The following is a 57,671-nucleotide window of genomic DNA, read 5'->3' on the forward strand; positions in this document are numbered from 1 at the left end:
GGCCACGGCGACGACGGCCGACGCCTGCTCGTCGCCGCGGCGACCCTCCTGTGGGGGCTGCGGCTGGCCGCCCACATCGCCCACCGCTCCCGCGGCCACGGCGAGGACCCCCGCTACACCGCCCTCCTCGACAAGGCGCCCGGAAACCGGACCCTGTACGCGCTGCGCACCGTCTACCTCGGCCAGGCGGCCCTTGTCTGGCTGATCTCCCTCCCCGTCCAGGCCGCCTCCTACAGCTCCGCGCCCCTGGGCGCCCTGGCGTACTGCGGGCTCGCGCTGTGGGCGACCGGGCTCGTCTTCGAGGCCGTCGGCGACCGCCAGCTGGCCCGCTTCAAGGCGAACCCGGCCAACCGGGGACGGATCATGGACGAGGGCCTGTGGGCCTGGACCCGGCACCCCAACTACTTCGGCGACAGCCTCGTCTGGTGGGGCCTGTACCTCCTCGCCTGCACCGCCTGGCAGCCGGCCCTCGCCGTCCTCGTCTCCCCGGTCCTGATGACCCTGCTCCTCACCATCGGCAGCGGCAAGCGCCTCCTGGAGAAGCACATGGCCCACCGCCCCGGCTACGCCGCGTACACCGCGCGCACCAGCGGCTTCCTCCCCCTGCCACCCCGCAAAGCCGTTCCCGGAAAGCCGGAGCGTATGACATGAGCGGATCCGATCGGAGCAGCGCCTTCCCGGCTCTCCACCTGCCCGAGCCCAGGTTTCTGCCTGCGGCCGGCGCGGTACTGCTGCTGCACGGCGGACGTGCCGACTCCCTCGCACCCCCGTCTGCCCTCAACCTGCCCGACCTGCGGATGAAGGCTTTCGCCCGGGTACTCGGCCAGGACCCCCGCCACGCCGACGTCCTCATCGGTTACGTCCACTACCGGATGCGCGGCTGGAACGGCGAGCGCGCCGACCCCGTCCACGACACGCGCCGGGCCCTGGCCGAACTCGCCGACCTGGTCGGCCCTCTGCCCGTGGTGCTGCTCGGGCACTCCATGGGCGCCCGGGCCGCGCTGCGCGCCGCCGACGATCCGCACGTCCGTGGCGTCGTGGCACTCGCTCCCTGGTGCCCTCCCGGTGAGCCGGCCACCCACCTGGCGCACCGCACCGTGATCGCCCTCCATGATCCGGCCGACCGGATCACCTCGGCCACCGACACGTGGGCCTACCTCCATCGCGCCGAAGTGGCCGGGGCCCGCGTCCGAGGCATCCGCATGCCCGCCGGCCGCCACGCCATGATCAGCCGCTCGGGTCTCTGGCACAGTCTTGCCGCCCGCAGCACAGCCGAAACCCTCGGTCTGGATTCCCCGCCCTGTACCTCCACCCCGGAGACAATGTGGGGGGGCAGGACCGCTGGACGCCGCCATGTTCATCCCGTCCGCCGGTGAACGTCACCCGATCCGCCTGCGCCGCAGCCACTGAACGCTTCCCGGACGCCTGCCCCGGCGCCCTTTTGACCGAAGGAACCCCATGTCCCCTGCTCGTTCCGCGCTTCTGCTCGCCGGTCTGATGGCCTCGGCGGGCCTCGCTCACTTTGCCGCGCCCCGGCAGTTCGACGCCATCGTGCCGGGCTCTCTGCCGGGTGGCCCCCGGGCCTGGACCACGGCCAGCGGCGTGGTCGAGCTGGCTCTGGCAGCCGGTCTCGCGCTGCCGGCGACCCGAAGGGCGAGCGCCCACGCGACCGCCCTCTTCTTCGCCGGAGTGTTCCCGGCGAACGTCAAGATGGCCTACGACTGGCGCCACCGCTCGACGACCGCAAGAGCCGTCGCCTACGCGCGGCTTCCCCTCCAGGTTCCGCTGATTCTCTGGGCCCGCCACGCCGGTCTGCAGGACGTCAAGCGTGGCCTCGTCGGCGACGACGGGTGAGAAGGAGCAATGAGGTGGCGAGAAGTGCGAGCACTTGGGCGATGACGACGAGATTCTTCTCGGTGAACCAGGCCGGCTCGTACATGTTGGGCAGGGGGCCGAGTTCGCCGACGTCGACGTAGCGGCAAAGCAGGAGAGCAGCGAGTCCGCCGGCGGCGACGGTCCAGGCGAAGGCGTCGGCCAGAGGGCGGCGCCGGACGAGGAGCAGCAGCGCCGCGAGTGCGGCGATGGCTGCCTCGATTCTGAAGAGGGTGCCCTGGCTGAGGGTGGCGCTGACGGCGTCGTAGCGTTCGGCGAGACGCGCGTGAAGGTAGGCGTCGGCTGCGAGACCGGCCGCCGCCAGGAGACGGGCGGCGGCGTGCAGCCTCCGGTGGCCGCTGTCCGGCCGCGTCGGATCGTGATGCATGGGATCGCTCCATGGTGAGACGCCGCGCGGGTCAGCGGACGGTGAGGGCGCCGCTCATGGACGGATGGATGCCGCAGAGGTAGCGATACGTGCCGGCAGCGGACGGCGCGGTGAACGTGGCTGTCTCGCCGCCTTCGATGGTGCCGGTATCGAAGGCATCGGCGGCCTTGGCCGTCACGGTGTGGGGAGCGGAGTCCTCGTTCACCACGGAAACCCTGGCTCCTGGTGCGACAGTGAGGTCGGCCGGCTCGAAGCGGAAGTCCTTGATGACGATGCGCTCTTCGCTGACCGACGTGGAGGACGGCGCCGAGGGCAACGTTGAGGTGGGCGCGGGCCCTCCGGAGGAGGAACAGCCGGCGAGGGCGATGAGCAGGCACAGCACCGCGATCGCCACGACCATGTGCGGTGTGCGGGAGCGGGGACGGACAAGCATGGGATCCTCCTGGGTGCGCTGAGCGGGAGGCCCTACGGCCACAGAGGCTGGATGATGCGAGCGGGGCTCCCTGAAACCGCGGCGGCGCGCGAACCAGGTGCGGTCGAGGTCTTCAGCAAGGGGCGGTGACGGCCCCGGCGGCGAGTGGTCACCGAGGCCGTCATACGGGCGGAACGGCTACGGCCCGTATAGCTGTGGCTGTGGGCGTCAACCCCTTCGCTGAGGGCTAGTAGTTCTTGCCCATGGAGGCTCCGGCGTGGCCTTCGATGGTGCCGCAGCTGGCGGGGGCGGTGGCTTCCTGGGGCAGCTTGGGGTCGAGCTCACTCTTGCCCTTGCCGAAGTCGTACACCCCGTTGCCATTGGGGTCGATGCCGTGCTGAACGACGTGCAGGCGGGTGATGTTGTCGGCGACGGCCTGGGAGACGGCGATCGTCCGCGAGTAGGACAGGTTGCCGTTCTTGTCCGCGACCGGCATCCGGTCGACAGCCAGACCGCTGGCCTTCGTGGTGTCGCCCTTGGTGGTCAGGGAGATGTTGATGTCGCCGTAGGCGGGCAGCCCCTCGGCGGTGGTGACGATGCCGTCGCCGTTCTTGTCGGCGCTGGCGTCGGGGCAGGTGAAGTCGTGCCCGGTGGTGGAGCCGTGGATGTGCTGGGCGTGGGGCTGGCCGGGGACGAGTCCCTGGGCGTTGATCTTCACCGTGAGCTGGCGGCCCTGCAGGGTGAGCTGCGCGGTGCCGCGGGCGCCCGAGTCGTTCAGCTGCCGCAGGTCGACCTTGTAGCTCCGGCCGTGCTGCGTCTGCTGACCTGCGTGGTTGGTGTCATGGGCCAGGGCCGGGGCCGCCACGGCGAGCGTGAGGGCCGCGGGCAGGGCCATGAGGGCGGTCAGACGGGTGGAGCGCTTGATTGTCATCGCGATGCATCCCCTTCCGGGGAGGTTTCACCGGCACGAGGCCGGATCGCGTCCGGACGTTCAGTCCCTTTCACCCATCATTCGGTGCGCCCCCGAAGGAGGATTGGGTACTGGTCGCACCACTCTTCACGCGTGAGCGCATCGCAGAGGCTGAACTCACACCCTTCGCCTGATACAGCCGCACACGTCCAGACGATCAGTGCTGGCCTCGGGGGTCAGGGATGAACGCGCCGACTGTCGTTTCCACGGGCACGGCAGTCAGCACTTCGAGGCCCGGACGGAGCAGAGGGCGGCCAGCTACTCGGCAGCGCGGCTGTGTGATGCGCGCGGCTCCCATCAGAGCAGGTGGCACCCCCGGCCCCCACGAACCCTGAGGTCAAACCAGCCATCTCCCGTTTGTATGCATAGCGAACAAACCGTCAGGACAAGAGGTCTGCGGGGCATGTACGACGTAGCATGAGAGGGCGAGGTCTCGCCGCATCCCCCGTCGGCGAGACCTCGCCCTCGGACTCGGCCAAGCAGCCGGGCAACTCGCCCCCGACCTCGCCCGCCGCCTGCCGACCCCATAATCACGACTGCAGGAAGCCACCAGGTCACCACATGTCTCCGGGCTGATTGGACGATACGGGCTCCAGTGCTCCTCGTTAGCTGTTCCTGGCCCGGGCCCGGTCGACCTGGCGCAACAGCAGGTCGGCGAACTGGATGATCTGGGCCGCCTCGATCGGGTCGGCGAAGTCGACGGTGCGGTGGCTGGAGGGGTTCTTGTAGCGGCCCATGGCGCCGGCGAACAGCGCGGACTCGGCCTCCTGCTCGCCGCCCTCTGCGCCGGCGTCGGCCAGCGGGCCGCCGGGCTTGCCGTTCTGGTGCGGTTGGAACGCCTTGCGCATCAGCGCCACGCCGACGAGGGAGTTGTCGAGCCCGGAGGCGTCGCGGACGGCGACTTCGACGGCCTTCATGGGTGACCCCGCCGCCGTGCCGCCGGGAAAGGAGGGCGACCGACTGATCGCGGCCGCCGTCGCCCAGGGCGCCTTCTTTCCGGTCAAGACGGCTCTGATCGAAGCGGCCTACGACGAGCCCGAGATGGTCGACGTCGTGTACTGCGGCGAGCAGGCCGTTCATGTGCACTACGCGATGGACACCGAGAACTTCCAGCTGGAACGGGTGGCCCGAGCGGCTCACCGCCGCATCCAGAAGCTCGCCGGCGGGCGCTGTGCCTGCGGTGCGGCGCTCCAGATCGGCACGGGCCCAAAGGTGCCACCGCAGGACGGCAGTAACCACGCGTCGGCCCTGTTATCTGCGACAAGGCAAGAACGGTGCCCACACTCGTCACACGAGGTGGCCGTGGGTTCGGACGGGCACGTCCAGCCGGTCGCCGACCTCGGCGAGGACGTCGGGGCAGAAGTAGTACCAGCGCAGGCGCGTGATCCCGCCGTCGACGATCTCGGCGCGCAGGACGTCCTCTACCGCCTCGGGGTCGCTGCCGTCGGCCGGGGTGGCCCACATCAGGAGCAGCGGTTCGCCGTCGAGCTCCCGGACTTCGGCGCGCCACCGGACGGAGGACTCCAGGACCAGGGTGTGGTGCAGCGATCCGGCGGCGATCTGGGTCCGTCCGACTTCGTGGGCGACGCCGATGACGTCGCTGACCGCGTCCTGGACGAAGAGCTCGGTCAGTCCGTCCAGGTCGTACGCGGTGAATGCCGCGGCGAGGGCGTCGAGGGTCTCGCGGTCGGGAGCCGTACGGCGGGCGAGCGCAGCTTCCCGCTTCGGATCGGCCAGGCGCCCGCGGCCACGGTGCAGTGCGGCCTTGATCGCCCCCTCGGTGGTGCTCAGCATGGCGGCGATCTCCTTCAGCGGCAGGTCGAACACGTCCTTGAGGACGACGGCGGCACGCTCCTGCGGCGCCAGCAGGGTGGTCATCTCCGCGAGCGCGTCGCGGACCTCGGCGGGATCGGCGCCGGCAGGGGCAGCCCGCTCTGCCGGCTCCACGAGGAGCGGGGCCGGGCGGCGCACCTGGTCGAGGTAGGCGTTGGTCGCGATCCGCACCAGCCACGCCATCGGCCGCTCGACCGGCTGGTGGGTCTGTGCCGCCCGTGTGAATGCCCGGGCGAGTGCCTCCTGGGCCAGGTCCTCGGCGTCCCACACGCTGCCGGTCAGCCGCCGGCAGTAGCGGAACAACTCGCCACGCAGTGGCTCCAGCGCCACGAGGAACTCGCGGCGTGCGGCCTGCGCCGCCGTCAGCAGGGGCTGCGGCAGTCGGCCGGTGGCTGGGGTCAGAGGGGGTTGAGGCATCGCTTCACGGCTCCTTGCGGGGTGAATGGCTGTACACACCGGTACGACGGGACAGCCTTCACGCCGGATACGTAGCCGAAGCGGTGACTTGGCTCACGCCCTCAGCCCCGTGGCGGCACCGGTCACGAGGACGCGTGGCGAGCGCGGCCGGACGCTCCCTCTCGTCCGCGTCGTCGTTGCGGCACCGTCCGCACACCAGCCGTCGCTTCTTGGGCTGCTGGGGAAGCCGTACCTCGTGGGGCAGCGGGGACTCCGTCGGTGAACTTGCGAGGTCGTAGTTGTACTCCGCACGGACCAGCCGCGCGACACGGACCCTTCTCTGAGCACGGGGCGACCGTCCCGTATACCCAGCAGCCTCCGCACTCGCGTCCTCCGCAGTGACCAACCACATGACCACCATCACTGCCGTCACCCTCACCGGAAGCGTCAGCAACGAAGAGCCTCAACGCTTCAGCTGCACCCGAGTAACCCGATACAGGACGAAAAGGGAGCCCCGCCGCCAAACCGGCGAGGCCCCTCCGGGTTCATGCTCACGAACTTACGATGCATGTTCGGACGACAACCGCGGACGAGGCTGCCCGGGAGGGCAAGGGCACGAACTGCTGGATACTCGCCGAAGGCTTTCTCCGGGACGGACCATCCAGAGCACGCAGCGCACGATCACGCTCGTCGGCCGAGAGACGGGTCAGCAGGGCCACGAGCCTGCCCAGCTCCTCCTCGCCCGACGTCACCGGTCACCCGCCAGGTCGAGATCCCGCTCGGACGCCTCGGCAGGAATCTGCGCCGGCTTCGGCCGGCGCCACGGACGGGCGATCGGCTGAGACACCCCGCGCCACCAGGTATCCGCGGGCAGCTTGCCCGCCGGCTCGAACGGCTCACCGGGACGGGGGAACGCCACCGCCTGCCCCGCCTCCTCCGCCGCGTCCTTCGTCCACTCCCCCGGCTCCGCCCACGGGTGCGGAGCCAGGTTGAAGGTGGCCCAGTGGATTGGCAGCATCACACCGGACGGAGCACCTCCCTGCAGGTCAAGATGGGCCTGGACCCCCTGCGCAGGCGTCATGTGAATGTCTGGCCACGCCCCAGACATCGGCGTATAGTCCGTGTGGTTCTTGGGCGATATGACGCTCTATCAGGCTCCAGAACTTCATCCTCGCCGCTCGGCGGGATGGCATCAACAGTCGCGGCTCGGAGCGGTACGCGCTGATTCGGCGGGCGGTGACGGCCGCTGGACGCTCCTACGTGTCGCTCGCTCGGTCTACTCCGGGGGTGTCACGGTGACTTCGTAGGGGACCTCTGCCGGTACGGCTGCTGCTCGCCGTTCGGCTCAGGCGACGCGACAACTTTCACCGAGTGCCGGTCCGCAGGGCCGCTTCATCCGCCCAGGGCGGGTTCGCGCCGGCGACGGAGCACGTCAGGGCGGCGACATGGGCGGCGAAGGAGCAGGCGTCGGTGACGTCGTCGAGGGTCAGCGCATCAAGCCGGCCGCCGAGGTGTCCGAGGGCGGCGAGGCGGTGGAGGAGGCCCGCGGTGAAGGAGTCCCCGGCTCCGACGGTGTCGACCACGGTGACAGGAGGGGCCGTGACGGTGACGCGCGTGCCGTCGAGTGACGCGAGGGCACCGTTGCCGCCGAGGGTGATGACGACGAGGCGGACGCCGGCTGCGTGCCAGGTGTCGCACGCCTTGTCCAGCCCGGTCTCAGGGACGAGGACGGCGCAGTCGTCCTCGCTGAGGCGGAGGATGTCGCCGAGGGCGCACCAGTGGGGCAGCCGTTCGCGATAGGCGGAGGGCGGTACGAGCAGGGGGCGGACGTTGGGGTCGATGGACACGGTTGCGTGTTCGCGGACCTGAGCGAGGTGTTCCTCGATGCGGTTGCCGGCGGGTCGGCGGATCAGCGCGAGGGAGCCGGTGTGCAGGCAGGCCGCGTCGCCGTTCCGCCTCGTGGCGAGTTCGCTGCTGGTCCACTGCCAGTCGGCGGCGCCCTCGGCGTAGAAGGTGTACGCGGCCTGGCCGGTCGCGTCGAGGTCGGCGACGGCGAGTGTGCTGGGCTCGGAGGCGGTCACGCTGTCGGTTAGGTCGACGCCGGCGGCGCTGAGGCGGGCGCGGAAGAGGGTGCCGAAGGCGTCATGGGAGAAGCGTCCGAGGAATCGGGTGGGGGTGCCGAGCCGGGCGAGGGCGACAGCGGTGTTGGCCGGGCCTCCTCCGGCCAGCGCCCGCAGGGCCAGTCCGCCGGAATCGGACCGGTCGTGGTCCTCGAAGATGTCGGCGACGCACTCGCCGAGGACGTCGACGCTGCCGGGGGACCCGGGTCGGGCCATGGTGACTTTCTGCCTTTCAGGTAGGGCGCGGGGCTGTCACCCCGCGCCGCGGAACGCAGCCGAGAGCGCCGTAGGGGCGTGGCGGCTGCGGTGGACATGTCTGCCGCGCACGGTGCGGAACGTGCGCGGCCTTTCCGTGTGACGGGCCGGCCTTCAGGGCTCGTGCGGCCCGGGAATCAAGCGTCCTGCGTTCCCCGGCCCGCCAGTTGGGCTTCTCGGGGAAGGTTTCCTGCGGCCAGGTTCCAGGCCGCGACGGCGAACTCGCCGCGACCGGCCCCTGTCGTGCGGGCCTGCAGCCGCCACGGCCCGTCGGTGGACGGGTAGAACCGCAGGGTGAGGACCTGTTCGTCGGCCAGGTAGACCTCGGCTATCGAGCGGTCCACGATCACGCGGAGTTCGACGGGGGTGTTGGGGTGCGCCGCGGTCGGACAGGGCGCGGTGTACACGCCTCCTCGTGCGCGCGCGTCCGTCGAGGCGTGGGTGCGGTCGACGACAAGGCGGCCTGCCGTGGGGTCGAGGATAATGTCGAGGTACTCGGAGCCGTCGGCGGAGGTGATCAGGCGCAGCCCGCTGGTACCGGTGGTGTCCGGTGTCAGGGCGGCCGTGAGGTCGAAGGTGTGGCCGATCCTGCCGAGTTCGGCCGACTCGGTCCGTGTGACGTGGCCGGTTCCGTGCAGGACGCGCGGGCCGCGCAGGGCCAGCAGCTCACGGGCGGGACGCTGGGCGACCGTGCCGTCGGCGGTGAGGCTGACCTCTCGGGGGAGCGTGAGGACGCCTGCCCAGCCGGATTCGTGTGCCCAGGCGTCGTCCCGGGCCTCCCAGGCCCAGCCCCACATCAGCCAGCGGTCTTCTCCAGGTGCCTTCAGCAGGGCGGGGGCGTAGAAGTCGGGACCGTGGTCCAGCGGCACGGGGACCGAGGCCGCTTCGAAGCGGCCGTCCTTCTCCCGGCCGGTGACGACGGTGGTGTGGCTGGGGCCGCCCTGGGGGGTCCAGTCACTGAGGATCAGGGCGCTTCGGTCGCCGAAGGTGGCGTACTGGGGGCACTCCCAGCCGATCGGGCCCGCATCAGCGGCGGTGTCGCTGGTGTGGAAGGGTCCGCGGTACGCCCAGTGCTCCAGGTCGTCGGACTCGTACAGCAGCGCCGCGGCGCGGCCGTCGTCGAGGGCGGAGCCGACCAGCATGCGCCAGCGGTCGTCCTGGGACCAGACATAGGGGTCGCGGTACATGGTGGTGCCGGCGGGCGGTTCGGGGATGAGCAGGTCGGGGCGCTTGGTCCAGGTGTGGCCGTTGTCGTGCGACTCGGCGGTGGTGACCGGCTGCCACCAGCGGTCGTCGCGGTGGGCGGAGTAGAAGGCCACCATGCGGTCGCCGGTGGAGACGGCGTTGCCGGAGTAGCAGCCATCGGCGTCGTATCCGCCGGGGGTGGGGGCGAGGGCGACGGGGAGGGGTTCCCAGGTGAGCAGGTCGGGGCTGCGGTAGTGGCCCCAGTGCATGTTCGCGTGCTGGGGGCCGTGCGGGTTGTACTGGAAGAAGACGTGGTAGTGGCCGTCGTGAAAGACCAGGCCGTTGGGGTCGTTGATCCAGTTGCGGGGCGGCCGCAGGTGGACGGCGGGCAGGTGGGGGTCGGTAGGCGACGTGGACACACGGGGCCTTTCTCGGGGCGTGCGAGGCGCACGGAAGTCGTGAGGGCGTGGCGGAGCCGTCGGTGCGGGGCGGAGGGTCAGCCCTTGACGCCGGTGGAGGCGATGCTGTTGACGAAGGACCGCTGGAACGCCACGAACAGGGCGAGGATCGGCACGGTGATCATGGAGGAGTAGGCCATGATCTGGCCCCAGCCCACGTTGAGCTGGAAGAAGTAGGAGATGCCGACCATCACCGGGCGCAGTTCCTCGCTCTGGACGACCATCAGCGGCCACAGGTAGGAGTTCCAGGCAGGCAGGAAGGTGAGGATGGCGACGGTGGCGACGGCGGGGCCGGACAGGGGCATCACGATGCGGCGGTAGATGGTGAACCAGCCGGCGCCGTCCATGATCGCCGCTTCGTCGAGTTCCTTGGGGATGCTCTGGAAGAACTGGTGGAAGAAGAAGATCGAGAAGGCGTTGGCGACGAACGGCAGGATCTGCACCTGGTAGGTGTCCATCCAGCCGGTGGTCCACTCCAGGTGGAAGCCGTTGACGCGCAGCAGCGGCAGCTGGTTGACCCACCACACCAGCGGCAGGGCGAAGGTCTCGAACGGCACGATGAGGGTGGCGATGACCGTGGTCAGGACGGCCTTGCGGCCGGACCACCGCATCCGGGCGAGCGCGAAGGCGGCCAGGCTGTTGACGATGATGCCGAGGACCACGGTGATCGACGAGATCAGTACCGAGTTCAGCAGGAAGCGCGCCGCGGGGACCCGGTCGAACATGGCGGTGTAGTTGTCCAGCGACAGGGCGCCGACCGGGAGGAAGGCGCTCACCGAGCCCAGGTCGCCGAAGATCTGGTCGTCGGTCTTGAACGACGAGACCAGCATGAAGACGAGCGGGAGTGCGAAGACCAGGGCCAGGACGACGCGGCCGGCGTGACCGCCGAGTCGCTTGAGGAGGGAGGTCATGTCAGTCCTTCTCCCGGGTCAGGAACCGCTGGACGAGCGACACGGTCAGGACGAGTACGAAGAAGATCAGCGAGATGGCCGCCGCGTACGCGGTCTGCTGCTGGTCGTAGCCGGTGCGCACCGCCTGGAAGACGACGGTGGTGGTGGAGTCGAGGGGGCCGCCCTGTGTCATCACCCTGATCTGGGTGAAGAGGCTGAACGCGGCGATCGTGATGGTGACGAGCACGAAGGTGCGGGTGGAGCGCAGTCCGGGCCAGGTGACGTGGCGGAAACGCTGCCAGGTGCTGGTTCCGTCGAGTTCGGCGGCCTCGTACAGTTCGGCGGGGATGGTCTGCAGACCGGCCAGCCAGATGATCATGTGGAAGCCGACGCCCTGCCACACCGACATCAGGATGATGGCGGGCATCGCGGTGGCCGGGTCGCCCAGCCAGTCCGGGCCCTGGAAGTGGCCGAGGGTGAGGGTCGAGATGACGTTGTTGACCAGGCCGTCCTTCCGGTAGAGGAAGGTCCACAGGAGGGACACCACGACCATCGAGGTGACGACGGGCAGGAAGTAGACGGTGCGGAAGAAGTTGATGCCCCGTACCTTGGCGTTGACCAGCAGTGCCAGGACGAGGGCGAGGCCGGCCTGGAGCGGGACGACGACGACGGCGAAGTAGATCGTGTTGCGCAGGGACTTGTAGAAGACCGGGTCTGTGAAGAGCTGGGTGAAGTTCCTCAGGCCCACGAAGCGGGCCGGGGTGGGCGAGATGAGTCTCGCGTCGGTGAAGGCCAGGGCGAAGGCGAGGGCGACCGGTACGACGAGGAAGACGATCAGCAGCACGACGGCCGGGGTGGCCATGCCGAGGGCGGTGAGGCTCTCTCGGCGACGGGCGTTGTTCGTGCGGGTTCGCCGGACCGGGCGCAGCCGCTGGGGGGCTGCGGTCTTGGTGGTCACGGTATCTCCAGGGAGCCGGTCCGGTTCGGGCTGGGTGGTCGGGGGCCCGAACCGGACCGGGGCGGGTCAGCCTGCGTAGTTGTTGTTCGTCTTCAGGTTGTTGTCGATGTTCTTCGCGGCCTGGCCGAGGGCGTTCTTGGGATCGGCGCCGGCCAGGATGTCCTGCGCCGCCTTCTGGAACTCGGTGGAGATGTAGGGGTAGGCCGGGGTGACCGGACGGACCATCGCGTACTTCTGCGCGAACTGGACCAGGACGGCGAACTTCCCTCCCGGCTGGTAGTCCTCGATCTGCGTCGCGGCCTCGTTGGTGGCGGGGATGGTGCTGGTCGCCTTGGCGTAATCGACGAAGTACTTGGTCTGGCGGGAGAACTTCAGCCACTCCTGTGCGCCCTCCTTGTTGGAGCAGGTGGAGCTCATGGCCCACTGCCAGGAGGCGCCGCCGATCTTCGGGCCCTTGCCGAAGTCGACCGGCGGGATGATCGCCAGGTCGTCACCGAGCTTCTCGGCGTTCTTGGTGGCGTTCCAGCTGCCGTCCCACTGGAGGGCGCTCTTGCCGGCGAGGAAATCCTTGTTGGGGTCGGCGCCGGACTTCTTCGCCATGTACCCCTTGGTCACCAGCGACTGGAACCAGTCGCCCCACTCCACGGACTCCTTGCCGTCGAGGGTGCCGACGGCGGTCTTGTAGCCGTTGCGGTCGATCAGGTCGCCGCCGAAGCTCTGCAGCTGCGGGGAGTAGGCATAGGGCCACCACTCGCCGCTGCCGCCGGTGCCCATCTCCAGCGGGTAGGTGAACTTGCCGCTCTTCTTCAGCTTGGCCAGGGCGGCGTCGAACTCGTCCTTGGTCCAGGGCTTGTCCATGGTGGGGATACGGATGCCGTGCTCGTTGAGGACGGACTTGCGGGCGAAGAAGGCCAGGGAGACGTCGTAGTGCCCGAAGGAGTACAGCTTGTCGTTGTAGGTTCCGACGGTGCTGTCGAGCTGGTCCTCGACCGGCACCTGGCTGCCGGTGACGTCGATGGGGGCCAGGTAGCCGCCCCAGGCCCAGTTCGCCACGTTGGGGCCGTCGACGTCGAGCAGGCAGGGCAGCTTGCGGGCCGAGGCCGCGGCGACGACGGAGTTGTTGTAGTCGGTCTGCGGGAAGGACTGCAGCTCGACCTTGTACTTGCCCTGGGAGCCGTTGAAGTCCTTGATGATCTTCTTGACGACGTCGAGCTCGGCCGAGTTGCCGGCGTTGTGCGTCCACAGGGTCAGCGTGTCGCCGCTGGCCCCCGACGAGCTCCCGCCGCTGCCGGACGCGCATCCGGCGACGAGTGCGGTAGCCGCCGCGGCGGCTACACTCGCAGCAGCGAGGCGCCTTGTTCTGAACACCACGAGGTTCCTCCATCTCACGGAGGCGGGTCTTGCAGGACCCGCCCTGGGCGACCGGTTGCGTCGGTCGCTGTTCTTGGTGGCCGTCCCGCCACCGGCTCCGTATTCTCGGAGCGGGTGGCGGGACGGCTGTCTTGGGTCGCCGGCCTAGTTCCCGGCTGGGGTGCCGAGGGAGGAACGCTCCCGCAGCGGCATGGGGACCCGATGGACGACCGGGTCGAGGGGCCCTCCGCGCAGGATGAGCTCCACAGCCAAGCGTCCGAGCTGGTAGTGCGGTAGCTTCAGCGTGGTGAGCGCGGGCCGCAGCACCGAGGCGATGTCCTGGTCGTCGAACGAGATCACCGACACGTCGCCCGGCACCGACAGCCCCGCCTCAGCGAGCGCCTGGTAGGCGCCGAAGGACACCCTGTCGGCCAGGCACACGAGGGCTCGCGGGTGCATCCCGCCCGCCAGCAGGGCGGACACCTCCCGGTAGCCGTCCAGCGTGTCCCAGTCGCACTCGACGACCCCGTCCAGGCGGGCGCCTCCCTCGCGCAGGACCTCCTCCAGACCGCGCATGCGTTCGTTGCCGGCGATGATCCCCTCGGGCGTGGCGGGGACGGCCTGGTGGCCGCCGATCGCCCAGATGCCCTCGGTGTGGCCGGCCGCGAGCAGGGCGCGGGCCGCGTCCCGGCCGGCCTCCAGCTCGTCGGGGACCACGGAGGGCGCGTCGAAGCCGGGAGCCAGGCAGTTCAGCAGTACCACGCGGCGACCGAACAGCTCCTTGGGAGGAGTGACGTACCGGGTGAACATCGACGCGTAGATCACCGCGTCGACCTGGCGGTCCAGCAGCGCGTGGACCAGTGAGGACTCCGCGGCGCGGTCGCCGCCCGCCTCGGTGATGAACAGCAGGTTGTCCTGCTCGCGGGCGGCCTCCATGGCTCCGCGGATGACGTCGCCGGCGAACGGGGTGGTGGTGATCCGGTCCGAGACGAAGCCGATGGTCTGCGTGGACTTCGTCCGCAGGCTGCGCGCGGTGACGTTCGGCCGGTAGCCCAGTCGATTGGCTGCTTCCAGGACTCGTTCCCGGGAGGCGTCGGAGATGCGCATGTCGGTGCGGCCGGACAGGGCGAACGACGCGGTCGTCGGCGACACGCCCGCTTCGCGGGCGACGTCGGCCATGGTCACGCGGCGTTCGGACATCGGTGGATCAGCTCCGCTCGGCTAAATCGGATTAGCAAGATGCGATGAGATTGCTTCACTCGTCATGCGCTGTCAACACCCCGGACATCTCGCCTGCGTAACGGTGACTTTCTGTACCGATTTGCACCCCTATAGGTAGCGCGAAGTCGAAATTCGTATGCGTTAGCTCTTGCTTTAGCGGCGACGGCGCCCGAACCATGCCGACCCATCACCTAAATCGAATTGGCAGGCCGTCAGGTCGCCGTCTGTCACGCAGCCCAGGAGGCAGCATGAGGAGAAGAACCGCCCTCAGGGTCGTATCCGCCGCCGTCGGCGGCGCCGTCGTGCCGCTTTCGTTCGCCCCCGCTTTCGCCGCCACCGGAGGCCGGACCGGCGGCCCCCAAAAGCCCACCGCTCGCTGGGACTTCGACGAGCGGTCCGGCGCGGTCGCCCGCGAGGCGGTCTCCGGCTCGGCCACGCCGGTGGAGTACGTCTTCAACGACGCCCGGTACAAGCCCGACAGCGACCCCGTACGCCGCCGTGGCGTGCGCGGCCGGGCCCTGTACTTCGACGGCTACTCCACCTGCGTGACCGCCGAAGGGCCCGGCAAGCTCGACCTCGCCGGCGGCATGACCATCGACGTATGGATCGCCCCCTACGCCTACGAGCACGGCATCGACGGCAAGCCCCAGGCCCTGGTCAACCAGCATGACCCGGGTGCCAGGACGGGCTTCTTGCTCGGACTGCGCCGCTTCGGGCAGATCGTCTTCCAGCTGGGCTTCGGCACCGATCTGATCGAGGTCAAGGGAGGCGCGGGCCGGCCGGCTGCCAAGGGCAGGTGGAACCACGTCACGGCCACCTACGACCCCGCCGCCCACCAGCTGCGCCTGTACCTCGACGGCCGTCTCATAGGTACCGCCGCCGCCCCGGAAAAGGCCCCCGAGCCCGCGCCGGGCGAACCCCTGCTCATCGGGAAGCACAACCGTCCGACCCTGCTCAACGGCGAGTTCCACGCCAACATGTACATGGGCCTGATGGACAGCCTCGTGATCCGCCCGGGCGCCGTGGACGACGCGACGGCGCAGCGTGAGCACGCCGAGAAGGTCGCCGCGCTTCCCGGTCACCGCGTGCCGCGCCCGGACCTGGCTCCCCACCGGTCCCGTTTCGACGGTGACCGGCACCGCCCCCAGTTCCACATGCTGCCGCCCTGGCACTGGATGAACGAGCCGCACGCCCCGGTGTACTTCAAGGGCAAGTACCACATCTTCTACCAGCACGACCCGCTCGGACCGTTCTGGGGCCAGATCCACTGGGGCCACGCCGTCAGCACCGACATGGTGCACTGGCGCGATCTGCCCATCGCCCTGGCCCCGGCCGCGGACTCGGCCGGCCCGGACGGCATCTGGTCGGGATCCGCCTGCGTCGACGGCGACCGCGGACCGGTCCTCTTCTTCACCGGCGGCGACGACCGGCTGCCCTACCGCCAGCGCACCGGCATCGCCGTGTCCACCTACCAGGCGGACGGCGACACCGACCTGCTCACCTGGACGATGCGCCCCGAGCCGGTCACCGAAGCCCCGGCGCAGCTGCCGGCCGGTCCGGGAACCGCGTGGGCGGAGAACTTCCGCGACCCGTTCGTCTGGGAGGAGGACGGCGTCTGGTACCAGCTCGTCGGCAGCGGCATCGTCGACTACGACGGCGCGCAGGTCACCCGCAAGCACGGCGGAACCGCTCTCCTCTACACGGCCCGCCGTCCCGAGGGCCCGTGGACCTACCAGGGTCCGCTGTACTGGAACGACCTCGCGAAGGTGCCCGAGCCCGGTGAGGTGTGGGAGCTTCCGGTGCTCCTTCCGCTCCCCGGACCCGGCGGCCGGCGGACCGGTAAGCACATCCTGCTGCTCTGTCCGTGGTGGGAGGGGTTCAACCCGAACGCCGTCAAGCACACGTACTACTGGATCGGCACCTTCGACAAGCGCGAGCACCGCTTCGTGCCCGACCACGAAAAGCCGCGCGAGTTCGACTTCGGCGAGCACTTCACCGGCCCGTCCGGCTTCATCACCCCCGACGGCCGGTCCGTGGTCTTCAGCATCACCCAGGACCGCCGCACCGAGCAGCAGCACGCCCAGTCCGGCTGGGCGCACAACGCCGGCATGCCCGTGTCCGTCTCCCTGCGCCAGGACGGCACCCTCGGCGTCGAGCCGATCGCTGAGGCTGCTGGTCTGCGGGGGCCGCGACTGGCCCGCATTCGGCAGGCGTCGGTGGCGGAGGCGAACCGGCGGCTCGCCGGGGTCTCCGGCGACCTGCTGGACATCCACGCCGTCATTGAGCCGCGCGGTGCGCGGACCATCACCCTGGGGGTCCGGGCCTGCGCCGACGGCACCGAGGAGACCCTGCTGACCTATGACACGGCCGAGCGGCGCTTCCTGATCGACCGCGGACGCTCCAGCCTCGACCCGGACGTCCGCAAGGGCGTCCACGGCGGCAGCGTGGACCTCGACGGCGGGCGTCTGACGCTCAGGGTCCTGCTCGACCGCTCGATGCTGGAGGCGTACGTCAACGGCACACACAGCATCACCAGCCGTGTCTATCCCACCCGCGAGGACGCCACCGGTCTGCGCCTGACCGCCGAGGGCGGGTCGGCCCGCGTCGTCTCCCTGGACGTCTGGCGCATGAACGGCGCCTACGACACGCCGGCCGCACCGGCCGTCTACGACCCGCCGCGGCCAGCGGATGTCGACGCGCTGCCCAACCACGACTTCGCCACTGGCGACCTCACCGGGTGGACCGTCGTCTCCGGCACGACTTTCAGCGATGCCAACGTCACCACCCGCACCGACTGGGGCTGGGGCGGGCCCTTCTACCAGGCCGAGACCGAGAACGACCCGGCCGGCCATCACCTGTGGGGCTTCAACCCCTCCGGAGGCGGCGACGGCGCCATCGGCGTCCTGCGCTCCGCCACCGTCGTCCTCGGCGGCGACGGCGTGGTCGACCTGCTCGTGTCCGGCGGCGACGATCCCGACCGGCTCTACGCGGCCGTCGTCCGCGCCGACGACGGCAAGGTGCTGGCCAAGGCCACGGGCCGCAGCACCGAGCAGTACCGCCGCGTCGTCTTCGACCTCTCCGCCCACATCGGCGACCGCGTCTACATCGAGGTCGTCGACCAGGCCGACGGCGGCTGGGGCCACATCAACGTCGCCGACGTCAACGTCCCCGTCCGGCTCCCCTGACCCCCACCCCCTACACGCGCTGGCCCTGAGCTGTGCCGCGCCCAGGGCCGGCGTCCTGCTCCACCCGATCAACCCATCCCCACACCGACGGAGGTTCGTATGCGAACCCGTGCACCAGCACATTCACCGAGCGTGACCAGAAGCAGTCTGACGCGGCTGCTGCTCGCGCTCGCGATATGTCTCGGCCTGACGTCGCCCCTGATGACGCAGACGGCCAGCGCGACCGAAACCAGCCTGTCGAATCCCGGCTTCGAGTCAGGAAATCTCAGCGGCTGGACCACCACCGGAACCGCCTTCACCGGGGCCGTCACCGACGACCCGGGCTGGGGCTGGGGCTGCTGCTTCAACCAGCAGGGCTCCTACCACCTGTGGGGATTCGCCGGGGGCGGTGACGCCGCCACCGGGACGGTGACGTCGGAGCCGTTCACCCTGACCGGCTCCGGCATGGTCAGCGTCCTGGTCTCCGGCGGCCGTAACGAGGCCGACCTCTACGCCGCCCTGACCACCTCGGACGGAACGGTCCTGCACAAGGCCACCGGCACCGACGACGAGGCGTACCGCCGCGTCACCTGGGACGCCCGCGAACACCTCGGCAAGCAGCTCCGCATCACCGTCGTCGACAAGGCCACCGGCGGCTGGGGCCACATCAACCTCGACGACGTCCGCGTCGGCACCGACCCCGCACCCGCCGTGACCACCCTGTCGAACCCCGGCTTCGAGACCGGCGACCTCAAGGGCTGGACCACCACCGGAACCGCCTTCACCGGGGCCGTCACGGACAAGACCGGCTGGGGCTGGGGCTGCTGCTTCAACCAGGCGGGCACCCGCCACCTGTGGGGATTCGCCGCCGGCAGCGACGCCCTCACCGGAACGGTGACGTCCGAGCCGTTCACCCTGACCGGCTCCGGCATGGTCAGCGTCCTGGTCTCCGGCGGACGCAACGAGGCCGACCTCTACGCCGCCCTGACCACCCTTGACGGGACCGTCCTGCACAAGGCCACCGGCACCGACGACGAGGCGTACCGCCGCGTCACCTGGGACGCCCGCGAACACCTCGGCAAGCAGCTCCGCATCACCCTCGTGGACAAGGCGACCGGCGGCTGGGGCCACATCAACCTCGACGATGTCCGCGTCGGCACCGACCCCGCACCCGACCCCTCACAGAGGGGACTGGCCGCCCACTGGGACTTCACCGAAGGCAAGGGCACCACGACCCGGGAGAAGGTCAGCCAGGCCGCCGACCCCATCAGCTACGTCTTCACCAACGCGCAGTACAAGCCGAACAGCGACCCGCTCTGGCGCCCGAAGAACGAGGCCGACGGCGTGCTCTCCGGCGCCCTGCTGTTCGACGGCTACTCCACCTGGGTCACCCGCGCTGCGTCACAGTCACAGCTGTCCACGGACGGCCTGAGCGTCGAGGCATGGGTCGCGCCGCGTGCGTTCGAGTGGGGAGACGACGGCAAGCCGTCCGTCGTCGTCAATCAGCAGGACAAGGCCGCCAAGCGGGGCTTCTCCCTCGGCGTCGGCCGACACGGCAGGTGGCAGTTCGGCATCGGAACCGGCGACGCCTGGTACGAGGTGACGGTCCCGAAGCCGGCGGCCCTGGCCGCGGGCAAGTGGGCACACCTGTCCGCCGTATTCGCCCCTGGCGAGGGAGCGATCAGGCTCTTCCTCAACGGTGAGCAGGTCGCCCAGACCACCATCCCCACGAGCGCACGGCTGGCCAAGGCCGACGTCCCACTGATCATCGGCCGCCACAACCAGCCCGCCATCATCAACGGCACCTTCGCCGTCAACATGTTCAACGGCCTCATCGACGAGGTGAAGATCCACAACAGCGCCCTCACCCCGGCATCGGTCACGGCCGGCCACCAGAAGGACGTGCAGACCTTCGCGGGCGGCACCACCCCCAAGGCGCAGATGGAGATGGACCGCTCCCGCTACGACGGTGACCGCTACCGCCCCGGCTACCACTTCACCGCCCCGAACCACTGGATGAACGAGCCTCACGCGCCCATCCAGTACAAGGGCAAGTACCACCTCTTCTACCAGTTCAACTCGCACGGCCCCTACTGGCACAACATCGCCTGGGGACACACCGTGAGTACGGACCTGGTCCACTGGCGCGACCTGCCCGTCGCCCTCGCACCCACCGAAGACAGCGTGGCGCCCGACGGGGTCTGGTCCGGCGACGCCGCCTACGACAAGGACGGCGTGCCCGTCCTGCTGTTCACCGCCGGAAACGACGCCCAGCGCCCCAACCAGGCCACCGGCCTCGCCCGCCCCGTCGATCCCGCCGACACCGACCTGGTCGAGTGGAAGATGCACCCCACCCTCGTCACCAGCCAGACCGCCGACCTGAACGTCGGCGCCGGGCGCAAGGTCCGCTTCGGCGACTTCCGTGACCCCTTCGTCTGGCAGGAGGGAGACACCTGGTTCCAGCTGATGGGATCCGGCGTCCAGAGCACCGACGGCAGGGACATCGGCGGCACCGCGCTCCTCTACACCTCCAAGAACCTCACCGACTGGACCTACTCCGGCCCCCTCATGGTCGGTGACGTGGCGGCCCACCCCAAGACGGGACAGGTCTGGGAGCTGCCCACCTTCCTGCCCATCGGAAAGGACTCCCAGGGACGCGAACGCCGGGCCCTGCTCATCAACCCCGCCTTCCCCGCCGGCCCCGGCGAGTACAGCAGCAAGTACGTCTACTACTGGGTCGGCACCTGGGACGCCGCGAACCGCCGCTGGACCCCCGACACCACCGAGCCCAAGCTCATGGACTACGGCGACCACTTCACCGGCCCCAGCGGAACGGTGGACGACAAGGGACGCTCCCTCGTCTTCAGCATCGCCCAGGACCGGCGCACCGAACGCGCCCACTACGACGCCGGCTGGGCCCACAACGCCGGCCTGCCCATCGAGCTGTCCATGCGCCCCGACGGCGACCTCGGCTTCCGCCCCGTGGAGGAGGTCTCCCGCCTCCACACCGGAGCACCGCTCCTGGACATCACCACCCCCACCTCCCTTGCCGACGCCAACAACCGCCTGGCCGGCATCAAGGGCGACATGCTCCACATCAAGCTGACCATGGAACGCGGCAGCGCCGGCACCTTCGGCCTCGACGTACTCCGCAGCCCCGGCGACGAGGAACGGACCCGCCTGTTCTACGACGCTCCCGCGGGACAGCTGGGCGTTGACCGGTCACGGTCGGGGAACAACTCCAGCGCCGAGCCCGGCTTCGGCATTCACAAGGGCCCGCTGACCCTCACCGACAACACCCTGACCCTCGACGTCTTCCTTGACCGCTCGATGATCGAGGCGTACGCGAACGACCACAAGTCCATCACCACCCGCGCCTACCCCTTCCGCCAGGACTCCCTCGGCCTGCGTCTGTTCGGCGACGGCAGCACCGTCAAGTCCATGACCGTCTGGAAGATGGGCAACATGACCGACTGACCCGGAAGCCCAGCCGCACCGTCTCCTCGGCACGTCCTGCTCGGCCCGCAGCCTCAATGCTGCGGGCCGAGCAGCCGCATATGCGGGTAGGTCACCGCGCCTCACAACCATCCACACGCAGCAGGCCCCCAGGACCGGCCGGCCTCAGAGAGAATCCGAGAAAATGAAGCCCGCCCGGAAAGCGCCTGAAAGGAATCGAACGTGTAGAACGGCATCGTCACGAAGACACCGAAAAGGGCAAGACGCAGCTCATTACCTCGGTGTGAATCTGGCATCCACAATGCGTGTTCGGACGACAACCGAGGACGAACTATCTTGGGTCGGCAGAGGCACGAACCGTGGGGTACTCGCCGAAGGCTCCCGCCGGGACGGGCCATCCAGAGCGCGCACCACACGATCACGCTCCTCGCCCGAGAGACGAGCCAGCAGGGCCACGACCCTGCCCAGCCCGTCCTCACCACCCGACGTCACCGATCACCCGCCAGGTCGAGATCACGCTCGGACGCCTCGGCAGGAGTCGGCGCCTGCTTCGGTCGGCGCCACGGATGAGCGATCGGCTGAGACACCCCACGCCACCAAGCATCCGCAGGCAGCTTCCCCACCTGCTCGAACGGCTCACCGGGACGCGGAAACGCCACCGCCTGGCCGACCTCCTCCGCCTCGTACTTCGTCCACTCCCCCGGCTCCGCCCACGCATGCGGAGCCAGGTTGAAGGTCGCCCAGTGGATCGGCAGCATCACCCCACCCGGACCACCTCCCTGCAGGTCAAGATGGGCCTGCACCCCCTGCGCGGGCGACATGTGAATGTCCGGCCACGCGCCGGGAAGGGGCGTATAGTCCGTGTGGTTCTTGGGCCAAAAGCCGTTCTTGATTCTTGGAGTCAGCAGGGGCCCAACGCCCCGTCGGCGCGTACCGGTTCACCGTTCTTCCTCGTTCTCGAGTGCGCTCCCGTGAATGCCGGTCCGACCCGTTGCGAGGCGGGCGACCTCATCTTCTGGTACACCGACCCCAACGACGGCATCCGCTACGGCGGCGACCTCGACCACACCGGCATCTACATCGGAGGCGGCCAGGCCATCGACGCCAACGCCTGCTACAGACGCGTCAAGTACGACACCGTCACCCTCGGCGGCACCGAACGCGACCCCATCTACGTCGATGTCCTCACCCCCAACGGCTACTGACAGAGCCTCCCGCTGGTGGCGACCCCGCAGGCGAGGGCGGGGCCGCCACTATGCGCCAGTGCACCAGCTCGTCGCCGGCCTGCCGGAACCGCCCCGCTCGTCGTCCTCAACGAACCAACCAGGCTTCGCGTTCGTCGTGGGCGAATCGGTCGAAGGAGACCGGTTCGCGTCCGAGGACGTCTTGGACGTCACGGGTGATGCCTGCGGCCAGGTCGAAGCGGCAGGCGCTGTAGAGCGCGAGCATGACGGCCGTCTCGGCTCGCGGAGTCCCCAAGGCACGACGATGGCGCCAGAACGCGACCGGTCCGGGTGAGGTGTAGTCGATCGTCCTGCCTAGTTCCGCGCCGAGCAGGTCGGCCGCTTCGGCGTAGGTGAGGGCTTGGGCGCCCGTAGGGGTCACGGCTCTACGTACCAGCGTGTCGCCGGTCAGGGCGCGAACGGCGACGGCGGCGACGTCCCTGGCGTCGACGAAGGACGTACGGCCGCTTCCCGCCGGGACGATGATCTGGCCGCGGTCGCGGATTTCCGCTGCATGGGTCGTGGAGAGGTTCTGCATGAAGAAGCCTGCACGTACGAACGTCCATTCGAGTCCAGAATCGCGCAACCACCTCTCCAACGCGTGATGGGGCACCGCGGGGTTCCGGTCGGCGCCCTGCAGGGAGAGCAGCACCATGCGCTTGATTCCGTACTCGCGGGCCGCGGACAGTGCCGGCAGCATGTCCTTCTTCACGTCGGAGATCTGTGGTGGCCGCATCACGAACATGGAGGTCGCGCCCCGCATCGCCTCCCGCCACGTCTGGGGGTCGGTGAAGGAGAACGTGACGCGGGGCGCGGTGCCGGAAGGTCGACTGACCTGCCGATGGGCTGCACGGACCGGGAGCCCCTGCTCCACCAGCTCGCCCACCACGTGGCGGCCGACCCTGCCGGTGGCGCCCGTGACCAGTACGGTCATGCCTCCCCCTCCGATACGCGAACATGACGGCCCTGGTGACCACGCCCGACTGCGGAGCAGCCACACTCAGAACGGACATAATGACAGAAAAGGCGCCTTCGGGTTCGGCGAAGGCGCTGGGGCGAGTCGGTCCCGATATGGGTCCGTCGAACGCGTCAGACGGACGCGCGTGCCACGAATTCCGCTTTGACCCGCACCGTCTTGTGGACCTCACGGCCGTCCAGCCGCTCGGTGAGCAGGCGGGCGGCTGCCCGTGCGACCTCGGCGGCCGGATAGCGGATGGTGGTGAGCCGGGGGCGCACCAAGGAGGCGAAGGACGCGTCGTCGTGGCCGATGAGGGCGACGTCCCGCGGGATGTCGAAGCCCAGCTCGTGCGCCTTCTCCATGGCCCCCACAGCGATGACGTCGTTGCCGCAGAAGACCGCGTCGGGACGGTGGCGGCGGCTCATGAGCTCGGCGAACCCGGCCGCTCCGGCTTCTCGCGTGTGTTCGCCCCTGACGACCAGTTCATGGGGCAGCGCCATGCCGAGTTGGAGCGCCAGTGCCCTGAGCTGTTCCAGGCGGGGGTCGCCGCCCGTGGCGTCCCGGGGCCCCGCGATCATGGCTATGCGCCGTCGTTGTGCCGCCGCGACCTGTTCCAGCGCCGAGCGGGTGGCCGCCCGGGCGTCGGGTGTCACGAGGTCGATCGGGCCGAAGGCGACATCGGCGCTGATCACGACGGGCATGCCCGCGTCGGTGAGGGGCTCGAAGTCGCGCGGCTTGAGCCGGAAGGGGGTGATGATGACGCCGGCGAACCGCTGTTGCACGGCCTCCGCCAGGAGCGCCTGCTCCTCGTCACGGCGCGCGCCCGTGTTGCAGACGACGACGTGCAGTCCGCGCTCTCGAAGTTCCTCCTGCAACGTGGCCGCGAGCTGCGCGTAGAAGGGATTGGCGATGTCGGGAACGATCAGTGCCACCAGGCTGGACCGTCCCGTGCGCAGGCTGCGTGCCGTGGTGTTCACTGTGAAGGACAGCTCGGCTATGGCAGCCTCGACGGCAGCCCTGGTTTCGGGGGCCACGTGCCGTTTTCCGGAGAGCACGTAGGAGACCGTGGCGGACGACACTCCGGCCCTACGGGCGACATCTGCCATGGTGACCCGCTCACGCACAGCCCACGCTCCCTTCCAAGGCCACCCTATGCCACGTCCGATGTCGCGAGTGAGGCGCTGTGCGTCCGAAAGCTGCCGCGGCCCACGCGGCACCGTCGCTTCACCTTCCTGGTGGCCGCTACGTATTTCGTCCCCGCCCGTCAACCCGGCGCAGGCGCACCAGAGCGCTGGCACAGTCACCCCGGGGAAGTTCCGGAAGAGGCATGCCGAATCCGGTCAGGGTCGCGCCGGACCATTCCCGCCCGGTCGCCTCATCGCGATACCGGGCTTCCGGCGCGAGTCCTCGCAGCCGCAGCGGAGGGCACGAGGTCCCGAAGGCCGGGGAGGTCCGCCAGATCAGCACGACCGTACGTTCGCCGGAGGCATCGAGGTACTGCACGGATGTCAGCGGTTCCTCGCCCGGGTCCAGGAGCCGGAACTGGATCCCTTGCTGCACGACGGGGCGGATGTCCTTGTAGAGCCGGACGAGCCGGCCGGCCTCGGCGAGTTCGGTCTCGGTCCAGCGGGTGAGGTCACCTCCGATGCCGAGCACGCCCGCCATGGCGCTGTGGAACCGGAACGGGATGGGGACGGCGCGGCCCGTCAACGGGTTGGGGCTGTCGGTGACCCATGCGGACATGACGCCGGCCGGGTACAGCTGGCTGAAGCCGTGCTGGATGGCGAGGCGGTCCACCGCGTCGGTGTTGTCCGAGGTCCACACCTGGTCGGTGCGGGCCAGGACGGCCGGGTCGACGCGCCCTCCGCCGCCCGCGCAGGCTTCGATGCGCAGGTGTGGGAACTGCGCGCGCAGGCGGTCGAGCACCTGGTGGACGCCGCGGGCGTGGTCCACGTGGACACGCCTGGCGTCGGGGGCGGGGCCCGGCACGCCGGCTTCGCTGAAGGACCGGTTGAAGTCCCACTTGAGGAAGTCGACCGCGTTGTCGGCGACGACCTGGCGCAGCCACGCGAGAGCCCAGTCGGTGACCTCGGGGCGGGAGAAGTCCAGGACCAGTTGGTTGCGCAGTTCGGTCGCGGTGCGATCGGGCAGGTGCAGGACCCAGTCGGGATGCCGGCGGTAGAGGTCGCTGTCGGCGTTGACCATCTCGGGTTCCACCCACAGGCCGAAGGCCATGCCGAGACGGTGGACCTCGTCCGCGAGCGGGCGCAGTCCCCGGGGGAAGCGTCGGGGGTGGGGCGCCCAGTCCCCGAGGCCGGCCCGGTCGTCGTCACGGCCCCGGAACCATCCGTCGTCGAGGACGAACAGTTCGACGCCGAGGGCCGAGGCGCGTTTCGCGAGGGCGATCTGGTTCTCCTCGGTCACGGCGAACGACGTCGCTTCCCAGGAGTTGTAGAGAACCGGCCGTAGTTCGTCGGGATGGGGCAGGACGTGGGTGCGCAGGTGGTGGTGGAAGGCGCGGGACGCGCCGCCGAAGCCGCGGTCGGTGTACAGCGCTAGGCTGACCGCGGTGCGGTGCGTGCCGCCGGGTGCGAGGCGCAGTTCGATGCCCTCATGGCCTTCGCCGGCCATGACACCGGTGCGGCCGGCCGCGGTGCGCTGGGCGGTGAGCCGCCAGCTGCCGCTCGCGGCGAGCGCGACGGTCCACACCTCGCCGTGTTCCTCGCCGGCGTCCCCGGTGTCGAGGGTCGCCCACGGGTTGGCGTGATGGCCCGTGTGGCCGCGCCGACTGCCCAGGATGGTCTCGCCCACGGGCAGGCCGGACCTGTCGAGGCGGCCTTCGCGGGACCAGCCTCCGTGGACGGAGCCGATCCGCCAGGACGAGCGCTGTGGAAGCGGCCAGTGCGCCGCCGCGTAGCGCAGCAGCAGGATGTCGCCGTCGTCGGCGGTACCGGTGTGGTGGAACTCCGTCCAGCGTTCCAGTACGTCCCCGCCTGCGGCAACGCGGTAGTGCAGGTCCCAGGCCAGTGGCCGGGTGCGGTCCTGGACCGTGGGTTCGAGCGGGCTGGAGCCGTCGGCGAAGCGGACTTCGAGTGCGGGAACACCGAATCGGGCTCCCCCGTCGACCGGGTACTCCTCCACCCCGTCCCGGCGCCCGGCGAAGCTGTCGTCGTGCTCGGCCCACACCGGCAGCGCGACCGCGTCGGCCCACGGCAGGACGGCACCCCAGTGGACGTGCAGCACAGCCCCGGCGGCGCTGTCCGCGCGCAGCACGTAAGCGCTGCGGGTGGTGCGCAGCAGGATCGTGCCGCTCGCCCCGTCGATCCGCACCGGTGGAACCGCCGAAGCGGGCCCCGCCTTCACGGGGTGCTCCCGGCGGAGATGCCCGCGGGGCGGGACGGCCGGGCCGGAGCGGCCCTGCGGCCCTCACGGACGGCGACGACGCCGCCGGGCGGTACGGCCGCCCGGCCGTCGGTGATCACGGCTCCGGCGAGCCCCGTCCCGCCGACGGCGACCTCCACCGTGTCCCGCGTGTGGTTGATCAGGAAGAGGTAGGTGTGGTCGCGTCCATGACGGCGCACCGCCTCCAGCCCGGGCGGGGCCTCGGCCACGGGGACGACTCCGGCTCCGGCGCACAAGGAACGGACCAGTTCGCCCAGGGCCGAGGCCGGCAGGCGGCAGGCCGTGTACCAGGCGGTGCCCCGGCCGAAGGCGTGCCGGGTGACGGCGGGGCCGCCGCGGGCCGGACCGCCGTCGTCGATGTCGGCGAAGCGTGTGACGGTCGCGCAGCCTCGGGGTTCGACGCGCTCCGCCCAGTGCCGGACGCGGGAGCCGTCGTCGAGAAGGGCGTGGTCCTGAGCACGCAGGGGCAGGTACTCGTCCACGACGAGGCCGAGGAGTTCGCGCAGCGCCCCGGGGTGGCCGCCGAGGCGGACCCGGTCGTACACGTCGACGACACCGCTGAAGCAGCCGACGGCGAGGTGACCGCCCTGGTCGACGTAGCGGGTGAGGTTCGCGGCATCGGCGTCGGCGAGCAGGTACAGGTTGGGGGCGACGACGGCGCGGTAGCCGGTGAGGTCGGCGCCGGGCGGGACGAGGTCACAGGTGATGTTCAGCCTCCACAGCGCTTCGTACCAGTCCCGGACCACGTCCAGATACCGCAGGTGCTCCGAGGGGCGGGCCTGGAGTTCCAGCGCCCACCAGGTGTGCCAGTCGAACAACAGCGCCACGTCACTGCGGACACGACTGCCGGTCACCTCGCCGAGGGCGGCGAGTTCGGCGCCGAGGGCCTTGACCTCGTTCCAGACGCGGCTCTCGGTGCCCGCGTGGGGAAGCATCGCTGAGTGCCACTTCTCCGCTCCGGCGCGGGACTGGCGCCACTGGAAGAACATCACGCCGTCCGCGCCGCGGGCGAGGTGGGTCAGGCTGTTACGGCGCATTTCGCCGGGCTGCTTGGCGACGTTGACCGGCTGCCAGTTGACGGCGGAGGTCGAGTGCTCCATGAGCATCCAGGGGTGTCCGCCTGCCATGCCACGGGCGAGATCGGCGTTGAGGGCGAGATCGATGTGGCCGTCCGGGTCGGCGGCCGGGAGGTAGTGGTCGACGGAGACCAGGTCGCACGCGGCGGCGAAGGCGTGGCCGTCGACCTTCTTCTCCAGTGTGCCCATCACGTTGGTGGTGACCGGCAGGTGCGGGGCGATCCTGCGCAGGATGTCGGTCTCGGCGTGGTGGCGGGCGAGCAGCGCGTCGGACGAGAAGCGGTGGTAGTCGAGTTCCAGCCCGGGGTTGCGGAACGCGGTGGTGTCCCGCGGCGGGTCGATCTCGGCCCAGTCGCCGTAGCGCTGGCTCCAGAAGTCGGTGCCCCACAGGTCGTTCAGCGCGTCAAGAGTCTTGTACCGCTCCTGGAGCCAGACGCGGAACACCTCCGCGCTGGTCTCGCAGTAGCACAGCGCGTTGTGGTTGCCCCACTCGTTGTGGACGTGCCACATGACGACGGCGGGGTGGCCTGCGTAGCGGGTCGCCAGGGCCGTGACGAGGGCGTCGGCGGCGTCGGCGTAGGCGGGGCTGCTGGGGCAGAAGACCTGCCGGCTGCCGTGGGCGAGGCGCGTGCCGGAGGCGGTGACCGGGCGGGCCTCGGGGTGCTGTCGGGTGAACCACGGGGGCGGGGCGGCGGTGGCGGTGGCGAGGTCGACGGCGATGCCGTGCTCGTACAGCAGGTCGAGGACCTCGTCCAGAAGGCTCCAGTCATAGGTGCCGGGGCACGGCTGGATACGGGACCAGGAGAAGACGCCGACGGTGACGAGATTGACCCCCGCCTCGCGCATGAGGCGTACGTCCTCCCGCCAGACCTCTCTGGGCCACTGTTCCGGGTTGTAGTCGCCGCCATAGGCGATCCCGCCCAGTGCGCGGGTCACGCCGGTGAGAGGGTGGGCGGGGTGGTTCACGATTTCACAGCTCCGGCGGCGAGGCCCGCGCGCCAGTGGCGCTGCAGGAGAAGGAAGGTCAGCACGATGGGTACGACGGAGACCAGGGCGCCCACGATGGTCAGGGTCTGCAGCTCGGGCAGGCGGCTCGTCTGCGTCTGCCAGGTGAACAGCCCGAGGGTGACGGGGTAGAGGCGCTCGTCCTGGAGCATGATCAGAGGCAGCAGGAAGTTGTTCCAGATGACGACGAACTGGAACAGGAAGACGGTCACCAGGGCGGGCGCCATAAGACGCAGCGCGATGGTCCGGAAGATGCGGAACTCGCCCGCACCGTCCATGCGAGCGGCCTCCATCACCTCGTCAGGGACGGATGCGGCGGCGAAGATGCGGGAGAGGTACACGCCGAACGGGCTGACGACGCTGGGCAGGAACACCGCCCAGAACGTGTTCGTGGCGTCGAACTCGGCGAACATCAGGAACAGCGGCAGGGCCAGCGCGGTGGCCGGCACGAGGACACCGCCCAGGACAATCGAGAAGACGGCCTCGCGTCCGCGGAAGGCGTACTTGGCGAGCGCGTAGCCGGCGGCGGCGGCCAGCAGCGTGGCGACGGCGGCGCCCGCGCCCGCGTAGAGCAGGCTGTTGAGGAGCCAGCGCAGGTAGATCCCGTCCTGCTGGGCGAAGAGCGAGGAGAGGTTGTCGCCCAGGTGCCATTCGGCGGTGAGGAATCCGGGGGTGGTGACCAGGTCGCCCTGACTCTTGGTCGACGAGACGAACAGCCAGTAGACCGGCAGCAGCATGTAGCAGGCGACCGCGGCCATGAACGTGACGGCGAGGGCCGGACCGAAGCCGACGCTCCGTCGGCGGCGGGCCGCGGCGGTGGGGTGGTGGGCCCCCTCGGTGAGGGTGAGCAGGCTCATCCCTGCCTCCTGGTGGTGAAGCGCAGGAACGCGAACGACAGGACGAACGTGACGACCGCGAGGACGACGGACAGGGCGGCGGCCTCGCTGTAACTGTCGCCGGCGGCCAGCGAGTAGGCCGCGATGTTCGGGGTGTAGGTACTGGTCACGCTGGTCGAGATGGTTCGGAAGACCTGTGGTTCCGTGAAGAGCTGGAAGCTTCCGATGAGGGAGAACACCCCGGTCAGGACGAGGGCCGGACGGATGATGGGGATCTTGATACGCAGGGCGATGGTCCATCCGCTCGCCCCGTCCATACGGGCGGCCTCCGCTATGTCGGCCGGCACGGCCTGGAGGGCGGCGTAGATGATGAGCATGTTGTAGCCGGTGTACGTCCAGGTGACGACGTTGGCGATGGACCAGAGGATCGCGTCCGGGCCGAGCAGGTCGGCCTGGACGCCGGCCGACCGCAGGAGGTCGACCACGGGCGACAGCCGCGGGTCGTACAGGAAGGCCCACATCAGGGCGGCGACGACGCCGGGGATGCCGTACGGGACGAAGTACACGAGCCGGAAGAACCTCTTCGCCCGCGCGACCGCCGAGTCGAGGAGCAGGGCAAGGGCCAGGGCGAGCAGCAGCATCACGGGGATCTGCACCAGGGCGAAGCCGAGGACGCGCAGCAGGCTCTCGCTGAAGTAGTCCTCTCCCAGCACCCGCCCGTACTGCTCGAGGCCGGCGAAGACCGTTCGGGTCTTGCCGAAGGTACCGCCGGTCCGAGCGGTCTTGTGCAGGCTCTGCCAGAAGGCGTAAGCGACCGGGACGAGGGTGAACAGGACGAACGGTATGAGGAAGGGTGCGAGGAGGGCATAGGGGGCGAGGGGCCGGCGCGGACGGTCGGGCGCCGATGCGGTGGTGGGTTTCACGGAGAACCTTCGTGGTGCTGTCCCCTGCCGCCTGGAGGCGGCAGGGAGGGCAAGAGGGGGCCGGTCACTGCGTGACGTCGAGCGACTGCTTGCGCAGGGACTCTGCACTCTGTGCGCCGGTGTCCTTCAGTACGTCACCGAGGGTGCTCTTGCCGGCGATCGTGTTCGCCGTGCCGTCGCTGAGGAAGCGGTAGGTGTCCGTCATCGTCGGCCCCCAGGTGAAGCCGGTGTCGACCTGGGAGGATGCCTGGGCGAAGACGTCGAAGAACTTCTGCTTGCCGTAGAAGTCCACGGGCTGCTGGAGTGCGGGCAGCTCCAGTCCGGCCTTGGCCGCTGGGTAGAGGCCACCCTCGCGGTTGAGTATCTCCAGCGCCTCGGGGTCGGTGTTCAGCCACAGGGCGAACTTCGCGGCCTCGGCGGGGTGCTCGGATCCGGCCATGACCGTCGTGGTGGAACCGCCCCAGTTGCCCGCCTGACGGTCACCGTTCTTCCACTGAGGCATCGGGGCCACCGCCCAGGCACCGGCGGTGGACTTCGCGTTGTCGCGGATCGTGCTGTAACCCCAGGCGGCACTCACCCAGGTGACGACCTCGCCGTCGTTCCACGCCTTGTAGAGCGCCGGGGAGAAGCCCTGGAGATCGGTGGCGACGAGCTTGTCGTCGATCATCTTCTGCCAGTAGTCCGCGACCTGCCGACTCTCCGGCCGGTCGACGGTGACCTTCCACGCGTCGCCCGCACGCTCGAACATGGTGGCCTTGTTCTGCCACAACAGGCCGGTGAACCAGTTCGGGTCGGTCTGGGAGAAGTGGGTGATGAACTTGCCCTCCTTCTTGAGCCTGCGGGCCTGCTCCGCGTACTCGTCCCAGGTGGCGGGCGCCTTCATACCCAGCTTGTCGTAGATGTCCTTCCGGTAGAACAGCGCCATGGGGCCCGTGTCCTGGGGCACCGCCCAGACTCCGTCCTTGCCGTCGGCGCCGAACTCCACCTGCGACCAGGTCCAGTCGACGAACGCGGCACCCGCATCCTTGACGCCGGGGCAGGAGGAGATGTCCGTCAGGCCCTCCTTGAGGCGGAAGCTCGCCAGGGAGTCGTATTCGACCTGGCCGAGGTCGGGGGCCTTGCCCGCCTTCAGGGCGTTGGACAGGTTCTGGTACGTGCCGGCGTTGCCCGAGGGGACGGTCTTCAGCTTCACCTGGATGTCCGGGTTCTCGCGGTTCCAGACGTCGACGGCCTTCTGCATGCCGGGGACCCAGGACCAGTAGTCCAGCGTGACCTTGCCCCCGGCGGGTTCGCACGTCGCTCCCGCCGCGTCGTCGCCGCCTCCCTCGCCTCCGCAAGCGGTCACGAAGGTGAGGGCCAGGGCCACTCCGCCGAGCATGCAGCGTCTGACCAGAGAAGTGCGGTCACGCATCGTCATGAGGTCGCTCCTTGCGCCGAGTTCCGCTCCGACCGAGCGGTCGCCACACACCACAGCACGTCTCAATGAAAGTCAATACGTAGGGAAAAGAAATACGGCATCGCATCCCCGCGCCCCACCGCCGAGTCGACTCGCCATGACTGACCTCAACCATGCTGAGCTGGTTCTTTCTAGCAGGACCACATCGCATGGCCGTGAAATTCTCGCAGACGCAATCGATTACGCATTGACGCTCGACCGGCTCTTTCAGTGAACTCTTCACCTCGTTGATGCGTGACGCCGCCTTCCGGCGCGCTGAGGGCCGACCGGGCGAGCACCCAGCGGCGACCTGACCTACCCGCACCACCGCGCGATCCGCACGAAGAGGCCCCCCGGACTACGCCAACAGACCTATGAGCAGCTGGAGTCGGAGGGCAGGAGGAAATAAACGCCAGCCCCCTCCCCTCGCGTAATCGATTACGTTACTGTGCGGTCGCTCGGCTCGGCCGTCCCCGTCACGAGGTCGGCCCCGTTGACGAGTCGCGAGTCCGAGGGAGCGCTCCGGGCTCCGTCGACAGCCGACGTCCCGGGACGGACGGGCCGTCCCGGACCACCACTCTGCCCATGGAGGCACGCAGTGCGCAGATTCCGCAGGTTGTCCGCTTCCCTGACCATGCTGGCCACGGCGGCCGCGTTGCTGCTCGGCGCCGGCACGGCCCAGGCCGCCGGGGAGCGCTACGTCGCGCTGGGCGACTCCTACTCCTCCGGCGTCGGGGCGGGTTCCTACCTCTCCGACAGCGGCAGCTGCAAGCGCAGTTCCCGCTCCTACCCGGCGCTGTGGAGCGCGGCGAACGCCCCCGCCTCCTTCAGCTTCGTGGCCTGCTCGGGAGCCACCAGCACGACCGTCAGGAACAGCCAGCTCGGAAGTCTGACCAGCACGACCACGCTGGTCAGCGTGAGCGCCGGCGGCAACGACATCGGGTTCGCAGACATCATGGGAGTCTGCGTGCTGCAGTCGGACCAGGCGTGCATCAACGCGGTCAACGAAGGCACGGCCAAGGCCCGTAACCAGCTGCCCGGCCAGCTGGACCAGCTGTACTCGAGCATCAGGTCGCGCTCGCCGCAGGCGCGCGTCATGGTGCTCGGCTACCCGCGGCTCTACAAGCTCGGCAGCTGCATCGTCGGTATCGGTGACACCAAGCGCAAAGCCCTGGACGACGCCGCCGACACCCTGAACAGCGTCATCAGCCAGAGGGCGGCAGCCGCCGGGTACCGGTTCATCGACGTGCGCGGCGCGTTCAGCGGCCACGAGATCTGCTCGGGCGACGCGTGGCTTCACAGCACGCGCATTCCCGTGGACGAGAGTTACCACCCCAACAGCAAGGGTCAGCAGTACGGCTACCTGCCCTCCTTCGACGCGATCGCCTGACCGCGTCGCTCCGACGGCGGGCGGCCTTACCGCCCGCCGTCGGGCCCCGCTCCCGCTTGGCCGCGGGCGCGGATCACGGCCTCTCAGTCCCGTTCCCGGATCCGGAGCGAAAGGGTGGCGAAGGGCGCCAGGTTCCAGGTGGACTCCTTCGCGCCCTGGCGCACCGCCTCCTGCCCGGTGGGCCGCTCGTCCAGCCGGACGGGCACGAGGAGCGTGTCGGCCGGGACGTGGACCCGGGCCTCCGACGCCACCGGGGTGGGGTTGCCGAGACGGAGGATCAGGCCGTCGCGGTCCTCGGCAGGCTTGAGCGCCGTCAGCAGCGCGCCCTCGACGCGGATGGCGCCGGACGACGGTTCGGCGGTGGTTCCCGGCCGCAGCTGCCAGGCGCGCAAAGGCGTACGGAAAGCGGCGGCCAGGCAAGTGAGACCGGTGTCGGTGGCGACAGCCTCCCCGAGGGCGAGCGCGAGGTCGAAGCCCTGCGGGCCCTGGCATTGGGCTTCGGGGGTCGCGAGCATCGGACCGGCTCCGGTGGTGCGGCTGCGCAGGTCGAAGCGGGAGAGCCAGCCCACGGACCTCAGCAGGGTGACCACGATCTCCTGCTCGGCGCCGGTGGCCGTCTCCGTACCGGCGAGCGCGCGCATCTCGGGCAGGCCGGGGGCGAAGAGGGCCGTGCGGTCCGTGCCGCGCCCGACCGCGCCGAGGCCCTGTACGGGGGCGGAGCCGCAGACGGCCTCGTGGCCGCGCTCGGTGGGCAGCGGGCCGAGGTCGGGACGGACCGGGCGCTCGATCAGGCTCCACTGTCCGTCGCCGGTCCAGGTGTCCGCGCCGCGGGCGGTGGGCGCGTGGAACCGCAGCCGGTGGTCCCGCGCGGTGTTGTCGAGGGTGATGTGCCAACGCAGCAGCGGATCACCGTGCCAGTGTGCGACCTCGATCCGGACCGGGACCGCTGCGGTCCGCTCGCTGCGGCTCGTGCGGTCAGGGGCGATGCCGACGGGGAGGTCGAGTACGGCGTCGAGCTCCAGGACGGTGCGTACGGCCGAGGTGCGGGTGCGGGACGCGACCAGCCGGGGGGTGACCACGGTGTCCCGCAGGGGCGGGTCGTAGTTGTAGGTGTCGCCGCTGTCGCCTCCGTCGGTGAGCAGGCCCAGTCCCGCCAGCTCGCCGCCGTCGGCGCGGGCCAGGGTCAGCGAGGCGTCGTCGGCCGCGGTGAGGTCGCCGCCCCAGGGCGCGGGGATCGTACGGGCGTGGGGGACCGTCCTGGCGACGGCGCCGTCGGCCGGTGCGTCGCCGAGCCGGACGCGCAGGACGGTCCGGCCGAGGCCGGGCACTGCCGGGACGTACAGGTGGAGGCGGTGGCGGAGCGCGGGGCGGGAGTCGGGCAGCAGGTCGAGGTCGGCCTCGAAGGCCGTCTCGACGCCGAGGGCCTCGGCCTCGAACGGGACGGACGTGCCGTCCGGGGCCGTGACCGCGACCGGGTGGCGGCCGGGCGCGGTGAGGACGTCGACCGTGACGGGGCCGTCGGCGCCGTCCGGGTGGGGGTTGAGCACGGCGAGGTCGGTGTGGTCGTGGGCCGGGTCGCCATAGGCGCGGACGTCGAGTCCGGAGGCGAGCAGGGCACGGCTGACGACGTGCTCGCCCAGTTGGTGCACGCGCTCGTAGCGGACGGCGTTCTCGCGGTGCACCTCGTCCACGCTGCACCCGCACAGCGAATCGTGCGGGGCGTTGCGCAGGAGCAGTTCCCAGGCGTGGTCGAGGTCGGCGCGCAGGGTGAGGTCGTCGGGTGCGTGGAGGGCGAGCGCCGGTTCGGCCCAGCGCTCCAGGAGGTTCTGGGCGGAGGCGTTGGCCTGCTTGAGGTAGGTACGGGCGGAGAGGGTGCCCGGAAGGATGAAGGTCAGGTACCCCGCGGGTTCGCGGAGTTCGCCCTCGACGACGGGCAGCGGGTCGCCGTGCGACGCACGGGCGTCGGCCGCGGCGCGGGCCGCCGCGAAGAAGTCCTTCAGGGTGCTCTCGTGGAGCACGGCGCCGGTGGCCGCCGCGCCGCCCGCAGCCTCGCGAATGCGTGCGCCCGGTCCGGAGGGCGCGAGGTGGTCGCCGCCGTTCATCAGCAGCCACGGTCCGTGGGGCAGACGGGCGTGTTCGGTGCGGAGGAAGTCCCCGAGGCGGTCGGCGGCGTCGGGCGCGGCGGGTCCGTCGGCCCAGAGGACCTCCGCTCCGTGGTAGCCCTGGTTGACCGCGAAGACCTCGGAGCCGTCGGGAGAGCGCCAGCGGAAGCGGGCCACGCCGTCGGGGGCGCCGCGCCATACCAGGGCGGTGTCCATGCCGAAGCCGCGCAGCAGCCGGGGCAGGTCGGCGGGGTGGCCGAAGGCGTCGGGGGAGTAGCCGACGCCGGCGAGGGTGCCGGGGGTCAGGCGGCGGGCGGTCAGCAGGTTGCGTATCAGGTTCTCGCCGGACACGAGCTGGTTGTCGGCGAGGACGTGCCAGGGTCCGAGGGTCAGGCGGCCGGCGCGCGCGTGGTCCCGCAGGCGCTCGGCGAGGTCGGGGCGGAGGGCTTCGACGTCGGCGAGGACGATCGTCTGGCCGTCGAGGTGGAAGGACTTCATCCGGCCGTCGTCGAGTTCGGCGCAGACGCGTTCGGCGAGTTCGACGAGGCGGGCGCGGAAGGCTTCGAAGGGGCGGTACCACTCGCGGTCCCAGTGGACGTGTGTGACGACGTGGCACTCGGGGGCCGCGTCGGCCACTGCCGTGCGGGGCCCGGAGTCGCCGGCGGGAACGGGAACGCCTGGGAGGATGGTGCTCATGCGGTGGGCTCCTCTGCGGTCCGGCGGGCGACCGGGGTCGGTGCGTGCGGGGACGGTACGGGCGGGGGCGGCACGGTGAGCTCGGGGGTCGCCTCAGGGCCGGACGTCGGCTCGGGTCCGCGTGCCGCCGCGGTTCCGGGCGCCGCTGTCCGCTCGGGTTCCACCGCGCCGGAGAGGGGTACAGCGGCCCGGGGCAGGGCGGCGGCGAAGCGTGCGGTGATGGCCGTCGGTCGGGTGATCGCGCCGCCGACCACCACGGCGTGCGCGCCGAGTGTCAGGACGCGGACTGCTTCCTCCGGAGTGCCGACGCGGCCCTCGGCGATGAGGGGAACGTCGAGGACGGCGGCGAGTGAGGCGACGAGTGCGAAGTCGGGGCCGTCCGGCGGCGTGCTGTACGCGGTGTAGCCGGAGAGGGTGGTGGCAACGGCGTCGGCGCCCGCCGCCGCGGCGGCCACTCCCTCCTCGTGCGTCGAGACGTCGGCGAGCACGCCGATCCCGAGGCGGTGCAGCGCCTCGATCGTGTCCGCGAGGCTCAGGCCGTCCGGGCGCGGCCGCCGGGTGGCGTCGATGGCCACGAGATCCGCGCCGGCCTCCGCGACCCGGCGGGCGTGCTCCAACGTCGGGGTGATGTAGACACCGTCGTCGCCGTCCTTCCACAGTCCGATCACCGGCACCGCGACGGCCTGCCGTACGGCGGCGACGTCCTCGGGCCCGTTGATCCGGACGGCCGCGGCCCCGCCGGCCACGGCGGCCCGCGCCATCCGGGCCATGATGTCCGCGCCGTGGAGGGCCTCACCGGGCAGCGCCTGGCAGGAGACGACCAGCGATCCGGCCAGGTCACGCAGGGCGGCCGTGGTCCTGGCGGGGTGGGAGGTACGGGTGGGGGGCACCGGGTCCCTTTCGGTGATGGCGGTGGTCACGGGCCCGGCGGGCGTCACGGGCCCGGCGGGCGTCACGCGCCCGGCAGGCGTCGCGGTGTCAGGCATGGGCGCCGTGGGTCGTGCGGGCGGGCCGGCCCAAGGCACGCTGGACGCGATCGGCCAGTGTCACGGCCAGGTCGCCCCATCGCGTGGCGGTGTCCGCCGGAGCTGCGTCGGGCAGCACGATGGTGGTCGGGTCGCCGAGCAGACGGGCCGCGGCGGTGTGCAGCGCGTGCCGGTCTGCGGCGTCCGCCGGGTCCTCGGGTCGGACGTCCAGTTCGGCGGCCCGCCGTCCGGTGAGCGCCCCTGCGGCGGCGAGCAGCTGCACGGCCGCGAACCGGGGATCGCCGGGTGGGACGTCGAGGGTCCAGGCGAGCGGTACGCCGTGAGCGGCCAACTGCCCTTGGAGCAGGGTCAGCTCGCGCCGTTCGCCCACGATGCGGGCCGGGGGGAGAGCGCGTGCGCACGACCGGGCGGCCAGCGCTCCGGCCGCCTCGCCCACGGCCCATTCCCCGTGGTGCACGCGGTAGGCGGAGGCGGCGACCTGGGTGGCAGCCAGGTTCTTCGCGGCGGCCAGCAGATTGTCGGGTTCGGCGGCGACCAGCGAGGAGAGCGGCACCTGGAACGGAGCCGTGGGGGCGTACGCACTGGCAGGGTGGCCGATTCTGCTGTGGAGGTCCATGTGGTACATCGCGAGGCCGCCGGAGTCGGGGCGGTTCGCGGCCCGCGCCCGGCCGGGGATCGGCTCCAGGTCCTGCTGACGGACGGGGGTCGCGGTCCGCAGCCGGCGTGACTCGCGCAGGTAGGGTTCTTCGGCGTAGCCGTCGGGGGTGCCCGCGACGTGGGGGGCGAGGGTCAGTCCCGGGTAGCCGTGGCCGCCGTCGTCGCGGGGGCACTCGGTGCGCAGCCAGTGCAGGAAGGCGGCCGAGAGACGCTTGGCCTCGGTGTACGCCTCTTCGGGGTGATCGACGGAGGAGCGGTCGGCGTAGTCGTTGCCCGCCCAGTTGATGAGGGCCGCGTCGGGGCCGCCCAGTGCCGCGCCGTCACGCAGCCGCCGGTAGGTCCAGAACGGCGGGTGGCCGTCGGGGCCTTGCTCGAACATCCGGTAGCGGTGGACGCGGTCGTCCCAGCCGGCGATCTCCAGGGTGAACGGCTGGCCGTCACGCCACCCTTCGTACCCCTTCGGCGCGGATCCGACCGGCGCGCACGGGGCCCCTTCCGGGGCGTGTTCGACGACGAAGCCGACGGTGCAGGACTGCACCGCGTCGGGGCGGGGGCCGCCGGGCAGGGCCAGCGGCTCGCCGTGGGCGTCGCGCCCTTCCGAACCGACCACCCAGGGGGCCCCCGCCAGGGGAAGCAGGTCGCCCGCTTCGGTGGCGTCGCAGAACACCTCGGCGAACAGTTCCACGACGGGCGCCGCGGCTCCGTCGGCGTGCAGCCGTACGGAGGTGAGGCGCCGGCCCTCGCGCCGTACCGCTCGTGGGGCGACACCGGTGAGGATCGTCAGCCGGCCGGAGGCGACGTGCGGTGCGAGGAGGGCCTCGATGGCGTGCTCGGCGGCGGCAGGTTCGAAGCAGAGCCTGCTGACCCAGCCGCCGCCGGGGTTGGCCAGGCCGTCGTACCGGGCGCGTATGAGGTCGCGGAAGGCGCGGTAGGAGGCGGAGACGCCTCCTGTCTCGACGTGGGGGTGCTCGTCGAGGGCGGGGACGAGCTGGGTGGTGGCCTGGCCCCCCAGTCGGTGGGGACGGGCCGCGAGGACGACACCGCGGCCGGCGCGGGCCGCGGCGAGGGCGGCGGCCACGGCACCGAGGCCGGACCCGATGACGGCGACGTCGGTGTGGAGGGCGCGGACGTCGGGGGCGGGCTGGTTCACCGGGTCTCCTCGGCGGTCGTGGTGGAGGGGGCGGCGACGGTCACGCCGGCTGTCGGAGCCGCGGAGCCGGTGGTGACGTCGAAGTCGGCCTCGAAGGTGCGTCGCCACGGCAGGCGTGCCGATCCGGGTGTGATCCGGGCGTGGAAGCCGGGGAGCTCCTCGGCGTACCGCGTCAGGCCGGTGGCGAGCCGGTCGAGGAGCGGATGGCCGTCGGGGACGTGGTCGTGCCGTCCGGGGGTGCTGCCGAGTGCGGCGCGGAGCTCGGCACGCACCCCTGTCATATATCCCCGGTCCTCGATGAACCGGTGCGCGAGCAAGTCGAGCTGGGCGCGCTCGTCGCACCGGCCCGCCCGGCGGGCGGCGACGGCGGTGACGGCGTGGGCGACGGCCGTGCCGAGGGTGTTGCCGGCCGTGTTCCATCCGGCGTAGGACATCAGCCGGTGGGCCAGGCCGGTCCGGAGCAGCGCGTCGACGAGGAGTGGGTCGGCGCCGTTGGGCTGGGCGCAGTCGGCGACCGCGACGTCCTGGCCCGCGCGCAGGAGTTCGGCCGCGCGGTCGGCGAGCGCTCGGGCAGCCTGTGCCGCGGTGGCGGAGCGCTTGGTGAGGGGTTCCACGGCCCAGTCGCCGTCCCCGTCCGGGGTGTGGACCAGCAGGTGCAGGTCGGGGTCGGGGCCCGTGTGGACGGTGGCGCCGCACGCTTCGATCTGACCGGCCGCGGTCCGGCCGACGGGGATGTTCTCGTACGGGGCGACGCGGGCGAGTCCGTGCGGGTCGACGGCCTCGATCCGTACGGTGACGGGTCCGCCGTCCAGCAGGTCGAGCAGCGTGCGGGCGACGAGCGTGGCGGTGGCCTCGTCGGCGCCGGGGCGGACCGACACCCGGTCCTCGGTCTCGAGACGGGTGCGCCAGAGCCGGAGCTGCTGGAGTTCGGCGGTGGCGAGGGCCCAGGGGGCGGTGTCGTCGGCGCCGACGACCAGGCTGTCCAGGACGCCGGCGGCCGCGAGTTCGAGCGCGGTGAGGTTGAGCGCGTGGTTGCGCAGGCGCCGCCGGACGAAGTCCGAGCGAACGGTCGCGGGTACGGCGGCGCGGGCGGCGGTCAGCTCGTCCGGGTGGGAAGCAGTGGGCTGTTCTCCTCGGTGGAGTTCGGCGGAGAGGTGGTGGAGCGCGGGGCCGTGGGGGTCCCAGTACTCCGGCTCCTCCATCGCGTCGTCGGAGTCGGGGGTCCGGGTGATGAGCGTGACGGCGTGGACCGGAGTACCCGCCGCGGCGATCTCGGCGAGGACCTGCCAGCGCGCGGCGACCTCGGCGACCGTGCGGGGCTGCGTGCGCGAGGCGATGAGCCCGCCGTGACCGAGCGTCTCCAGACTGACCACCGCGGCGTCGGCGTTCGACGCGGCCCTCACCAGCCAGCCGCCGAGTGCGTCGACGTCGCCCGGTTCACGCAGCCGCGGCATGAGCGCGGCGGGCGGCAGCAGCACTTCGGCCCCGGCCACGGCGGCGATCTGCGCGGGCAGCCGGGAGCAGGCGGGGCGCTCGTCGAGCGGGAGCAGGGCGACGCGCAGGGGCTGGCGCGCGGGGGCGGTGCTCACGGGAGTTCCTCGTCTTTCGGGTCGTGCGGGGGCGGTTCCACGGTGGTCGTCGGCCGTGTCACGGTCGACGTTCAGCGGACGGCCGGAGGGATCGGGTCGGTCGGAGAGGCAAAGCCGTCGTACGGGGTCGCGCCGCTGTGCGAGGCCGCGCCGAGCAGGACCGCGTCGGCGCCGAGGCCTGCCCGTACGACATGGGTCCCGCGCAGCAGCGGGAGGGTCCGGGCGGTGAGTTCGGCCCGGGCGGCCTCCTCGTACCAGAGGCCGGCGTGGAGGACCCCTCCGGCGAGGACCACCACGTCCGGATCGAGGGTGCTGACCACTCCGGCGAGCGCGGCGCCCAGGGCCCGGCCTCCGCGCCGCAGGACCGCGCGGGCCGCCGCGTTCCCGTCGGCGGCCGCCGCACCGACCTCGCGCAGGTCCTGGACGTCGGTGTGGGCGGCGTCGCGGCGGAGGAGAGCGGTCATGGCCGGGCCGGAGGCGACGGCTTCCACGTGTCCCATGGCGCCGCACGGGCACCGGTGCCCCTGGGCCTCGGCGACCGGGACGTGGCCCAGGTGCCCGGCCGCTCCGTGGCTGCCCCGTACCACCGTCCCGTCCAGTGCGATCGCGCCGCCGATGCCGGTCCCGGCCATGACGGCGACCGCGCTGCGCGCGCCCCGGGCCGCTCCTGCCGCCAGCTCCCCGGCCAGGAAGGCCTGGACGTCGCCGAGCAGGGACGTGGGGGCGCCCAGCGCCTCCTCGAGGAGGGCCGCGAGCGGAGTTCCGGCCCAGCCCGGCAGCGCCTCGGTGGCGGAGGCGATGGTGCGGCCGTCCGGTGCCACGACTCCCGCCGTGCCGACGCCGATCGCGGTCAGTCGGGTCCCGGCGGCGGCCGGTTCGGCCAGGGCCCGCACGGCGAGTTCCCGTACGCGGTCGACCACGGCCGCGGCGCCCTCGGCGGCCGGGGTGGCGGCCGTGGCGCGGGCGAGGAACCTGTTCCCCTCGTCGAGGACCGCGACGGCTGTCTTGGTGCCGCCGATGTCGATCCCCAGCCGTACCGCCGGCCCGTGGGAGGCAGAGGCGGTTCGGGCGCCGGGCCCGGTCCCCGGTCCGGTCGTACGGGTCGTCATCCCCTGCGCTCCCTGCTGATCGTGAGGCGGTAGTCGTAGCGGTCCGCGCGGTAGAGGCTGACGGCCCGTTCGACGGCCCGGCCGCGGATGTCCCGGGTGACCCGCTCCACGTGCAGTGCCGGGAACTGCGGGGGGACGTCGAGCAGCGCCGCCTCGCGCGGGCCCACGACGGTGGCGCGGATGGTCTGGTCGGCGGTCTCGGGCGTGGCGCCGGCCTGTTCCAGCCAGCTGTACAGGCTCTGCGGTTCGCCGTGCTCGACCAGGCCGGGTACGAGTGCCTCGGGCAGCCACACGTTCTCCAGGCACATCGGCTCGCCGTCCGCCGTGCGCAGGCGCTCCAGGTGGACCACCGGCGAGCCGGGGGTCAGGAACAGGTCGCGGGCGCAGTCCACGTCCGCCTCGGTGCGTTCCAGAACGAGGAGTCTGCTGTCGGGGACCATCCGCCGGCTGCGGATGTCCTCGGAGAACGAGGTGAGGTGCAGCGACTTGCTGATGGTGGCGGGGTCCGCGACGAAGGTGCCGGCACCCTGCACGCGGTAGACGCGGCCCTCCTGGGTGAGTCGCTCGACGGCCCGCCGCACGGTCATCCGGCTGACCGAGTAGCGCTGCATGAGGTCGCGTTCGCTGGGCAGCGCCTCGTGCGGTGCGAGGCCGTCGTCGATCAACGCCACCAGGGCGGTGCGCAGTGCCTCGTGCTTGGGTTCGCGCTCGGTTCCCGGACCGGTGCTCGCCGCCGTGCCGTTGTTCGTCCCCGTGTCGGAGTTCATCCCTTGACCGCTCCTTCGCCTACGCCCCGGAAGAAGTACCGCTGCAGGGTGAAGAAGAGAAGCAGCAGCGGGACCACGGCAATCATGGTGCCCGCGGCGACGACCCGCTGGTCGTTGGTGAACGTGCCGGAGAGGTACTGGATGCCCACGGTCAGGGTGTAGTTGGCCGGGTCCGACAGCACGATCAGCGGCCACAGGAAGTCGTCCCAGGCGAAGACGAAGCTGAAGATGGCGACGACGGCGGTGGTGCCGCGCACCGAGGGCAGGGCGATCCTCGCGTAGCGCTGCCACTCCCCCGCGCCGTCCAGGACGGCGGCCTCCTCCACCTCGCGGGGCAGGCCGAGGAAGGCGTTGCGGAAGAGCAGGATGGACAGGCTGGTGACGGCCAGCGGCAGCATCACGCCGACGAGGGTGTCGTTGAGGCCCAGCGAGCGCATCATCAGGAACTCGGACACCATGATGCTCTCGAACGGGATGATCATCGTGGCGAGGAAGATCCCGAAGGCGATCCGTCGTCCCCGGAACCGCATCCGGGCCAGGGCGTAGCCGGCCAGGGATCCGAACAGGCAGTTGGTGACGGCGCAGCCCACCGCCACGAGGAGCGAGTTGAAGGCGTACGAGAGGACCGGGACGGTCCGGGCGGCCGACGCGTAGTGGTCCAGGGTGGGGTCGTGCGGGAGCAGTTGGGGCGGGTAGCCGAAGACGCTCTCGCCGGCGCCCTTGAGCGAGGTGGACAGCTGCCAGAGGAACGGTCCGACCGTGACGACCAGGACCACGAGGAGCAGCAGGTACCGTACGCCGGTGCCCCCGGCCGCGCGCAGGCGCAGCGCGCGCGGCTTGGGCGTGACCGGAGCGGGTGCCTCGCGGGGGGCCGGCGCGGACGGGTGGGCGGGGTCCGCGAGCGGGATCGTGGTGGGGGCGGTCATGCCTGCTGCTCCCGGGAGTTGAGGCGGGTGACGAAGACGGACAGGCCGAGGGTGCCGAGGAAGAGCGCCAGGCTCATGGCGGAGGCGTAGCCGGCCTCCCCGCCCAGTCCGAGCCCCGCCTCGCGGATGGTGTAGACGAGGGTGCGGGCCTCGCCGCCGGGGCCGGCGCTGCCGTCGCTGAGGGTGTAGACCTCCGCGAAGACCTTGGCCGAGGCGATCGCGGAGAGGGTGGCGACGAGGACCATGGTCGGGCGCAGCAGGGGCACGGTGACGCTCGTGAACCGGCGTACGGGTCCCGCGCCGTCGACCTCCGCCGCTTCGAGGAGCGAGCGCGGCACGTTGGCCAGGGCGGCGAGGTAGACCACCATGTAGTAGCCCAGTCCCTTCCACACGGTCATGGCCATGGCGCTGAAGAGCAGCAGGCGGGAGTCGGTGAGGAAGGGCAGCGGCTCGGCGACGAGGTGCAGGGCGCGCAGCAGCGAGTTGACGAGGCCGTCGCTGGACAGCAGCCAGGACCAGATGAGTCCGGCGACCACCATCGAGGCCACGACCGGTGAGTAGAACACGGCGCGGAAGAAGCCGATTCCGGCGATCCTGCGCTGCACCAGGACGGCGACGAGCAGGGGCAGCACCACCATCAGGGGGACCACGACCACGACGTACAGAGCGGTGTTGCGCAGCGACAGCCAGAACGCGTCGTCCGACAGCAGCCGCCGGTAGTTGTCGAGGCCCGTGAAGTGGCCGCCGCCGAGGGTGCTGGCGTCGGTGAAGGAGAGGACGACCGTGTTGCCGAAGGGGATGAGGAAGAACGTCACCGCGACGGCGAGCGCGGGGGCGAGGAACAGCCAGGGGGCGTACCAGCGTCGGCCGGTCACGGGTCCTCCACGGTGTGCGGGTGGGGCGGGGCCGGCGGCAGGGGGTTCGCGTCCCCGCCGCCGGGGTGGGCTCGGTGGCTCCGTCGGAGCGGGCCGGTGCGGGCGGCTCCGACGAGAGGTGGTCCGGCTCGGTCAGCCGGTGATGGCGTTCGCCGCCTCGACGGCCTCGTCGAGGGCCTTCTGCGGGCTGAGCTTGCCCTGGAGGGCGAGCTGGACCTTGCCGATGACGGCCTTGGTGACGCGCTCGTCGTACTGGACGGGCACCAGGTTCCGTCCCTTGGCGATCTGCGCGGCGGAGATCTTCCGTGCCTGGGCCTCCACGGATCCGTCGCCGGCCGCGGTGAAGTAGGGGTCCTTCAGCGCCGCGGAGACGCTGGGGAGCACGGTCACGATCTTGCTGAACGCGAGCTGGTTCTCGGCGTTGGCCATGTAGGAGGCGAAGGAGACCGCCGCGGCCTGGTTCTTGCTGGACTTGGGGACCAGCAGGCCCATGACGGACATGTTCGTCGCCCCGGAGGCCCCGGTGATCTGCGGGCCGACGCCGGTCTGCTCGGCGATCTTCGGCGCGTTCTCCTTGATGATGGTCAGGAAGTTCGGACCCGACGGCAGGACGCCGATGCGGCCGGCCTGGTACGCCTCGGTCGACTTGCTGTGGTCCTGGGTGATCGAGTCCTTGGGGAAGACGCCCTTCTTGTAGGCGTCGACAAGCTTGCCGAGGTAGGCGGCCGCTTCGGGGGTGTTGAACGTCCACTTCTCGCCCGACTCGTCGAGCAGCGGCACGCCCTGCTTGGCGAGGTCGGTGATGAAGCGGTTCTCCAGGGCCGGGTGGAGGCCGTACGACTTCCCCTTGCCCGCGGTGGAGAGGCCGGCCCCGGCGGTGAGCAGTTCGTCGAAGGTGGCCGGGGGCTTCGTGGGGTCCAGGCCGGCCTTCTCGAAGAGGTCCTTGTTGTACATGGTGACCTCGGAGGTGAGGTACCAGGGGATGCCGAAGGACCCCTTCTTGCCCGGGACGGTGAAGGCGTCCCACGCGCCGGGCACGTAGTCGGCCTTGATGTCCTTCGCCGCGGTGTCCATGTCGACGAACAGTCCCTTGGCCTCCAGGGCCTGGGCGAACTGCGGGTTGAGGTTGACGACGTCGGGGAGGGTGCCGGCGACGGCGTTCGCCGTCATCTTCTCCTGGGCTCCGGCGAAGGGGATGTCGACCCACTTGACGTCGACGTCCGGGTGCTTCTTCTCGTACGAGGCGATGATGCCCTCGATGTACTCCGTGAACGTCGGCTTGAGTTGCAGCGTCTCGAAGGTGACGGTCCCCTTGAGGGCGCCTCCGGAGCCACTCGTCTGCTGGGCGCCGGCGTCGCCGTCCGTGGAACCGCCGAGTCCACAGGCGGTCGAAAGGGCTCCGAGGGCGAGGGCGACAGATGCGAGACGAGTGCCTCTGCTGGAGGGCATGACGCTCCTAGGGACGATCCGGACACCAGCCGGAAGGGGGGAAGAGAGGCCGGGGCGAGAGCCACAGCGTGATCAAGTGGTCCGTACCACTTGCTCGCTAGAGTTTGCTGAGGGTCGGCCTGCGCGTCAAGAGGCCGCCGCGCGTTCTTCTTGCGGCCCGCACGTCCGGAGCCTTCGTGCCCACCCGCCGACCGGCGGGAGGGCACGGCCGCGGGTCTTGCCTTTCCGCACCAGGCCATGGGTTGATGTGCGCCGTCACCCCACCGAAGGGAACACTCCGCAATGTCTCTCGCCCCCGGTCGACGACGTCTACTGCTCGCCGCTCCGGCCGCTCTGGCCGCCGCGCTCACGGCCCGTACCACTGCCCTCGCAGCACCTTCTTCAGGTACGAACCACTTGTCGGGCGCTTCCGTGCCGGGCACCACCATCACCGAAGGCCAGTGGACGCCGGGCACGCCCACGGCCCCCGGCCCGACGGTCGCCAGGGAACTGCTGCGGCCGCTGCCCGGCTCCATGGCGGGCCCGGAACTCGTGGTGTCCAACAACCCGGAGACCGTCACGGGACCCGGCTGGCTCATGCAGCACGCCCGCACCACCAGCACCCGCGGCGGCAGCGCCCGCTCCCTCTCCGGCACGTTCCCGCTGTACCTGTACCACCAGAACAGCACGGGCGGCACGGCATGGCTGCACGTCCTCGTCTCCAACCCCGGAACCTCCACCGTCACGGTGAGCGCCCGGGGTTCGGCGTGGACGAACGCCGACAAACCCCTGGTCCAGGACCCGGCGGGGCGTGCCGGTACGGGCCCCTGCTACGCCACGTCGGCCGACTGGGTCACGGGGAACCTGTGGAGCTACCTCTCCCCCACCTCGGTCGGGCCCAAGAAGGTGGTGCAGGCCGCGCGGATCCCGATGACCGGTTCGATCCTGGACGGGCTCCTGGAGATCACCGCGAGCGGCGGGGTGTACACGTACACGGTGGTCACCACGGACGGCAGCCTCACGACGGCGATCAACCTCTCCCAGACCGACGGCGCCGCCGCGCCGGGCAACATCATCGGCCAGACGGAGACGACGTACGGCCGCGAGGCCGGCGTCTACGGCGGCTCCCACTGGTCCACCGGCCGCACGACGATCGACGTCCCCGCAGCCGGCAGCCACCTGGGACTGGCCCTGAACACCACCGTCCGCCAGGTCGCCGCCCTGGACCAGACGGTCCCGGCCACCGCCGCGCTCCGCGACTCCTCCCAGCGCAGCTGGGGCAACTACGGCGCCCGGTACTCCGTCGAGCTGGCCCTGCGCAATCCGTCGGCGCAGCCGCGCACCGCGCGCCTCGTCTTCGGCTCCAACGTCACGGGCTCCACCGACGTGCCCGGCAACACCTGGAACGGGGCGATGGCCGTCTCCGTCGACGGCGCCGCGGCCGGGATCCAGACGGTGTACGTACGCCCGACCGCCCCGCGCGACACGATCGGTACGTACGCACTGCCCGCCGGCACGACCCGGACCGTCACCCTCGACTTCATCGTCCCCGGTCTGATCACCGCGGGTTCTCAGTTGCTGCTGGAGAGCGTGGCGGGGTAGCGCGTCGGAATGGGACAGCGCGCGACGAAGTGATCCCCGGCGCGCGCTGTCCCGTTCTGTTCCGTGCATCACCCGCAGCTCGTGACCGGGTCCCGTTGTAGAGGTTGTCGTCGGGGACGCCGCTCACGACGCTGCGCCGGCAGCCGCGTGCGAGGCGGGTTCCGGCAAGAGAACCGCGGTGCCGAAGGCCCACCCGCCTTTCGAGCGGGTGACCCCGATCCGTGTGCCCGAGCCGGGAGCGGCGGCCGCGGCGGGGACCGCCGCGTACAGGCGGGCGGAGACCGCCTCGTTCAGTGTCGGCCGGACCGCAGACATGCGTGGGCGGGTGCGGTGAAGGCGAGCGTAGTCCGTGAACGCCCGTCCGACCCGTTGGGAGGCGAACGGAGAAGCACTGAACGGCACCCACCCCGACGTGCCGTGCTGCTACTGGCGCACCAACCCAAGGTCGTCGACCAGGCACAGCACCGGAATCGCGAAGCGGGCGGATAGGTTCACGAACCGCCCGCCCAGCGCTCTTCGGGAACACAGAGCGCACGCATCACGAACGGCAGGGTCCGCCGGACGGCCGGGTGGGCCTTGCCGCAGGCGAGCAGGGTGGTGCGCCGGGTCTCCAGACGGGCCATGATCACCTGCACGTCACCGCCGTGTTTCCGCCCGGACGACGACCCCCTCGTCCATGCCGTCCTCCAGCAGACCGCCGACGAGCGAGGCAAGAGGGGCGACGCGCTCAAAGAACGCCGCCCGGTCCTCCGGCGGCAGCATCGCAGCGACGGACGCGCCCGCGCCGCGCTGGAAGGAGAACTCGCTCAGCACCAGCTCGATGAGGTTCTGCAGCGGGTCGACCGGATCGGTGCGCTCGGCGAAGGCCATGAAGCGGGTCATCTCCCGCTTCGACCAGGTCAGCAGTAAGACGGTCTTGTCGGGGAAGTAGTTGCAGACCGCCGTCCGCGCGACCCAGACCTGCTTGGCGACCTCCTAGAGCGTGAGGTCCTGCCAGTCGGCCTCGCGCAGCAGTTCGGCGAAGGCGTCGATCATCGTTTCCCTCGGGGCCGCCTTGTGCTCGGCCAGCGTGGCCCCTCCAGTCAGCTTCGGACTCATGCCGCTCCCTTACTCGAACGGTTTGGCAGGCCGAGAAAGTCGGCCGCCACCCGCTGATCACCGTTCCATGCTGTCAGCGGTGTCAGAACAAGGCGCGCAGTGAGGCGGCGCAACACTGTGGCGACCTCGGCCCGCTCGATCGCCGTAAGGTTCGTGCGGCTCTGAAGGCGCCGCACCTCCTGGGCCACCAGCAGCGACGCATGCCGCCGGGCGGCAGCACTGCGCGGAGCACGCACGGAACGAGCCGCCTGACAACACATCACCACAGGCTGTTGCACAGGGAAGAGGGCCGCTACGTCCGAAAAGCCCGCAGCGCAATCCGCGAACGGTCGGAGGTCAGGCGCGTGCCACTGGCAAGGCGTCTGTGCACACCAGCACGGGACGTGAACCCCCTCCCTGGGGAGGTCGTCTCACGGGGCTGCGGAACGATGGACAACCGCGTCAGCGGAGATCTCGCTCGATACGGCCTCGCAGGCAGCAACTCCCTTTTAGATCAGTCGCCTTGAGGGCTCCAGAGGGTTGACCGACTCCTGGGGTACTCGTACGGTCACGACTGAAAATAGTTGCTGTCATTTTCGGCAACATCTTGCTACATCGAAGCAAGCAGGAGGAAGCATGGCCCGAAAGCTCGTGGCCGCTGCACTCGCCCTCGTGGCGGGAGCCGCTGTGGCCGTCACGGGACCCGCCCCGGCCCAGGCCGCGCCGCCTGGGGTCAAGGACGTCACCGCGGTCCTCTTCGAGTGGAAGTTCAGCTCGGTCGCCAAGGAGTGCACCAATGTCCTCGGCCCCGCCGGCTACGGACTCGTCCAGGTCTCCCCGCCGCAGGAGCACATACAGGGCACCCAGTGGTGGACCTCGTACCAGCCCGTCAGCTACAAGATCGCCGGACGGCTCGGCAGCCGCACCGACTTCCAGAACATGGTCAACGCGTGCCACACCGCCGGAGTCAAGGTCATCGTCGACTCCGTGATCAACCACATGTCCGCGGGCTCCGGCACCGGCACCGGTGGCTCTTCGTACAGCAAGTACAACTACCCCGGGGTCTACTCGAACCCCGACTTCGACAACTGCACGTCTCAGATCAGCAACTACCAGGACCGCTGGAACGTCCAGAACTGCGAGCTCGTCGGACTCGCCGACCTCGACACCGGCGAAGACTACGTCCGCGGCCGCATCGCCGCCTATCTGAACGATCTGCTCTCCCTCGGTGTCGACGGCTTCCGTATCGACGCCTCCAAGCACATGGCATCCGCCGACCTCGACAACATCAAGTCCCGGCTGAGCAACCCGAACATCTACTGGAAGCACGAGGCCATCTACGGAGCCGGCGAGGCTGTGCAGCCCAGCGAGTACCTGGGCTCCGGTGACGTACAGGAGTTCCGCTACGCGTACGACCTCAAGCGCGTCTTCAACAACGAGCGCCTCGCCTACCTGAACAACTTCGGCGAGAGCTGGGGCTACATGTCCTCCGGCAAGTCCTCTGTGTTCGTCGACAACCACGACACCGAGCGCAACGGCTCCACTCTCAACTACAAGTCCGGCGCCAACTACACCCTCGCAAACGTCTTCATGCTGGCCTGGCCCTACGGCTCCCCGGACATCCACTCCGGCTACGAGTGGAGCAACATCGACGCCGGGCCGCCCAACGGGGGCACCGTCAATGCCTGCTGGCAGGACGGCTGGAAGTGCCAGCACGCCTGGCAGGAGATCAAGACCATGGTGGCGTTCCGCAACACCACCCGCGGCCAGGCAGTGGTCAACTGGTGGGACAACGGCTACCAGGCCATCGCCTTCGGCCGTGGCACCAAGGGCTACGTCGTGATCAACCACGAGTCCTACAGCATCAACAGGACCTTCGACAGCCAACTACCCGCAGGCAACTACCGCAACATTCAGAACGGTACCTGCGTAGCAGTGAACAGCAACGGCGACTTCACCGCCACCATCGCACCCCAGACAGCACTCGCGCTGCGCGCCGGCGCTACCTGCTGAACAACCACGGATCGCCTTCCGACCCCCACCCGAAGCGGCCGCCCGGGCTCCTCACCGGGCGGTCATCGTGCCTCTACACGGCGATCATGTCCCTGGCCCCCACGGGCAAGGGACAAACCCGCTGGACCCTGCGCTGGAAGACAATCCCGAAGGCCTTCGACATCACCTTCGACGACCGACTCTCCGCAGCTCGTCAGCAACCCCAACCACCCCCGCCACACCGTTCGATTCACGGACCTTGCGGAGCCACACCGGGCCGCGTGGGTCTGCCGGGCCGCAGCCAGCCAGGTGCTTCGGCGGCACGAGGGCTTCAGGCCCCGGTGTTCACGAGGGCGGCGGCAGGCCGGTGAACGCCTCGTTGGAGCGCCGGAAGACCTCCTCCGTGATGGTCGGCAGGAAGGCCGGTGGGGAGTCGAAGTACTGCTAGACGCTGGAGCGGGTCAGGCACGCGCGGGCGCCGCCCGCCGCCGACGCGACGGCGGCGGCGCCCTCGTCGACCAGGATGTCGATCGCCGCCCCCTCAGAAAGGGTGGTCCGGCTCCCTTCACACCGCGCCGAACCCGTCGACGGTCCGACCACCGTGAATCCCGCAGATCCGGGCGACGCCCCTCACACCACAGCGACGCAAGGGGTGAGCCCAAGAATCACACGAGGCCCCCGTCTCCGCACCTCGTGTCATCCCGCCCGACAGCCTCCGGAGGTCCCGCTGCGGACCCACCGCATGACGTCAGTCGCCGAGGGCGTCCGCACGATGGAGCGGCGGCGCTGAACGAACTCACGAAACCGACCCCCCGCGGTCCCAGCCGAACGCAGCGTCTTGGAACGTTACGCCGCTGCCCGAGAGGCAAAGGCCGGTGGAACAGAGGGCGGGACAGACGAGTGCTCCAGCCCCCGTCCTTCCGCTGGGTGAGCGGCACGGCTTTCCCAGGCCCAGGGCCGCCGCTCGACCGTCGCACCCGGGCCGCGGTTCCGCGCGACCCGCACGACGTCCTGGCGGAACTCTTCCGAATAAGGCTTCGAAGCAGCAACGTCCTTCCCACCTGCCCTACAGGGCAAGCCACTTCAGTCGTCACCCGATCGTGAGGCAAACCCCTTCGCGTGCTCGTCCACCCGTCCTCGGTCGATCTGCCCCATCGCATCCTGCGGTTCCTGACCAGGCGGCTGAAGACCAGACGGCAGGAGATCGGGACGCATTGGCGCCATCTTCCCGCCTCGAGACAGGCCCTGCTCGCCCTGGCTCACCTGCGGTGCGGGCAACGCGACCAAGCCGTGGTCGTCCTACGGAATCGAGCAGCAGGCCACCATCGTCGACCGGTGGTACGCCGCCACCCCGGCCTTCCTCGCCGGGGAGTTCCAGCGGCCCTTCCCCGGTCTCACCCTCAAGGCGCCCCACCCGTTCAGCCACTCCCTCACGCCCATATCCGCACTGGCATGACATGAAGGACCACCTTCGTCCTCCAACCTCACCCAGAACCTCGCACCGCGGCAAGGCCCTGATCCAGCTGCAACCGAGCGAGCCGACGAAGGGCGAAGAAGAAGCCCCGCCGGCGAACCGGTCAGGTTTCTTTGGGTACATGCTCAGGTATCACACGATGCGGGTACGGACGACAACCGAGGACGAACTCTCTCGGGTCGGCAGAGGCACGAACCGTTGGGCACTCACTGAAGGCTCCCGCCGTGACGGGCCGTCGAGCACGCGCACCACACGATCACGCTCCTCGCCTGAGAGACGAGCCAGCAGGGCCACGACCCGGCCCAGCTCGTCCTCACCCGACGTCACCGATCACCCGCCAGGTCGAGATCCCGCTCGGACGCATCGATAGGATTCGACGTCTGCTTCGGCCGGCGCCACGGATGAGCGATCGGCTGGGACACCCCGCGCCACCAGGTATCCGCGGGCAGCTTTCCCGCCGGCTCGAAAGGCTCACCGGGTCGGGGGAACGCCACCGCCTGCCCCGCCTCCTCGGCCGCGTCCTTGGTCCACTCCGCTGGCTCCGCCCACGGGTGCGGAGCCAGGTTGAAGGTGGCCCAGTGGATCGGCAGCATCACACCGGCCGGAGCGCCTCCCTGCAGGTCAAGGTGGGCCTGGACCCCCTTCGCGGGCGTCATGTGAATGTCTGGCCACGCCCCAGGCATCGGCGTATAGTCCGTGTGGTTCTTGGGCCAGAAGCCGTTCTTGATTCTTGGAGTCACCAGAGGCCCGACGCCCCGTCGGCGCGTACTAATCCACCGCTCCGCTTCCCATGAGCGTGCTCCCGTGGACGCCCTCCCGACCCGCCGCGAGGCACCCGGATACAGTGCGCGGGACAGCGGCCCGGTCGAGGAGGCAAGCGTGACCGACACCAGCGGCACCCATCACGTCGAGGGCGAAGCGCCCGTGCGGCGGCAGAGCCGACTGCGGCGCCTGAAGCGTTACGCCCCCTGTTCGCCGCGTCCTTCTGTGGGCCGTGGCCTGCTGGGTAATCCTGTACAGCGGCCAGGTTCCTGAAGGGCTCCACGCCCCACTCGGCCTCCGACCGTTACCTCACCTGTCAGGTCCCCGAGCCCGGAAGCGCGTGAACACCTCATGAACAGCCGGCCCACCCATCCCACAGCCCGCATCCTCGGCGGCAGCCACGAGCTCGTCGTCGACAGCCTGTCGTTGGATGAGGACTCGTTCACTGTCCATTACACGGTCAGGCCGCCCCTCCCCGAGGGGCAGGAAGGCGGGTCGCCCGTTCTGCTGGCGCTGGAGGCACGTGACGACGTCGGCAACGAGTACACCGACTGGGGCGGTGCGTACGGCCTGAGCGAGGACGGCGGCCACACGGACGGGACGATCACCGGGCAGCCGGCCGTCGCCCCTTCCGCGCGTGTCCTCACGGTCCGCCTCACGTTCATGCGGGAAGGGCGGGAATACCCCTGCGACCTGCCGCTTCAAGTACCGGACACCCGACCGGACTCCGACTGACACGACCAGGCCATCCACCGGCCTCATGTCGCCTTCTCCGGGGAGACGGCCGGACGTGACGAAGAGGGTCCATCCGGCGTACGCAGGCTGAGCACCATGGTCAGCCCGCCCCCAGGGGTGTCCTCCGCCGTCGCCGTGCCGCCCATCGCCTCCAGGAAGCCGCGCGCCACGGCGAGGCCGAGGCCGACGCCCTCGCCGCGCGGAGCGTCGCCGTACCGCTGGAAGGCCCCGAAGATGCGGTCCTTGGCCTCGTCGGGGACGCCGGAACCGCGGTCGACGACACGAAGTTCGACACGATCGGCGAGGGCGCTCGCCGCGACGAGGACCGGCTCCCCGTGCGGGCTGTACTTGACGGCGTTCTCGACGATGTTGGCGACGGCCCGCTCCAGCAGTCCGCGGTCGACGGCGACCATCGGGAGCGTCTCGGGGATGTCCAGTTCGACACTGTCCTCGGGAACGCCGAGGAGCGCCATCGGGACGACCTCGTCGAGGTCGGTTTCCCTGATCACGGCCGTGACGGTGCCGGTCTCCAGGCGGGACACGTCGAGGAGATTGCCGACGAGGTGGTCCAACCGGTCGGCGCCGTCCTCGATCGTCGCGAGCAGTTCCGCCTGGTCCTCGTCCGACCACTCCACGTCGTCCGCCCGCAGGGAGGAGACTGACGCCTTGATGCCGGCGAGCGGAGTGCGCAGATCGTGGCTGACCGCGGCGAGGAGTGAGGTGCGGATCTTGTTGCCCTCGGCGAGCTTGCGGGCCTCCTCCGCCTGGTCCACGAGGCGTTGGCGGTCGAGGACGACGGCGGCCTGGGCGGCGAAGGCGCCGAGGACGCGCCGGTCCTCGGCCGGCAGGACGCGGCCGGTCAGGGCGAGGGTCAGGTGGTCGCCGACGGGCATGTCCACGTCGGCGTCTTCGGGGCGACCGATGGTGGCGTGGCCGACGGCGGTGACGCACGACCACGGTTCGGTGTCCTCGCCGCGTTCCAGGAGCGCCACCGATTCCATGGAGAAGGTCTCCCGGAGCCGTTCGAGCAGGGCCTCGAGACTGGTCTCGCCGCGCAGAACGCTGCCCGCGAGGAAGGAGAGCGTCTCCGCCTCCGCACGCAGCCGGGCCGCCTGATGGGTACGGCGGGCGGCGACGTCCACGACCGAGGCGACCGAGATCGCGACCCCGACGAAGATCACCAGGGCGACGATGTTGCGCGGATCAGCGATCGTGAGCTGGTGGAGCGGCGGGGTGAAGTACCAGTTGAGCAGGAGCGATCCGACGGCCGCGGACGCCAGGGCGGGTCTGAGGCCGCCAAGGAGGGCCGCGGCCACGGTCAGGGTCAGGAAGAGCAGGACGTCGTTGGCCAGGCCGACGTCGGGCAGGGCGCTGCTCAGCAGGAGGGTGAGCAGGACGGGCCCGGCGAGGCCGACGGCCCAGCCCCACAGGCTGCGGGACCGGCCGAGCCGCGTCCGGCCGGCGGTGGGGAGACTGCGGCCCTTGGCGGCTTCGTCGTGGGTGACGATGTGGACGTCGAGGTCGGGTCCGGAGTCGCGGGCGACGGTGGCGCTGACGCCGGGCCCGAAGGCGTACTGCCACGTCCGGCGACGGCTGACGCCGAGGACGATCTGGGTGGCGTTGACGCCTCGGGCGAATTCGAGCAGCCCGGTGGGGACGTCGTCGCCGACGACGTGGTGGAAGGTGCCGCCCAGGTCCTCGACAAGGGTCCGCTGGACCGCCAGCTCCTTCGGCGAGGCCGAGGTGAGGCCGTCGCTGCGGGAGATGTAGACGGCGAGGACCTCCCCGCCTGCTCCCTTCTCGGCGAGGCGGACGGCGCGCCGGATGAGGGTGCGTCCCTCGGGTCCGCCGGTGAGACCGACGACGATCCGCTCGCGGGAACCCCAGATCTTCGAGACCCGGTGCTCGGTCCGGTACTCCTGCAGGTATTCGTCGACCCGGTCCGCGGTCCAGAGGAGGGCGAGTTCGCGCAGGGCGGTGAGGTTGCCGGGGCGGAAGTAGTTGGAGAGGGCCGCGTCGACCTTATCAGGCTTGTAGACGTTGCCGTGCGCCATGCGGCGGCGCAGCGCCTGCGGCGACATGTCGACCAGCTCGATCTGGTCGGCCCGGCGGACCACCTCGTCGGGGACCGTCTCCTGCTGCCGTACACCGGTGATCGACTCCACGACGTCGCCCAGCGACTCCAGGTGCTGGATGTTGACCGTGGATATGACGTCAATGCCCGCCGCGAGGAGTTCCTCGACGTCCTGCCAGCGCTTGCGGTTGCGGGAGCCGGGGACGTTGGTGTGGGCGAGCTCGTCGACGAGCGCGACGGCCGGGCGCCGGGCGAGGACCGCGTCGACGTCCATCTCGGTGAAGACGGTGTCCCGGTACGCGATCTCCTTGCGCGGCATCGTCTCCAGGCCGTGCAGCATCACCTCCGTACGCGGCCGGTGGTGGTGTTCGACGAAGGCGACGACGCAGTCGGTGCCGCGTTCGGCCCGCCGGTGCGCCTCCGAGAGCATCGCGTACGTCTTGCCGACGCCGGGCGCCGCGCCGAGGTAGATGCGGAACTTTCCACGTCCCATGGTGATGTGCGCTGCCGATCTCGTGCGGTGGTGCCGGGAGGGGGTCAGGGCTCGAAGCGGTAGCCCATGCCGGGCTCGGTGATGAGGTGACGGGGGTGCGCCGGGTCCGCTTCCAGCTTGCGCCGGAGCTGGGCCATGTACACCCGGAGGTAGTTGGTCTTGGTGCCGGAGCCGGGCCCCCAGACCTCGGTGAGGAGGCGCCTCTGGCTGATGAGAACGCCCGGGTTGCAGACGAGGATCTCCAGGAGGTGCCACTCGGTCGGCGTCAGCCGTACGTCACGGTCCTGCCGCCGGACCTTCTTGGCCACGAGATCGACGGTGAACGACCCTGCCGTGACCAGACTCGTCGTGAGCGGGCGGGTGGGCGCCTCTTCGGTGCGCCGGGTCGCCGCCCGTACACGGGCGAGCAGCTCGTCCATGCTGAACGGTTTCGTCATGTAGTCGTCGGCTCCGGAGTCGAGCGCTCGGACCTTGTCCTCGGAACCGCTGCGGGCGGAGAGCACGAGCACCGGGGCCCTGCTCCATCCCCGGAGCGCCTTGATGACGTCGACTCCGTCCATGTCGGGCAGGCCGAGGTCGAGCAGGATCATGTCCGGTTGCTCCGAGGCCACCAGGCGCAGCGCCGTGGCGCCGTCGGGTGCGGCGTCCACGGAGTACTTCCGCGCCTGCAGGTTGATCACCAGTGCGCGTGCGAGCTGCGCGTCGTCCTCGACGACCAGCACCCGGGTCATCGGTGCTGCCCCTCCTGTAGTGGTTCGGTGTACGGCGGAGCCGGCGGGCCGTGGATCGTCCATGGCCCGCCGGCTCCGCTGTCGTTCGGTTAAGCCCATCAGCCCTTGGCCACCAGGTCCTTGAGCGCGATGTTGAGCTTCAGGACGTTGACGCGGGGTTCGCCGATGAAGCCGAGGATCCGGTCGTCGGTGTGCTCGGCGACGAGCCGGTCGACCTGGTCGACGGTGAGCTTGTTGCGTTCGGCGACGCGGTGGACCTGGAGCCTCGCGTACTCCGGGGAGATGTGCGGGTCGAGGCCGGAGCCGGAGGAGGTGACGGCGTCGGCGGGGACGTCCGACGGCTTCACCTGGTAGTCGGCCGTCGAGTTGTCCTTGATCACTGCCGCCTTGGCGCCCTTGACCCAGGTGATCAGGTCGGCGTTGTCGCCGGAGCGGTTGGTGGCGCCGGAGAGGATGATCGAGTACTGGGTGTTGACGCTGTTGGTGCCCAGGCCGTTGGAGGGGCGGGGCTGGAACCAGCGCAGGTCGGGGGCGGCGGTCTCCTCCCCGTCCTTCAGGGGGAGGAGGTAGGTCTGGCCGATGAGTTCGGAGCCGACGGCCTTCCCGCTCGCGTCCTCGATCTCCGAGCCGTTCGCCTTGCCGGGGAAGGCGAGCTGGGCGACGCCGGTGACGGCGAGCGGGTAGAGCACGCCGCAGACCAGGGTCAGGACGAGGAGGGCGCGCAGACCCGCCCAGAGGACCCGTCCGGTGTTTCCTACGGAGTTGTTCATGGCGGCGATCAACCGATTCCGGGGATGAGGGAGAGGAGCATGTCGATGAGCTTGATGCCGACGAACGGGGCGACCAGGCCGCCGAGTCCGTAGATCCCGAGATTGCGCCGCAGCATCGAGTCGGCGCTCGACGGGCGGTAGCGCACGCCCTTCAGCGCCAGCGGGACCAGGGCCACGATGATCAGGGCGTTGAAGATCACCGCGGAGAGGATCGCGGACTCGGGCGAGGCCAGGCCCATGATGTTGAGCTTGTCCAGCGACGGGTAGGCGACCGCGAACATCGCGGGGATGATCGCGAAGTACTTCGCGACGTCGTTGGCGATCGAGAAGGTCGTCAGGGCTCCCCGGGTGATGAGGAGTTGCTTGCCGATCTCGACGATCTCGATGAGCTTGGTCGGGTCGGAGTCGAGGTCGACCATGTTGCCGGCCTCCTTCGCGGCCGACGTGCCCGTGTTCATCGCCACGCCCACGTCCGCCTGTGCGAGGGCCGGGGCGTCGTT

43 protein-coding genes and 6 pseudogenes (1 of these 49 running past the window's edge) are annotated in these 57,671 nt (G+C 70.5%); 11 read left to right on the plus strand and 38 right to left on the minus strand.

The genetic code is table 11. The annotated features are described in order from the left end of the window. The 3 genes from ACFW6A_RS28360 to ACFW6A_RS28370 form a co-directional block, all read left to right on the plus strand. The coding region (locus ACFW6A_RS28360) for a DUF1295 domain-containing protein (RefSeq protein WP_386644008.1) at window positions 1–651 on the plus strand (651 nt) is incomplete at its 5' end. Then, on the plus strand, window positions 648–1,376 hold the full coding sequence (locus ACFW6A_RS28365; protein WP_351854915.1) for an alpha/beta fold hydrolase: 729 nt from the start codon (window positions 648–650) through the stop codon (window positions 1,374–1,376). The genes ACFW6A_RS28360 and ACFW6A_RS28365, both read left to right, overlap by 4 nt. Window positions 1,377–1,458: 82 nt before the next feature. After that, window positions 1,459–1,854: a hypothetical protein gene (locus ACFW6A_RS28370; protein WP_051788422.1), complete on the plus strand. Its 396-nt coding sequence runs from the start codon at window positions 1,459–1,461 to the stop codon at window positions 1,852–1,854. Here ACFW6A_RS28370 and ACFW6A_RS28375 read toward each other — a convergent pair. From ACFW6A_RS28375 to ACFW6A_RS28430, 12 genes and pseudogenes are all read right to left on the minus strand, one after another. Beyond that, complete coding sequence (locus ACFW6A_RS28375; protein WP_351854919.1) at window positions 1,823–2,260, minus strand: hypothetical protein; 438 nt, start codon at window positions 2,258–2,260, stop codon at window positions 1,823–1,825. The genes ACFW6A_RS28370 and ACFW6A_RS28375 overlap by 32 nt on opposite strands. Before the next feature lie 31 nt (window positions 2,261–2,291). Next, complete coding sequence (locus tag ACFW6A_RS28380; RefSeq protein WP_351854922.1) at window positions 2,292–2,693, minus strand: cupredoxin domain-containing protein; 402 nt, start codon at window positions 2,691–2,693, stop codon at window positions 2,292–2,294. 241 nt (window positions 2,694–2,934) lie between these two features. Continuing rightward, window positions 2,935–3,603 (minus strand): annotated as a pseudogene (locus ACFW6A_RS28385) (hypothetical protein); the annotation flags it as partial. A gap of 644 nt (window positions 3,604–4,247) precedes the next feature. After that, window positions 4,248–4,646, minus strand: coding sequence for a TIGR02391 family protein (locus ACFW6A_RS28390; RefSeq protein ID WP_268256612.1), 399 nt, complete (start codon window positions 4,644–4,646; stop codon window positions 4,248–4,250). Between the two features lie 283 nt (window positions 4,647–4,929). After that, complete coding sequence (locus tag ACFW6A_RS28395; protein ID WP_351854925.1) at window positions 4,930–5,892, minus strand: sigma-70 family RNA polymerase sigma factor; 963 nt, start codon at window positions 5,890–5,892, stop codon at window positions 4,930–4,932. Between the two features lie 727 nt (window positions 5,893–6,619). Next, a pseudogene (locus ACFW6A_RS28400) lies at window positions 6,620–6,967 on the minus strand (MBL fold metallo-hydrolase); the annotation flags it as partial. A 268-nt stretch (window positions 6,968–7,235) separates the two neighbouring features. Next, window positions 7,236–8,207: a carbohydrate kinase gene (locus ACFW6A_RS28405; protein ID WP_351854928.1), complete on the minus strand. Its 972-nt coding sequence runs from the start codon at window positions 8,205–8,207 to the stop codon at window positions 7,236–7,238. Between the two features lie 176 nt (window positions 8,208–8,383). Continuing rightward, a complete protein-coding gene (locus tag ACFW6A_RS28410) occupies window positions 8,384–9,850 on the minus strand; it encodes a glycoside hydrolase family 32 protein (RefSeq protein ID WP_200427387.1) in 1,467 nt (488 codons plus the stop codon). A 77-nt stretch (window positions 9,851–9,927) separates the two neighbouring features. Further along, complete coding sequence (locus ACFW6A_RS28415) at window positions 9,928–10,800, minus strand: carbohydrate ABC transporter permease (protein WP_200427386.1); 873 nt, start codon at window positions 10,798–10,800, stop codon at window positions 9,928–9,930. A gap of 1 nt (window position 10,801) precedes the next feature. Beyond that, entirely contained in the window at window positions 10,802–11,737 is a 936-nt protein-coding gene (locus ACFW6A_RS28420; protein ID WP_200427385.1) for a carbohydrate ABC transporter permease, read from the minus strand. Window positions 11,738–11,803: 66 nt separating this feature from the next. Next, the gene (locus ACFW6A_RS28425; RefSeq protein ID WP_351854933.1) at window positions 11,804–13,105 is read right to left on the minus strand and encodes a sugar ABC transporter substrate-binding protein; all 1,302 of its coding nucleotides are present in this window, start codon (window positions 13,103–13,105) and stop codon (window positions 11,804–11,806) included. A gap of 147 nt (window positions 13,106–13,252) precedes the next feature. Next, a complete protein-coding gene (locus ACFW6A_RS28430; RefSeq protein WP_351854935.1) occupies window positions 13,253–14,287 on the minus strand; it encodes a LacI family DNA-binding transcriptional regulator in 1,035 nt (344 codons plus the stop codon). A gap of 269 nt (window positions 14,288–14,556) precedes the next feature. Here ACFW6A_RS28430 and ACFW6A_RS28435 point away from each other — a divergent pair, with 269 nt between their 5' ends. Continuing rightward, window positions 14,557–17,493 carry a GH32 C-terminal domain-containing protein gene (locus ACFW6A_RS28435; RefSeq protein WP_351854937.1) on the plus strand — a complete coding sequence of 979 codons (2,937 nt, stop codon included), beginning with the start codon at window positions 14,557–14,559 and terminating at the stop codon, window positions 17,491–17,493. Between the two features lie 132 nt (window positions 17,494–17,625). Beyond that, window positions 17,626–20,949: a GH32 C-terminal domain-containing protein gene (locus tag ACFW6A_RS28440; RefSeq protein ID WP_386476839.1), complete on the plus strand. Its 3,324-nt coding sequence runs from the start codon at window positions 17,626–17,628 to the stop codon at window positions 20,947–20,949. Window positions 20,950–21,416: 467 nt separating this feature from the next. Here the strand turns inward: ACFW6A_RS28440 and ACFW6A_RS28445 are convergent. Next, a pseudogene (locus tag ACFW6A_RS28445) lies at window positions 21,417–21,764 on the minus strand (MBL fold metallo-hydrolase); the annotation flags it as partial. Window positions 21,765–21,899: 135 nt separating this feature from the next. On the opposite strand from ACFW6A_RS28445, the gene ACFW6A_RS28450 reads away from it, so the two are divergent. Beyond that, window positions 21,900–22,133, plus strand: coding sequence for an NlpC/P60 family protein (locus tag ACFW6A_RS28450; protein WP_351854941.1), 234 nt, complete (start codon window positions 21,900–21,902; stop codon window positions 22,131–22,133). Window positions 22,134–22,239: 106 nt separating this feature from the next. Here ACFW6A_RS28450 and ACFW6A_RS28455 read toward each other — a convergent pair whose 3' ends face one another. The 7 genes from ACFW6A_RS28455 to ACFW6A_RS28485 form a co-directional block, all read right to left on the minus strand. Beyond that, a complete protein-coding gene (locus ACFW6A_RS28455; protein ID WP_351854944.1) occupies window positions 22,240–23,085 on the minus strand; it encodes an NAD(P)H-binding protein in 846 nt (281 codons plus the stop codon). A gap of 155 nt (window positions 23,086–23,240) precedes the next feature. Next, entirely contained in the window at window positions 23,241–24,215 is a 975-nt protein-coding gene (locus tag ACFW6A_RS28460) for a LacI family DNA-binding transcriptional regulator (protein ID WP_386644063.1), read from the minus strand. 136 nt (window positions 24,216–24,351) lie between these two features. Continuing rightward, window positions 24,352–26,439 (minus strand): alpha-galactosidase, encoded by a 2,088-nt coding sequence (locus tag ACFW6A_RS28465; RefSeq protein WP_386644015.1) that lies wholly within the window; start codon window positions 26,437–26,439, stop codon window positions 24,352–24,354. 29 nt (window positions 26,440–26,468) lie between these two features. Continuing rightward, entirely contained in the window at window positions 26,469–28,523 is a 2,055-nt protein-coding gene (locus ACFW6A_RS28470; protein WP_351855984.1) for a beta-galactosidase, read from the minus strand. A gap of 26 nt (window positions 28,524–28,549) precedes the next feature. Then, window positions 28,550–29,449, minus strand: coding sequence for a carbohydrate ABC transporter permease (locus ACFW6A_RS28475; RefSeq protein ID WP_351855987.1), 900 nt, complete (start codon window positions 29,447–29,449; stop codon window positions 28,550–28,552). After that, window positions 29,446–30,351 (minus strand): sugar ABC transporter permease, encoded by a 906-nt coding sequence (locus ACFW6A_RS28480; protein WP_351855991.1) that lies wholly within the window; start codon window positions 30,349–30,351, stop codon window positions 29,446–29,448. The genes ACFW6A_RS28475 and ACFW6A_RS28480 overlap by 4 nt, the downstream gene beginning before the upstream one ends. 64 nt (window positions 30,352–30,415) lie before the next feature. Further along, a complete protein-coding gene (locus ACFW6A_RS28485) occupies window positions 30,416–31,768 on the minus strand; it encodes an extracellular solute-binding protein (RefSeq protein ID WP_351855994.1) in 1,353 nt (450 codons plus the stop codon). A 652-nt stretch (window positions 31,769–32,420) separates the two neighbouring features. On the opposite strand from ACFW6A_RS28485, the gene ACFW6A_RS28490 reads away from it, so the two are divergent. Continuing rightward, the gene (locus tag ACFW6A_RS28490) at window positions 32,421–33,176 is read left to right on the plus strand and encodes an SGNH/GDSL hydrolase family protein (RefSeq protein WP_351856019.1); all 756 of its coding nucleotides are present in this window, start codon (window positions 32,421–32,423) and stop codon (window positions 33,174–33,176) included. An 83-nt stretch (window positions 33,177–33,259) separates the two neighbouring features. On the opposite strand, the gene ACFW6A_RS28495 is transcribed toward ACFW6A_RS28490, so the two are convergent. The 9 genes from ACFW6A_RS28495 to ACFW6A_RS28535 form a co-directional block, all read right to left on the minus strand. Next, window positions 33,260–35,974 (minus strand): hypothetical protein, encoded by a 2,715-nt coding sequence (locus ACFW6A_RS28495; protein ID WP_351855996.1) that lies wholly within the window; start codon window positions 35,972–35,974, stop codon window positions 33,260–33,262. After that, window positions 35,971–36,864: a putative N-acetylmannosamine-6-phosphate 2-epimerase gene (locus tag ACFW6A_RS28500; protein ID WP_351855998.1), complete on the minus strand. Its 894-nt coding sequence runs from the start codon at window positions 36,862–36,864 to the stop codon at window positions 35,971–35,973. The genes ACFW6A_RS28495 and ACFW6A_RS28500 overlap by 4 nt, the downstream gene beginning before the upstream one ends. An 88-nt stretch (window positions 36,865–36,952) precedes the next feature. Then, window positions 36,953–38,767 (minus strand): FAD-dependent oxidoreductase, encoded by a 1,815-nt coding sequence (locus tag ACFW6A_RS28505; protein WP_351856001.1) that lies wholly within the window; start codon window positions 38,765–38,767, stop codon window positions 36,953–36,955. Continuing rightward, on the minus strand, window positions 38,764–40,356 hold the full coding sequence (locus ACFW6A_RS28510; RefSeq protein ID WP_351856003.1) for a DUF4127 family protein: 1,593 nt from the start codon (window positions 40,354–40,356) through the stop codon (window positions 38,764–38,766). The genes ACFW6A_RS28505 and ACFW6A_RS28510 overlap by 4 nt, the downstream gene beginning before the upstream one ends. A 71-nt stretch (window positions 40,357–40,427) precedes the next feature. Then, window positions 40,428–41,465 carry an ROK family protein gene (locus ACFW6A_RS28515; RefSeq protein WP_351856006.1) on the minus strand — a complete coding sequence of 346 codons (1,038 nt, stop codon included), beginning with the start codon at window positions 41,463–41,465 and terminating at the stop codon, window positions 40,428–40,430. After that, on the minus strand, window positions 41,462–42,232 hold the full coding sequence (locus ACFW6A_RS28520; protein WP_351856009.1) for a GntR family transcriptional regulator: 771 nt from the start codon (window positions 42,230–42,232) through the stop codon (window positions 41,462–41,464). Before ACFW6A_RS28520 ends, ACFW6A_RS28515 begins: the two co-directional genes overlap by 4 nt. Next, a complete protein-coding gene (locus ACFW6A_RS28525; RefSeq protein WP_351856011.1) occupies window positions 42,229–43,158 on the minus strand; it encodes a carbohydrate ABC transporter permease in 930 nt (309 codons plus the stop codon). The genes ACFW6A_RS28520 and ACFW6A_RS28525 overlap by 4 nt, the downstream gene beginning before the upstream one ends. After that, the gene (locus ACFW6A_RS28530; protein WP_351856014.1) at window positions 43,155–44,033 is read right to left on the minus strand and encodes a sugar ABC transporter permease; all 879 of its coding nucleotides are present in this window, start codon (window positions 44,031–44,033) and stop codon (window positions 43,155–43,157) included. Before ACFW6A_RS28530 ends, ACFW6A_RS28525 begins: the two co-directional genes overlap by 4 nt. Before the next feature lie 132 nt (window positions 44,034–44,165). Further along, window positions 44,166–45,482, minus strand: a complete 1,317-nt coding sequence (locus tag ACFW6A_RS28535) for a sugar ABC transporter substrate-binding protein (protein WP_351856016.1) — start codon at window positions 45,480–45,482, stop codon at window positions 44,166–44,168. A gap of 396 nt (window positions 45,483–45,878) precedes the next feature. Between ACFW6A_RS28535 and ACFW6A_RS28540 the strand changes: the two genes are divergently transcribed. Continuing rightward, window positions 45,879–47,063, plus strand: a complete 1,185-nt coding sequence (locus ACFW6A_RS28540; protein WP_351850173.1) for a DUF3370 family protein — start codon at window positions 45,879–45,881, stop codon at window positions 47,061–47,063. Between the two features lie 491 nt (window positions 47,064–47,554). On the opposite strand, the gene ACFW6A_RS28545 is transcribed toward ACFW6A_RS28540, so the two are convergent. From ACFW6A_RS28545 to ACFW6A_RS28555, 3 genes are all read right to left on the minus strand, one after another. Next, a complete protein-coding gene (locus tag ACFW6A_RS28545) occupies window positions 47,555–47,698 on the minus strand; it encodes a hypothetical protein (protein ID WP_351850174.1) in 144 nt (47 codons plus the stop codon). 1 nt (window position 47,699) lies between these two features. Beyond that, entirely contained in the window at window positions 47,700–47,945 is a 246-nt protein-coding gene (locus ACFW6A_RS28550; RefSeq protein WP_351850175.1) for a hypothetical protein, read from the minus strand. Window positions 47,946–48,038: 93 nt separating this feature from the next. Further along, window positions 48,039–48,161, minus strand: a complete 123-nt coding sequence (locus ACFW6A_RS28555) for a hypothetical protein (protein ID WP_351850178.1) — start codon at window positions 48,159–48,161, stop codon at window positions 48,039–48,041. Between the two features lie 615 nt (window positions 48,162–48,776). On the opposite strand from ACFW6A_RS28555, the gene ACFW6A_RS28560 reads away from it, so the two are divergent. Further along, a complete protein-coding gene (locus ACFW6A_RS28560) occupies window positions 48,777–50,153 on the plus strand; it encodes an alpha-amylase family protein (RefSeq protein WP_351850179.1) in 1,377 nt (458 codons plus the stop codon). A gap of 351 nt (window positions 50,154–50,504) precedes the next feature. Here ACFW6A_RS28560 and ACFW6A_RS28565 read toward each other — a convergent pair. Then, window positions 50,505–50,732 (minus strand): annotated as a pseudogene (locus ACFW6A_RS28565) (TetR/AcrR family transcriptional regulator); the annotation flags it as partial. 519 nt (window positions 50,733–51,251) lie between these two features. Here ACFW6A_RS28565 and ACFW6A_RS28570 point away from each other — a divergent pair. Further along, a pseudogene (locus ACFW6A_RS28570) lies at window positions 51,252–51,407 on the plus strand (IS5/IS1182 family transposase); the annotation flags it as partial. Between the two features lie 522 nt (window positions 51,408–51,929). Here ACFW6A_RS28570 and ACFW6A_RS28575 read toward each other — a convergent pair. Continuing rightward, window positions 51,930–52,277 (minus strand): annotated as a pseudogene (locus ACFW6A_RS28575) (MBL fold metallo-hydrolase); the annotation flags it as partial. Between the two features lie 442 nt (window positions 52,278–52,719). Here ACFW6A_RS28575 and ACFW6A_RS28580 point away from each other — a divergent pair. Continuing rightward, a complete protein-coding gene (locus tag ACFW6A_RS28580; RefSeq protein ID WP_351850181.1) occupies window positions 52,720–53,103 on the plus strand; it encodes a hypothetical protein in 384 nt (127 codons plus the stop codon). A 23-nt stretch (window positions 53,104–53,126) separates the two neighbouring features. Here ACFW6A_RS28580 and ACFW6A_RS28585 read toward each other — a convergent pair whose 3' ends face one another. The 4 genes from ACFW6A_RS28585 to kdpB all read right to left on the minus strand — a co-directional run. Continuing rightward, the gene (locus ACFW6A_RS28585) at window positions 53,127–55,670 is read right to left on the minus strand and encodes a DUF4118 domain-containing protein (protein ID WP_386644029.1); all 2,544 of its coding nucleotides are present in this window, start codon (window positions 55,668–55,670) and stop codon (window positions 53,127–53,129) included. Window positions 55,671–55,714: 44 nt separating this feature from the next. Then, window positions 55,715–56,401: a response regulator gene (locus ACFW6A_RS28590; protein ID WP_351850185.1), complete on the minus strand. Its 687-nt coding sequence runs from the start codon at window positions 56,399–56,401 to the stop codon at window positions 55,715–55,717. A 98-nt stretch (window positions 56,402–56,499) separates the two neighbouring features. Further along, window positions 56,500–57,171 (minus strand): potassium-transporting ATPase subunit C, encoded by a 672-nt coding sequence (locus tag ACFW6A_RS28595; RefSeq protein ID WP_351850186.1) that lies wholly within the window; start codon window positions 57,169–57,171, stop codon window positions 56,500–56,502. 8 nt (window positions 57,172–57,179) lie between these two features. Continuing rightward, on the minus strand, window positions 57,180–57,671 hold the 3' portion of the coding sequence (gene kdpB / locus ACFW6A_RS28600; RefSeq protein WP_386644034.1) for a potassium-transporting ATPase subunit KdpB. The gene runs 1,647 nt beyond the window's last position; 492 of the gene's 2,139 nt are visible here — the last part of the coding sequence; the start codon falls outside the window, past its right edge; its stop codon occupies window positions 57,180–57,182.

It is taken from the genome of Streptomyces sp. NPDC058758 (genome assembly GCF_042746075.1).
Lineage (GTDB): Bacteria > Actinomycetota > Actinomycetes > Streptomycetales > Streptomycetaceae > Streptomyces.

Excerpts from the sequence above, each read along its gene's own strand:
- ACFW6A_RS28490 (WP_351856019.1), top strand. The coding sequence starts at position 32,421 with ATGCTGGCCACGGCGGCCGCGTTGCTGCTCGGCGCCGGCACGGCCCAG.
- ACFW6A_RS28460 (WP_386644063.1), bottom strand. The coding sequence starts at position 24,215 with ATGGCAGATGTCGCCCGTAGGGCCGGAGTGTCGTCCGCCACGGTCTCC.
- ACFW6A_RS28515 (WP_351856006.1), bottom strand. The coding sequence starts at position 41,465 with ATGACGACCCGTACGACCGGACCGGGGACCGGGCCCGGCGCCCGAACC.
- ACFW6A_RS28520 (WP_351856009.1), bottom strand. The coding sequence starts at position 42,232 with ATGAACTCCGACACGGGGACGAACAACGGCACGGCGGCGAGCACCGGT.
- ACFW6A_RS28555 (WP_351850178.1), bottom strand. The coding sequence starts at position 48,161 with ATGAGTCCGAAGCTGACTGGAGGGGCCACGCTGGCCGAGCACAAGGCG.
- ACFW6A_RS28590 (WP_351850185.1), bottom strand. The coding sequence starts at position 56,401 with ATGACCCGGGTGCTGGTCGTCGAGGACGACGCGCAGCTCGCACGCGCA.
- ACFW6A_RS28550 (WP_351850175.1), bottom strand. The coding sequence starts at position 47,945 with ATGACCCGCTTCATGGCCTTCGCCGAGCGCACCGATCCGGTCGACCCG.
- ACFW6A_RS28535 (WP_351856016.1), bottom strand. The coding sequence starts at position 45,482 with ATGCCCTCCAGCAGAGGCACTCGTCTCGCATCTGTCGCCCTCGCCCTC.
- ACFW6A_RS28585 (WP_386644029.1), bottom strand. The coding sequence starts at position 55,670 with ATGGGACGTGGAAAGTTCCGCATCTACCTCGGCGCGGCGCCCGGCGTC.
- ACFW6A_RS28455 (WP_351854944.1), bottom strand. The coding sequence starts at position 23,085 with ATGACCGTACTGGTCACGGGCGCCACCGGCAGGGTCGGCCGCCACGTG.
- ACFW6A_RS28430 (WP_351854935.1), bottom strand. The coding sequence starts at position 14,287 with ATGTCCGAACGCCGCGTGACCATGGCCGACGTCGCCCGCGAAGCGGGC.
- ACFW6A_RS28560 (WP_351850179.1), top strand. The coding sequence starts at position 48,777 with ATGGCCCGAAAGCTCGTGGCCGCTGCACTCGCCCTCGTGGCGGGAGCC.
- ACFW6A_RS28475 (WP_351855987.1), bottom strand. The coding sequence starts at position 29,449 with ATGAGCCTGCTCACCCTCACCGAGGGGGCCCACCACCCCACCGCCGCG.
- ACFW6A_RS28405 (WP_351854928.1), bottom strand. The coding sequence starts at position 8,207 with ATGGCCCGACCCGGGTCCCCCGGCAGCGTCGACGTCCTCGGCGAGTGC.
- ACFW6A_RS28495 (WP_351855996.1), bottom strand. The coding sequence starts at position 35,974 with ATGAGCACCATCCTCCCAGGCGTTCCCGTTCCCGCCGGCGACTCCGGG.
- ACFW6A_RS28395 (WP_351854925.1), bottom strand. The coding sequence starts at position 5,892 with ATGCCTCAACCCCCTCTGACCCCAGCCACCGGCCGACTGCCGCAGCCC.
- ACFW6A_RS28485 (WP_351855994.1), bottom strand. The coding sequence starts at position 31,768 with ATGACGATGCGTGACCGCACTTCTCTGGTCAGACGCTGCATGCTCGGC.
- ACFW6A_RS28375 (WP_351854919.1), bottom strand. The coding sequence starts at position 2,260 with ATGCATCACGATCCGACGCGGCCGGACAGCGGCCACCGGAGGCTGCAC.
- ACFW6A_RS28435 (WP_351854937.1), top strand. The coding sequence starts at position 14,557 with ATGAGGAGAAGAACCGCCCTCAGGGTCGTATCCGCCGCCGTCGGCGGC.
- ACFW6A_RS28415 (WP_200427386.1), bottom strand. The coding sequence starts at position 10,800 with ATGACCTCCCTCCTCAAGCGACTCGGCGGTCACGCCGGCCGCGTCGTC.
- ACFW6A_RS28370 (WP_051788422.1), top strand. The coding sequence starts at position 1,459 with ATGTCCCCTGCTCGTTCCGCGCTTCTGCTCGCCGGTCTGATGGCCTCG.
- ACFW6A_RS28580 (WP_351850181.1), top strand. The coding sequence starts at position 52,720 with ATGAACAGCCGGCCCACCCATCCCACAGCCCGCATCCTCGGCGGCAGC.
- ACFW6A_RS28595 (WP_351850186.1), bottom strand. The coding sequence starts at position 57,171 with ATGAACAACTCCGTAGGAAACACCGGACGGGTCCTCTGGGCGGGTCTG.
- ACFW6A_RS28365 (WP_351854915.1), top strand. The coding sequence starts at position 648 with ATGAGCGGATCCGATCGGAGCAGCGCCTTCCCGGCTCTCCACCTGCCC.
- ACFW6A_RS28380 (WP_351854922.1), bottom strand. The coding sequence starts at position 2,693 with ATGCTTGTCCGTCCCCGCTCCCGCACACCGCACATGGTCGTGGCGATC.
- ACFW6A_RS28525 (WP_351856011.1), bottom strand. The coding sequence starts at position 43,158 with ATGACCGCCCCCACCACGATCCCGCTCGCGGACCCCGCCCACCCGTCC.